Origin of the sequence: Citrobacter sp. wls619, assembly GCF_005281345.1 — a bacterium.
Lineage (GTDB): Bacteria > Pseudomonadota > Gammaproteobacteria > Enterobacterales > Enterobacteriaceae > Citrobacter.
The window spans coordinates 403,095-460,765 of sequence record NZ_SZXJ01000095.1 but is presented as its reverse complement, the minus strand read 5'-3'; the positions used below and the strand labels follow the sequence as shown (position 1 = coordinate 460,765).

53 protein-coding genes and 2 pseudogenes (1 of these 55 only partly in view) are annotated in these 57,671 nt (G+C 50.2%); 33 read left to right on the top strand and 22 right to left on the bottom strand.

All coding sequences use genetic code 11. The features are described 5' to 3' along the window. A protein-coding gene (locus FDX19_RS19500) for an isovaleryl-CoA dehydrogenase (protein WP_137383998.1) crosses the window boundary here: on the top strand, positions 1–1,132 show its 3' portion. 491 nt of this gene lie to the left of the window's left edge; only the last 1,132 of its 1,623 coding nucleotides appear in the window; the start codon falls outside the window, past its left edge; the stop codon is at positions 1,130–1,132. Positions 1,133–1,217: 85 nt separating this feature from the next. On the opposite strand, the gene yjfN is transcribed toward FDX19_RS19500, so the two are convergent. Both yjfN and bsmA read right to left on the bottom strand, forming a co-directional pair. Next, positions 1,218–1,493, bottom strand: coding sequence for a DUF1471 family protease activator YjfN (yjfN, locus tag FDX19_RS19495; RefSeq protein WP_005134428.1), 276 nt, complete (start codon positions 1,491–1,493; stop codon positions 1,218–1,220). 147 nt (positions 1,494–1,640) lie between these two features. Next, positions 1,641–1,970, bottom strand: a complete 330-nt coding sequence (gene bsmA, locus FDX19_RS19490) for a biofilm peroxide resistance protein BsmA (RefSeq protein WP_040232967.1) — start codon at positions 1,968–1,970, stop codon at positions 1,641–1,643. A gap of 181 nt (positions 1,971–2,151) precedes the next feature. Here bsmA and yjfP point away from each other — a divergent pair, with 181 nt between their 5' ends. Beyond that, positions 2,152–2,901: an esterase gene (yjfP, locus tag FDX19_RS19485; RefSeq protein WP_137383997.1), complete on the top strand. Its 750-nt coding sequence runs from the start codon at positions 2,152–2,154 to the stop codon at positions 2,899–2,901. Here the strand turns inward: yjfP and ulaR are convergent. From ulaR to ulaG, 3 genes are all read right to left on the bottom strand, one after another. Further along, complete coding sequence (gene ulaR / locus FDX19_RS19480; RefSeq protein WP_137383996.1) at positions 2,898–3,653, bottom strand: HTH-type transcriptional regulator UlaR; 756 nt, start codon at positions 3,651–3,653, stop codon at positions 2,898–2,900. The genes yjfP and ulaR overlap by 4 nt on opposite strands. A gap of 293 nt (positions 3,654–3,946) precedes the next feature. Then, a complete protein-coding gene (locus FDX19_RS19475; RefSeq protein ID WP_137383995.1) occupies positions 3,947–4,912 on the bottom strand; it encodes a hypothetical protein in 966 nt (321 codons plus the stop codon). A gap of 198 nt (positions 4,913–5,110) precedes the next feature. Beyond that, positions 5,111–6,175, bottom strand: a complete 1,065-nt coding sequence (gene ulaG, locus FDX19_RS19470) for an L-ascorbate 6-phosphate lactonase (protein ID WP_137383994.1) — start codon at positions 6,173–6,175, stop codon at positions 5,111–5,113. A 367-nt stretch (positions 6,176–6,542) separates the two neighbouring features. Between ulaG and ulaA the strand changes: the two genes are divergently transcribed. Genes ulaA through FDX19_RS19435 form a run of 6 tightly spaced genes read left to right on the top strand, consistent with a single transcriptional unit; the run spans position 6,543 to position 10,953 of the window. Further along, a complete protein-coding gene (gene ulaA, locus FDX19_RS19460) occupies positions 6,543–7,940 on the top strand; it encodes a PTS ascorbate transporter subunit IIC (protein WP_137384034.1) in 1,398 nt (465 codons plus the stop codon). Positions 7,941–7,955: 15 nt separating this feature from the next. After that, the gene (gene ulaB, locus FDX19_RS19455) at positions 7,956–8,261 is read left to right on the top strand and encodes a PTS ascorbate transporter subunit IIB (RefSeq protein WP_003025655.1); all 306 of its coding nucleotides are present in this window, start codon (positions 7,956–7,958) and stop codon (positions 8,259–8,261) included. Positions 8,262–8,272: 11 nt separating this feature from the next. Further along, complete coding sequence (ulaC, locus tag FDX19_RS19450) at positions 8,273–8,740, top strand: PTS ascorbate transporter subunit IIA (protein WP_137383993.1); 468 nt, start codon at positions 8,273–8,275, stop codon at positions 8,738–8,740. Positions 8,741–8,752: 12 nt separating this feature from the next. After that, the gene (ulaD, locus tag FDX19_RS19445) at positions 8,753–9,403 is read left to right on the top strand and encodes a 3-keto-L-gulonate-6-phosphate decarboxylase UlaD (protein ID WP_137383992.1); all 651 of its coding nucleotides are present in this window, start codon (positions 8,753–8,755) and stop codon (positions 9,401–9,403) included. Positions 9,404–9,412: 9 nt separating this feature from the next. Beyond that, entirely contained in the window at positions 9,413–10,267 is an 855-nt protein-coding gene (locus tag FDX19_RS19440; RefSeq protein WP_137383991.1) for an L-ribulose-5-phosphate 3-epimerase, read from the top strand. Next, positions 10,267–10,953 carry an L-ribulose-5-phosphate 4-epimerase gene (locus FDX19_RS19435; protein WP_137383990.1) on the top strand — a complete coding sequence of 229 codons (687 nt, stop codon included), beginning with the start codon at positions 10,267–10,269 and terminating at the stop codon, positions 10,951–10,953. Before FDX19_RS19440 ends, FDX19_RS19435 begins: the two co-directional genes overlap by 1 nt. A gap of 131 nt (positions 10,954–11,084) precedes the next feature. On the opposite strand, the gene yjfY is transcribed toward FDX19_RS19435, so the two are convergent. Continuing rightward, positions 11,085–11,360 carry a DUF1471 family protein YjfY gene (gene yjfY, locus FDX19_RS19430; RefSeq protein ID WP_003025668.1) on the bottom strand — a complete coding sequence of 92 codons (276 nt, stop codon included), beginning with the start codon at positions 11,358–11,360 and terminating at the stop codon, positions 11,085–11,087. A gap of 299 nt (positions 11,361–11,659) precedes the next feature. On the opposite strand from yjfY, the gene FDX19_RS19425 reads away from it, so the two are divergent. The 7 genes and pseudogenes from FDX19_RS19425 (at position 11,660) to FDX19_RS19400 (ending at position 15,088) form a co-directional block, all read left to right on the top strand. Then, positions 11,660–12,424, top strand: coding sequence for a TSUP family transporter (locus tag FDX19_RS19425; protein ID WP_137383989.1), 765 nt, complete (start codon positions 11,660–11,662; stop codon positions 12,422–12,424). Between the two features lie 10 nt (positions 12,425–12,434). Then, positions 12,435–12,512 (top strand): annotated as a pseudogene (locus FDX19_RS25525) (hypothetical protein); the annotation flags it as partial. A gap of 70 nt (positions 12,513–12,582) precedes the next feature. Next, positions 12,583–12,978, top strand: a complete 396-nt coding sequence (gene rpsF, locus FDX19_RS19420) for a 30S ribosomal protein S6 (RefSeq protein ID WP_003025672.1) — start codon at positions 12,583–12,585, stop codon at positions 12,976–12,978. 6 nt (positions 12,979–12,984) lie between these two features. Next, the gene (priB, locus tag FDX19_RS19415; protein ID WP_003025674.1) at positions 12,985–13,299 is read left to right on the top strand and encodes a primosomal replication protein N; all 315 of its coding nucleotides are present in this window, start codon (positions 12,985–12,987) and stop codon (positions 13,297–13,299) included. Positions 13,300–13,303: 4 nt separating this feature from the next. Then, positions 13,304–13,531, top strand: a complete 228-nt coding sequence (gene rpsR, locus FDX19_RS19410; RefSeq protein WP_000135199.1) for a 30S ribosomal protein S18 — start codon at positions 13,304–13,306, stop codon at positions 13,529–13,531. Positions 13,532–13,572: 41 nt separating this feature from the next. After that, the gene (gene rplI / locus FDX19_RS19405; RefSeq protein ID WP_137383988.1) at positions 13,573–14,022 is read left to right on the top strand and encodes a 50S ribosomal protein L9; all 450 of its coding nucleotides are present in this window, start codon (positions 13,573–13,575) and stop codon (positions 14,020–14,022) included. A 142-nt stretch (positions 14,023–14,164) separates the two neighbouring features. Then, a complete protein-coding gene (locus FDX19_RS19400; protein WP_137383987.1) occupies positions 14,165–15,088 on the top strand; it encodes a DMT family transporter in 924 nt (307 codons plus the stop codon). A gap of 88 nt (positions 15,089–15,176) precedes the next feature. Here FDX19_RS19400 and FDX19_RS19395 read toward each other — a convergent pair whose 3' ends face one another. Then, a complete protein-coding gene (locus FDX19_RS19395; RefSeq protein WP_137383986.1) occupies positions 15,177–15,827 on the bottom strand; it encodes an OapA family protein in 651 nt (216 codons plus the stop codon). Positions 15,828–16,045: 218 nt separating this feature from the next. Here FDX19_RS19395 and fklB point away from each other — a divergent pair, with 218 nt between their 5' ends. After that, positions 16,046–16,666 (top strand): FKBP-type peptidyl-prolyl cis-trans isomerase, encoded by a 621-nt coding sequence (gene fklB / locus FDX19_RS19390; RefSeq protein ID WP_170974407.1) that lies wholly within the window; start codon positions 16,046–16,048, stop codon positions 16,664–16,666. 308 nt (positions 16,667–16,974) lie between these two features. After that, entirely contained in the window at positions 16,975–18,384 is a 1,410-nt protein-coding gene (gene cycA / locus FDX19_RS19385) for a D-serine/D-alanine/glycine transporter (RefSeq protein WP_137383985.1), read from the top strand. Between the two features lie 148 nt (positions 18,385–18,532). Here the strand turns inward: cycA and ytfE are convergent, their stop codons facing one another. Beyond that, positions 18,533–19,195 (bottom strand): iron-sulfur cluster repair protein YtfE, encoded by a 663-nt coding sequence (gene ytfE / locus FDX19_RS19380; RefSeq protein WP_137383984.1) that lies wholly within the window; start codon positions 19,193–19,195, stop codon positions 18,533–18,535. A gap of 245 nt (positions 19,196–19,440) precedes the next feature. Between ytfE and FDX19_RS19375 the strand changes: the two genes are divergently transcribed. After that, positions 19,441–21,012 carry a methyl-accepting chemotaxis protein gene (locus FDX19_RS19375; RefSeq protein ID WP_137383983.1) on the top strand — a complete coding sequence of 524 codons (1,572 nt, stop codon included), beginning with the start codon at positions 19,441–19,443 and terminating at the stop codon, positions 21,010–21,012. A 41-nt stretch (positions 21,013–21,053) separates the two neighbouring features. Here the strand turns inward: FDX19_RS19375 and FDX19_RS19370 are convergent, their stop codons facing one another. The 3 genes from FDX19_RS19370 to FDX19_RS19360 all read right to left on the bottom strand — a co-directional run bounded on the left by FDX19_RS19370 (position 21,054) and on the right by FDX19_RS19360 (position 23,850). Next, positions 21,054–22,019, bottom strand: a complete 966-nt coding sequence (locus FDX19_RS19370) for a DMT family transporter (protein ID WP_137384032.1) — start codon at positions 22,017–22,019, stop codon at positions 21,054–21,056. A gap of 76 nt (positions 22,020–22,095) precedes the next feature. Continuing rightward, positions 22,096–22,920 carry an AraC family transcriptional regulator gene (locus FDX19_RS19365; RefSeq protein ID WP_137383982.1) on the bottom strand — a complete coding sequence of 275 codons (825 nt, stop codon included), beginning with the start codon at positions 22,918–22,920 and terminating at the stop codon, positions 22,096–22,098. Positions 22,921–23,001: 81 nt separating this feature from the next. Next, positions 23,002–23,850, bottom strand: coding sequence for an SDR family oxidoreductase (locus FDX19_RS19360; RefSeq protein ID WP_137383981.1), 849 nt, complete (start codon positions 23,848–23,850; stop codon positions 23,002–23,004). Positions 23,851–23,939: 89 nt separating this feature from the next. Between FDX19_RS19360 and FDX19_RS19355 the strand changes: the two genes are divergently transcribed. Then, the gene (locus tag FDX19_RS19355; RefSeq protein ID WP_137383980.1) at positions 23,940–24,320 is read left to right on the top strand and encodes a helix-turn-helix domain-containing protein; all 381 of its coding nucleotides are present in this window, start codon (positions 23,940–23,942) and stop codon (positions 24,318–24,320) included. Positions 24,321–24,367: 47 nt separating this feature from the next. Here FDX19_RS19355 and FDX19_RS19350 read toward each other — a convergent pair whose 3' ends face one another. Next, on the bottom strand, positions 24,368–26,311 hold the full coding sequence (locus FDX19_RS19350) for a bifunctional 2',3'-cyclic-nucleotide 2'-phosphodiesterase/3'-nucleotidase (protein ID WP_137383979.1): 1,944 nt from the start codon (positions 26,309–26,311) through the stop codon (positions 24,368–24,370). Positions 26,312–26,499: 188 nt separating this feature from the next. Between FDX19_RS19350 and cysQ the strand changes: the two genes are divergently transcribed. Then, positions 26,500–27,240 carry a 3'(2'),5'-bisphosphate nucleotidase CysQ gene (gene cysQ, locus FDX19_RS19345; protein WP_137383978.1) on the top strand — a complete coding sequence of 247 codons (741 nt, stop codon included), beginning with the start codon at positions 26,500–26,502 and terminating at the stop codon, positions 27,238–27,240. Here cysQ and FDX19_RS19340 read toward each other — a convergent pair. Beyond that, positions 27,230–27,787: a YtfJ family protein gene (locus FDX19_RS19340; protein ID WP_137383977.1), complete on the bottom strand. Its 558-nt coding sequence runs from the start codon at positions 27,785–27,787 to the stop codon at positions 27,230–27,232. The genes cysQ and FDX19_RS19340 overlap by 11 nt on opposite strands. Before the next feature lie 326 nt (positions 27,788–28,113). Between FDX19_RS19340 and FDX19_RS19335 the strand changes: the two genes are divergently transcribed. Then, positions 28,114–28,320 (top strand): DUF1107 domain-containing protein, encoded by a 207-nt coding sequence (locus FDX19_RS19335; RefSeq protein ID WP_003025710.1) that lies wholly within the window; start codon positions 28,114–28,116, stop codon positions 28,318–28,320. A gap of 65 nt (positions 28,321–28,385) precedes the next feature. Here FDX19_RS19335 and FDX19_RS19330 read toward each other — a convergent pair whose 3' ends face one another. Both FDX19_RS19330 and msrA read right to left on the bottom strand, forming a co-directional pair. After that, positions 28,386–29,723: a hemolysin family protein gene (locus FDX19_RS19330; protein WP_137383976.1), complete on the bottom strand. Its 1,338-nt coding sequence runs from the start codon at positions 29,721–29,723 to the stop codon at positions 28,386–28,388. A gap of 298 nt (positions 29,724–30,021) precedes the next feature. Continuing rightward, positions 30,022–30,660 (bottom strand): peptide-methionine (S)-S-oxide reductase MsrA, encoded by a 639-nt coding sequence (msrA, locus tag FDX19_RS19325; RefSeq protein ID WP_137383975.1) that lies wholly within the window; start codon positions 30,658–30,660, stop codon positions 30,022–30,024. Between the two features lie 212 nt (positions 30,661–30,872). Between msrA and tamA the strand changes: the two genes are divergently transcribed. The 5 genes from tamA (at position 30,873) to FDX19_RS19295 (ending at position 39,089) form a co-directional block, all read left to right on the top strand. Further along, positions 30,873–32,606, top strand: coding sequence for an autotransporter assembly complex protein TamA (gene tamA / locus FDX19_RS19320; RefSeq protein ID WP_137383974.1), 1,734 nt, complete (start codon positions 30,873–30,875; stop codon positions 32,604–32,606). Further along, positions 32,603–36,379 carry an autotransporter assembly complex protein TamB gene (gene tamB, locus FDX19_RS19315; protein ID WP_137383973.1) on the top strand — a complete coding sequence of 1,259 codons (3,777 nt, stop codon included), beginning with the start codon at positions 32,603–32,605 and terminating at the stop codon, positions 36,377–36,379. The genes tamA and tamB overlap by 4 nt, the downstream gene beginning before the upstream one ends. A gap of 2 nt (positions 36,380–36,381) precedes the next feature. After that, positions 36,382–36,726 carry a gamma-glutamylcyclotransferase gene (locus tag FDX19_RS19310; protein WP_048212859.1) on the top strand — a complete coding sequence of 115 codons (345 nt, stop codon included), beginning with the start codon at positions 36,382–36,384 and terminating at the stop codon, positions 36,724–36,726. Between the two features lie 622 nt (positions 36,727–37,348). After that, positions 37,349–38,296, top strand: coding sequence for a methyl-accepting chemotaxis protein (locus tag FDX19_RS19300; RefSeq protein ID WP_137383972.1), 948 nt, complete (start codon positions 37,349–37,351; stop codon positions 38,294–38,296). Positions 38,297–38,786: 490 nt separating this feature from the next. Beyond that, the gene (locus FDX19_RS19295) at positions 38,787–39,089 is read left to right on the top strand and encodes a hypothetical protein (RefSeq protein WP_137383971.1); all 303 of its coding nucleotides are present in this window, start codon (positions 38,787–38,789) and stop codon (positions 39,087–39,089) included. A gap of 66 nt (positions 39,090–39,155) precedes the next feature. On the opposite strand, the pseudogene FDX19_RS19290 reads toward FDX19_RS19295, so the two are convergent. Further along, positions 39,156–39,546: pseudogene (locus FDX19_RS19290) on the bottom strand (integrase core domain-containing protein); the annotation flags it as partial. A gap of 291 nt (positions 39,547–39,837) precedes the next feature. Next, on the bottom strand, positions 39,838–41,382 hold the full coding sequence (locus tag FDX19_RS19280) for a methyl-accepting chemotaxis protein (protein WP_137383969.1): 1,545 nt from the start codon (positions 41,380–41,382) through the stop codon (positions 39,838–39,840). 983 nt (positions 41,383–42,365) lie between these two features. On the opposite strand from FDX19_RS19280, the gene FDX19_RS19275 reads away from it, so the two are divergent. Then, a complete protein-coding gene (locus FDX19_RS19275; protein ID WP_137383968.1) occupies positions 42,366–43,982 on the top strand; it encodes a methyl-accepting chemotaxis protein in 1,617 nt (538 codons plus the stop codon). A gap of 137 nt (positions 43,983–44,119) precedes the next feature. Here FDX19_RS19275 and FDX19_RS19270 read toward each other — a convergent pair whose 3' ends face one another. The 3 genes from FDX19_RS19270 to ppa all read right to left on the bottom strand — a co-directional run bounded on the left by FDX19_RS19270 (position 44,120) and on the right by ppa (position 48,023). Next, entirely contained in the window at positions 44,120–46,129 is a 2,010-nt protein-coding gene (locus FDX19_RS19270; RefSeq protein WP_137383967.1) for a TonB-dependent receptor, read from the bottom strand. An 86-nt stretch (positions 46,130–46,215) separates the two neighbouring features. Beyond that, positions 46,216–47,286: a YncE family protein gene (locus FDX19_RS19265; RefSeq protein ID WP_137383966.1), complete on the bottom strand. Its 1,071-nt coding sequence runs from the start codon at positions 47,284–47,286 to the stop codon at positions 46,216–46,218. Between the two features lie 209 nt (positions 47,287–47,495). Beyond that, a complete protein-coding gene (gene ppa / locus FDX19_RS19260) occupies positions 47,496–48,023 on the bottom strand; it encodes an inorganic diphosphatase (RefSeq protein WP_005134479.1) in 528 nt (175 codons plus the stop codon). Between the two features lie 309 nt (positions 48,024–48,332). On the opposite strand from ppa, the gene ytfQ reads away from it, so the two are divergent. The 5 genes from ytfQ to FDX19_RS19235 all read left to right on the top strand — a co-directional run bounded on the left by ytfQ (position 48,333) and on the right by FDX19_RS19235 (position 54,135). Next, positions 48,333–49,289: a galactofuranose ABC transporter substrate-binding protein YtfQ gene (gene ytfQ / locus FDX19_RS19255; protein WP_048212856.1), complete on the top strand. Its 957-nt coding sequence runs from the start codon at positions 48,333–48,335 to the stop codon at positions 49,287–49,289. A gap of 103 nt (positions 49,290–49,392) precedes the next feature. Next, positions 49,393–50,895, top strand: coding sequence for a galactofuranose ABC transporter, ATP-binding protein YtfR (ytfR, locus tag FDX19_RS19250; RefSeq protein ID WP_137383965.1), 1,503 nt, complete (start codon positions 49,393–49,395; stop codon positions 50,893–50,895). A 13-nt stretch (positions 50,896–50,908) separates the two neighbouring features. Continuing rightward, a complete protein-coding gene (ytfT, locus tag FDX19_RS19245) occupies positions 50,909–51,931 on the top strand; it encodes a galactofuranose ABC transporter, ATP-binding protein YtfT (protein ID WP_137383964.1) in 1,023 nt (340 codons plus the stop codon). Further along, a complete protein-coding gene (yjfF, locus tag FDX19_RS19240) occupies positions 51,918–52,919 on the top strand; it encodes a galactofuranose ABC transporter, permease protein YjfF (protein ID WP_137383963.1) in 1,002 nt (333 codons plus the stop codon). The genes ytfT and yjfF overlap by 14 nt, the downstream gene beginning before the upstream one ends. A 103-nt stretch (positions 52,920–53,022) precedes the next feature. Continuing rightward, positions 53,023–54,135: a methyl-accepting chemotaxis protein gene (locus tag FDX19_RS19235; protein WP_137383962.1), complete on the top strand. Its 1,113-nt coding sequence runs from the start codon at positions 53,023–53,025 to the stop codon at positions 54,133–54,135. A gap of 76 nt (positions 54,136–54,211) precedes the next feature. Here FDX19_RS19235 and fbp read toward each other — a convergent pair whose 3' ends face one another. After that, positions 54,212–55,210, bottom strand: coding sequence for a class 1 fructose-bisphosphatase (gene fbp / locus FDX19_RS19230; protein ID WP_137383961.1), 999 nt, complete (start codon positions 55,208–55,210; stop codon positions 54,212–54,214). A 175-nt stretch (positions 55,211–55,385) separates the two neighbouring features. Here fbp and mpl point away from each other — a divergent pair, with 175 nt between their 5' ends. Further along, positions 55,386–56,756: a UDP-N-acetylmuramate:L-alanyl-gamma-D-glutamyl-meso-diaminopimelate ligase gene (mpl, locus tag FDX19_RS19225; RefSeq protein WP_137383960.1), complete on the top strand. Its 1,371-nt coding sequence runs from the start codon at positions 55,386–55,388 to the stop codon at positions 56,754–56,756. A gap of 404 nt (positions 56,757–57,160) precedes the next feature. Here mpl and FDX19_RS25185 read toward each other — a convergent pair. Next, on the bottom strand, positions 57,161–57,671 hold a 511-nt coding region (locus tag FDX19_RS25185; RefSeq protein ID WP_170974404.1), incomplete at its 5' end, for a YadA C-terminal domain-containing protein.

Sequence of the window (57,671 nt, the reverse complement as noted above, 5' to 3'; positions counted from 1 at the left end):
CTATGACTCACATTTGCTGCCCGGTGGACAAAAGCGTGGGGTGCTGATTGGTATGGGAATGACGGAGAAGCAAGGGGGTTCAGATGTGCTGAGCAATACCACTCAGGCTGAGCGTCTTGCAGATGGCTCATATCGCCTGGTGGGACATAAATGGTTTTTCTCTGTGCCGCAAAGCGATGCCCATTTGGTGCTGGCGCAGACAAAGGGGGGATTATCCTGCTTTTTTGTACCGCGATTCTTACCTGATGGTCGGCGCAACGCCATCCGCCTTGAACGCCTGAAAGATAAGCTCGGTAACCGTTCTAATGCCAGCTGTGAGGTTGAGTTTCAGGATGCCATCGGCTGGTTGCTGGGCGAGGAAGGGGAAGGTATTCGCCACATCCTGAAAATGGGCGGTATGACGCGTTTCGACTGCGCGCTGGGTAGTCACAGCATGATGCGACGCGCTTTTTCCGTGGCGATTTATCATGCACATCAGCGGCAGGTATTTGGTAAACCTTTGATCGAACAACCGATGATGCGTCAGGTACTAAGCCGAATGGCGTTGCAGTTGGAAGGGCAGACCGCGTTACTGTTTCGGCTGGCGCGAGCCTGGGATCGCCGCACCGATACGAAAGAAGCCCTGTGGGCCAGATTATTCACACCCGCAGCGAAATTTGCCATCTGCAAAAATGGCATGCCGTTTGTTGCCGAGGCGATGGAAGTGCTGGGCGGGATTGGCTATTGCGAGGAGAGTGAGCTGCCGCGCCTGTATCGTGAGATGCCGGTAAACAGCATCTGGGAAGGCTCCGGCAACATTATGTGTCTTGATGTATTGCGGGTGCTGACGAAACAACCCGGCATGTACGATATGCTCAGTGAGGCTTTTGCTGAAGTAAAAGGGCAGGATCGTCATTACGATCGGATGGTGCGTCAGTTACAGCAACACCTGCGTAAGCCCAGTGAGGCGTTGGCGAGGGAGATTACGCAGCAGCTTTTTCTACTCGGGTGTGGCGCGCAGATATTGCGTTATGCCTCTCCGCCAGTGGCGCAGGCCTGGTGTCAGATGATGCTGGATACGCGTGGTGTAAAACAGTTGTCTGCACAGGTGCAGAGTGATTTGCTACTGCGGGCGACGGGAGGAATACGGTAATACTGTGCCAGATGGCGATGCTGTCGCGTCGTATCCTGCCCACGTTCAATACCGGCAGGATACGTTTACGCCATCCGGCAATCTGTTATGCATAAAGTATGGCCTGTACGCGCCAGTTATCTGGCTGCTGTTCTTCATACATCTGAATAATCCGGTACCATGAGGCACCTTGTTCATCCGCTTTTAACGCCACAACGCGTTCTACGTCCTGCGGGTTTCCTGCAATGTTACTGACCGATATCAGGCCAATTTCGTTCAGGCCTGTTACGCAGTCAGCACTGGCGAACTCGGCAGACTGCGCCGTTGTACCTACCAGTCCGGCAGAAAGCAGCAGTGAGGATAAGGCAAGTGATTGTTTCATCGTCAGCTCCATTATTCGTACCCCTACACATGGCAGGGCATTCCATCGCGATAATAAACCTCAAGCTCCCTGCTGTTGGTTTATTGTGCACAGGTAAACGCATAGGGGCGCAAAGCAATGTAAAGCTGACTAAATTTCAACCCAATGTTATTTACGATACAAAATAGCTTGTGAATACCATTGGCCTGTCACTATGGTCTCATCAACTAATAAGACCACGTAATAATCAGCTTTAGCCGCGACGGCTTTGGCACGGATCTCTGCCAGCGCATCATCTGGAGAGCCTCTTACCAGCGCATTGACTGTCCCTATTCGCTGCAACCCGTTGCTCTGGTCGCGGCGGATCTCTTGCGGGTGGTCGGCTACGGGCGGTGCAGGTTGTGGTGTACCCTGTAGCACACTACAGGCGCTTAAAAACGTCACCAGCAACAAAGAGGCAAACCGACGCATAACTCTATCTCGTTTCCTGATAGCCATAGTGTAGTGCCTTATTAAATTCCCTTTAGGGGAATGTTCCCGAATTGTTATCTCTCACGCGATTTTCGAATGAAAATGTTGCGAAAGCGTAACCCAGTTCTCAACATTATGAATCATTGCTGAACACATTCGCTTGCGTTAAGTATTTCTCCATGGCATACCAGAAAAAAAGAGGCGACAAATGATCGAAATTGAAACACGCCAGCTGGCTGGTATCCCTGTCTTGCACGCCGTTCCTGCGGGTAAACGCGAATGTTCACTCCCTTGTATTATCTTCTATCACGGGTTTACCTCTTCAAACCTGGTCTACAGCTATTTTGCCGTTGCTCTGGCACAGGCCGAATTCCGGGTCGTGATGCCTGATGCGCCCGATCATGGTGCCCGCTTCACGAGTGACGCCCAGGGGAGAATGTATCGCTTCTGGCAGATTTTGCAGCAAAATATGCAGGAGTTTACGACGTTACGTGCGGCGCTGGTGGCAGAAAATTGGCTATCAGATGAACGTCTCGCCGTCGGTGGTGCCTCAATGGGGGCAATGACGACACTGGGCATTATGGCACGTCATCCTGACGTAAAATGTGCAGCGAGCCTGATGGGTTCGGGTTATTTTACCCGGCTTGCACAAACGCTTTTCCCCCCTGTAGCGGTTCAGACGCCAGAACAGCAGGCGGAATTTGATAAGATTATTGCCCCACTGGCCGAGTGGGATGTTACACATCAGTTGCAACGTCTGGCCGACAGACCATTGCTGTTGTGGCATGGTCAGGATGACGATGTGGTTCCGGCTGTGGAAACGTTCCGTTTGCAGCAGGCGTTAATTCAGGCAGGTCTGGATAACCATCTGACCTGCCTGTGGGAAGCGGGTGTCCGACACCGCATCACGCCAGAAGCGCTCGCTGCGACAGTATCGTTTTTCCGCCAGCACCTTTAAACGCGTATAATGTTCACGCCCTGAGCCTCAAGTTGTTGCAGGATCTCAGGGTTTGCATTTTTGCCGGTAATCAGCATATCGATTTGATCGGCGCGACTGAACAACATCCCCGCACGCTCACCAACTTTACTGCTATCGACCAGCACCACCAGTTTGCCGACCACGTTGAGCATCTTTTGCTCAGCCATTGCCGTCAGCATATCGGTTTTATACAGTCCATCTGCGGTCAGTCCTTTACCACTCGTAAACATCCAGTGTCCGGCGTACAGGCTATTTTCGCTGCCCTGCGGGCTAAGCGTGATGGATTGGCTCTTGTTGTATTGCCCTCCCATGATGATCACGCTTTCATGCTCCTGGTCGATCAGATAGTTTGCCAGCGGCAGATAATTGGTGATGATCTGCACCGGTTTGCCACACATTTCACGTCCGAGCAGGAAGGCGGTCGAGCCGCAGTTGATCACCACGCTTTCACCCGCGTTCACTAACTGGGAGGCCGCTTTGGCAATCCGCACTTTTTCGTCGTGGTTTTGCGCCTGATGCAGATTCATTGGGGTCCAGCGCGGGCGCTGCTGGGTAATGGCTTCTGCGCCATTACGGACTTTCTTGAGCTTGCCGCTTTCGTCGAGTTTATTGATGTCCCGGCGTGCTGTGGCAGGTGAAATGCCCAGGCGCTCAATCACGTTCTCAACGGTAACAAAGCCCAATTGCGCCAGCATATCCAGCAATATTTGATGTCTTTGTGCTTCAGTCATGAGCTATTCCGATACAAATTGATTTGAAAAGATGATATTTGAAATAGCCAGGAAATACTAAAGTAAATGTAGAAAAATGCTGCGTAAGCGGCCTTTAGTTTGTCACCCATAGTGGTTACCAAAGCGAGCGAAATCAACCGGACACATTACTCTTTCGGTTTTGCTTACAAACTGGATGGATGTTGGAGCGACAACGCCAGCTTTGCTGGGAGGTGGGGATGTGTGAGCAGTGTTGGTAAAGCCGCCACGAGTAACGTCAATGGCGGTTTTACCATCATTTATCGAAGAAAATATCATACAACATTAGTTGTTCGGGGGTCTTCTAATGTTTGCGCATAATCTATCAGTTTTTCACTCAGTGTGTTCATTATTGATGTTGGCGCATTAGGTATAGCTTGTTTTTGGATACACTCTCTTTCTGTTAAACTAAATTTTCTATTAATGCCCTGAACATGGTCGTAAACTTTAGTATCAATGGCGCTTTGTGTGAACAGTATTGACTTAATATCTTTGATGAAGAAATTACCATCTTTCGATAACGCTCCTAATTTATGGAAGATCACTTTTGCCAGCACGCGATCTTCTTCCGGTAGGTTATCCATCTTGCTATTCATATAGTTGTGGAACTCTTCACGATTCATATTAAAAGCACTGACATCTGTTATACGAGGTGAACGTTCTGAATGTAAGAAATTATTTATTAGTGTGCCTGCCGCCTGACTCTCGCTGCCGCTTTCGAAGGACTGATAACTTGAGCCTTTAACTTCAATACCACTAGAAAATTGATTTATATCACGGGATGCCGGCCTTTTAGCAGTCTTTCCACCGTCGATACTTCCATTTTTAGCCAGTGTTACTAGATCGGCAGTATGGAACCGGGGTGCATTACGCAGTGGAGTCTTGAGGATGGCATCATTTTCGATGACATATCCCGCCTTCATCTTATTAAAAAGATTATCGATGTTATCAGTGTTTATTAGTTTTGCAGACATCTCCCTCCTGTTTTTGGCCAATTCTACCGCTAAGCTAGGTTTTGTGCCTCCAGTATTTGGGGAAGGAAGTTTTTGTTTGCCTACGAATTCAGACAATTGCTGAATCGTCATTTTATCCAGTTTATCCAGTTTCATTTGTTGATGGCCATTGCGCACTGAACTTAACATTTTCCCAAAAGTTGTTTTATGTCTTGCTAAATCTCCAGTACCTTGTTTTTTTTGTATTTCATAATTATGCTTTATAGCAGAAAAAAATTTCACTCCCATTTTCATTCTCCTTAGTATTACATATTGATCGGGGGATACTCGACAAAGTACCTTTACGCCCTGAGTCTATGTGATTCAGGCAGAGCATACTTTCAAAAAGTGCTCCAGTTTTGATTGTGGGAGGATTTTATTGAGCGTACTTCAATAGAGGTTGCCGTATCGTTTGTGTGAGCAGTGATACGGCAGTTATGCAAAAGGTCACAGGAAGGATTTAAACGGTAAGTCCGGTTCAATCGTAAAGCAGTCTTCAAAGCCGCGCGGGTAGTGATACTCAAAATTATCTTTGTCCAGCGGCCAGGTGAACTTGCCGCCAACCTGCCAGATAAACGGTTTGAAGCCATACTTCAGCCGGTCTTTTTTCATCTCCCACAGCACGCGGATCTCCTGCGGATCGGCCTGGAAGTTTGACCAGATGTCATGATGGAAGGGGATGACTACTTTTGTATTCAACGCTTCCGCCATACGCAGCATGTCGGAGCTGGTCATTTTGTCGGTGATACCGCGCGGGTTCTCACCGTAGGAGCCCAGTGCGACGTCGATGTGATGCTCGTTGCCGTGCTTTGCATAATAGTTGGAGTAGTGCGAGTCACCGCTGTGATATAGCGTACCGCCCGGCGTTTTGAACAGGTAGTTAACCGCACGTGCATCCATGCCGTCAGGCAGGACGCCTGCCGCTTTTTGATCCGCAGGTAAGGTGATCAATGCCGTACGATCAAACGCGTCGAGCGCATGAATTTCAATATCTTTTACTTTAACGACGTCGCCTGGCTTCACCACGATGCAGCGTTCTTTTGGCACGCCCCAACCCACCCACAGATCCACACAGGTTTGTGGTCCGATAAACGGCACATCGTCGGCACAGTTCTGCATGACGGCGGCAGCAACGTTCACGTCGATATGATCGTTATGATCGTGTGTGGCTAGAACGGCATCGATCTGACGAATGGCGAAAGGATCGAGTACAAACGGCGTGGTGCGCAGGTTTGGCTGGAGTTTCTTCACGCCTGCCATACGCTGCATCTGATGGCCCGTTTTCATCAGTAGATTACCGTGGCTCTGCTTGCCTGTTCCGCACCAAAAATCAACGCAGACGTTAGTCCCGCCTTCCGATTTCAGCCAAATTCCGGTGCAGCCCAGCCACCACATCGCAAAGGTGCCAGGTGCAACCTGTTCCTGTTCGATCTCTTCGTTTAGCCAGCTACCCCACTCCGGGAATGTGCTCAGGATCCATGATTCACGCGTGATGCTTTTTACTTTACTCATCGCATTTACCCTCATGTTTGTTCATATCGAATCATAATGTGATTTAATTTGATTGATAATGACATCGTTTTATCAAGAAGGCAATGCAATGATTTTTGGCTTTGAATAGCAAAATGTGAACAAATTACAGCGTGACAAGAGGGTTTATATGAAATGTATTTTCTTATTTGATTGTTTTAAAAGAATTTATTTTAAGCTTGAAGAATTCGAAGTAAATCCACTCGGCAAGTAAGAGAATTATTTGCGTACTGCATCACATTTAATCAAATTCAATCTTGTTGTGATTATTTTTGAAAACTAGAGTGAGAGCACAACATCCTGGGCATCTGTAATGAATGTTCAGCAACTTCGTCTACTGGAGATCGTTATGGAGATCCTCTACAACATCTTTACCGTCTTTTTTAATCAGGTTATGACCAATGCACCGTTGCTTTTGGGTATTGTGACCTGTCTCGGCTACATCTTGCTGCGTAAAAGTGTCAGCGTCATTATCAAAGGCACGATCAAAACGATCATCGGCTTTATGTTGCTGCAGGCAGGGTCCGGCATCCTGACCAGTACGTTTAAACCGGTGGTGGCGAAGATGTCCGAGGTTTACGGTATCAATGGCGCGATCTCTGATACCTATGCCTCCATGATGGCAACCATCGAACGCATGGGTGATGCCTACAGTTGGGTAGGGTACGCCGTACTGTTGGCGCTGGCGCTGAACATTTGTTATGTACTGCTACGGCGTATTACTGGCATTCGCACCATCATGCTGACCGGACACATCATGTTCCAGCAGGCGGGCCTGATCGCCGTCTCTTTCTACATCTTTGGCTATTCCATGTGGACTACCATCATCTGCACTGCAGTGCTGGTGTCGCTCTATTGGGGTATTACCTCCAATATGATGTACAAGCCGACACAGGAAGTGACTGACGGTTGCGGTTTTTCCATCGGTCACCAGCAGCAGTTCGCCTCCTGGATTGCTTACAAAGTCGCGCCGTATCTGGGTAAGAAAGAGGAGAGCGTGGAAGATCTCAAGCTGCCTGGCTGGCTGAATATCTTCCATGACAACATCGTTTCAACCGCGATCGTGATGACCCTCTTCTTCGGCGCGATCCTGCTCTCTTTCGGCATTGATGTGGTTCAGACGATGGCGGGTAAAACCCACTGGACGGTGTATATCCTGCAAACCGGTTTCTCCTTCGCCGTTGCCATTTTCATCATCACCCAGGGTGTACGTATGTTCGTTGCTGAACTTTCAGAAGCGTTCAACGGCATCTCTCAACGTCTGATTCCTGGGGCGGTACTGGCGATTGACTGCGCGGCGATTTATAGCTTTGCTCCCAATGCGGTGGTCTGGGGCTTTATGTGGGGCACCATCGGCCAACTGATTGCGGTGGGCATTCTGGTGGGCTGCGGCTCTTCCATCCTGATTATCCCGGGCTTTATTCCGATGTTCTTCTCGAACGCCACTATCGGCGTGTTTGCCAACCACTTTGGCGGCTGGCGTGCGGCGATCAAGATTTGTCTGGTGATGGGGATGATTGAAATCTTTGGCTGCGTCTGGGCGGTAAAGCTCACCGGTATGAGCGCCTGGATGGGGATGGCGGACTGGTCAATTCTGGCGCCGCCGATGATGCAGGGCTTTGCCTCCATCGGGCTGATTTTTATGGCCGTCATTATTCTGATTGCACTGGCTTATATGTTTTTCGCAGGACGCACCTTGCGCGCTGAGGAAGACGCAGAAAAACAACTGGCAGAACAGTCTGCTTAATAAGGAGTTCCGATTATGACCGTACGTATTCTGGCTGTATGTGGCAACGGACAGGGCAGTTCCATGATCATGAAAATGAAAGTGGATCAGTTTTTGACCCAGTCAAATATTGACCATACGGTGAACAGCTGCGCAGTGGGTGAGTACAAAAGTGAACTGAGCGGCGCGGATATCATCATCGCCTCTACCCATATCGCCGGTGAGATTACGGTATCTGGCAATAAATATGTTGTAGGGGTACGCAACATGCTGTCTCCCGCTGATTTTGGTCCAAAACTGCTGGAAGTGATCAAAGCGCATTTTCCACAGGACGTGAAGTAAGGAGGCGGTACATGAAATTACGTGATTCGCTGGCAGACAATAACTCCATCCTTTTGCAAGCCGAGGCCAGTAGCTGGCAGGAAGCGGTAAAGCTGGGCGTGGATCTGCTGGTTAAGGCTGATGTGGTTGAACCTCGCTACTACCAGGCCATCCTCGATGGCGTCGAACAGTTCGGCCCGTACTTTGTCATTGCGCCCGGCCTGGCAATGCCCCACGGCCGTCCGGAGGAAGGGGTTAAGAAAACCGGTTTTGCGCTGGTGACGCTGAAAACACCGCTGGTGTTTAACCATGAAGATAACGACCCGGTCGACATCCTGATAACAATGGCGGCAGTAGACGCCAACACGCATCAGGAAGTCGGCATCATGCAGATCGTTAACCTGTTTGATGATGAAGCCAATTTTGACCGTTTACGTGCCTGCCGCACCGCGCAGGAAGTGCTGGATTTAATTGATAACGCCACTGCGGCGGCCGTTTAAAGGAACAATAAAATGTCATTACCTATGTTGCAGGTTGCGCTGGATAACCAATCAATGTCTTCCGCATATGAAACAACGCGTCTGATTGCCGAAGAGGTCGATATTATTGAGGTGGGCACTATTCTTTGCGTGGCAGAGGGCGTGCGCGCCGTACGCGATCTGAAGGCGCTTTACCCGCATAAAATTGTGCTGGCGGATGCGAAAATTGCCGATGCGGGAAAAATCCTCTCCCGCATGTGTTTCGAAGCCAACGCTGACTGGGTCACCGTCATCTGCTGTGCGGATATCAACACCACCAAGGGGGCGCTGGAAGTGGCGAAAGAATTTAACGGTGATGTACAGATTGAACTGACGGGTTACTGGACCTGGGAGCAGGCGCAAGAGTGGCGTGACGCGGGCATTGGGCAAGTTGTGTATCACCGCAGCCGTGATGCGCAGGCGGCGGGTGTGGCGTGGGGAGAGGCGGATATCAGTGCGATCAAACGCCTGTCCGAGATGGGCTTTAAAGTCACCGTAACCGGCGGTCTGGCGCTGGAAGATCTGCCGCTGTTCCGGGGAATTCCGATTCACGTCTTTATTGCCGGTCGCAGCATTCGCGATGCCGCCTCTCCGGTGGAAGCGGCCCGTCAGTTCAAACGTTCTATCGCCCAGCTGTGGGGATAAGGAGCGACTATGTTGTCGAAACAGGTCCCGCTCGGTATTTATGAAAAAGCACTCCCCGGCGGGGAGTGCTGGCTGGAACGCTTGCAGCTGGCGAAGGAACTGGGCTTTGACTTTGTCGAAATGTCGGTTGATGAAACCGACGATCGCCTGGCGCGTCTTGACTGGAGCTGCGAGCAGCGACTGGCGCTGGTGGCCGCTATCGCCGAGACAGGGATACGGGTACCGTCCATGTGCCTGAGCGCTCATCGTCGTTTCCCGCTGGGTAGTGAAGATGATGCGGTACGCGACCAAGGGCTGGAGATCATGCGTAAAGCGATTCAGTTTGCGCAGGATATCGGTATTCGCGTTATTCAACTGGCCGGTTACGACGTCTATTACCAGCAGGCCAATAACGAAACGCGTCGTCGGTTTCGCGATGGGCTGAAAGAAAGCGTAGAGATGGCGAGCCGTGCACAGGTGACGCTGGCGATGGAAATCATGGATTATCCACTGATGAATTCGATCAGTAAGGCGCTGGGTTATGCCCACTATCTCAACAATCCGTGGTTCCAGCTGTATCCCGATATTGGCAATTTGTCGGCGTGGGATAACGACGTGCAGATGGAATTGCAGGCGGGAATGGGCCATATCGTTGCCGTACACGTGAAAGATACCAAACCCGGCGTATTCAAAAATGTGCCGTTTGGTGAAGGGATTGTCGATTTCGAACGCTGCTTCCAGACGCTCAAGCAGAGTGGGTATTGCGGACCCTATCTGATTGAAATGTGGAGTGAAACGTCGGGCGACCCGGCACGTGAAGTGGCGAAGGCGCGCGACTGGGTGAAAGCGCGGATGGCCAGTGCCGGTTTGGTGGAGGTGGGGTAATGCAAAAACGTAAACAGCAGGTTTTTGCGGCCAATATGGATCTGCCGCGCTACGGGCTGGTGACCTTTACCTGGGGTAACGTCAGCGCCATCGACCGCGAACGTGGGCTGGTGGTGATTAAGCCCAGCGGCGTCGACTACCAAACGATGAAAGTGGACGACATGGTGGTGGTAGATCTGCACGGCAACGTGGTGGAGGGACGCTATCGTCCTTCTTCCGATACCGCCACCCATCTGGCGCTGTATCGCCGTTATCCGTCGCTCGGCGGCGTGGTGCACACCCACTCAACTCATGCCACAGCGTGGGCACAGGCGGGTCTGGCAATACCCGCGCTTGGCACGACGCATGCGGATTACTTCTTTGGCGATATCCCCTGCACCCGGGCTTTAACTGAAGCTGAAGTTCAGGATGAGTATGAGCTGAATACCGGCAAGGTGATTGTTGAAACGCTGGGGGAGGTGGAACCTTTACATACGCCAGGCGTCGTCGTGTACCAGCATGGTCCGTTTGCCTGGGGCAAAGACGCTCACGACGCGGTACATAACGCGGTGGTGATGGAAGAGGTGGCAAAAATGGCATGGATTGCGCGTGGCATTAATCCGTCGCTCAATCCCATCGACAGTTATCTGATGAATAAGCACTTCATGCGTAAGCACGGCCCAAATGCCTATTACGGGCAGAAGTAAGATAAAACGTTCCGGAGCCAACTCTTCATGGGGATGAGATCGGTCTGGCTTCGGGATTGTTTTGCAAAAAAAGCCCCCAGTGAAGGGGGCAAGTCAAACTGTGGCAATGTTCTCGTTGGTTATTTCTGGTGTTAACGATAAATATCTGCACTGGCGTGCATATTCCCGTTACTACCGGGTTCCCTGGTGAGGATCACGTGGTAGTAGGTTGCGCCTTGCGCATCGGTCTCTTCATTCAGGGCCTGAGTGGCTTCACTTTCAGTGGCGAAGTTATGATTTATGTAAATGACGCCTAAGCTCTGCACATCATCCATGTTCCTGGCCTGATGGTTATCAATTTTGATGGCTGCCGTTGCATTTGCACTGAGCAAAAGCACAGCCAGAAGGGTCAAAACACGGGCTCGCATATGTGCCTCCTCGACTGCGGTCGCTGGTTGCTTCTCTCCTGTGAGTGATTAGCTTCTGATGTAATTTTAACCGCTGTCGGCGCAGTCGATAGCGACCATTTCTGATGCAGTTGTTCAAAAAATTACCGCATAGCCATCTTTTCTTTAATTAACAGTCTGCTGGTGTATACCGCTGCGGTGAAAAAATACCTGCCTTTCGCGCATAAGCTCTTACCAAATAGTCAATTTAATCGGGGGAGTACGCCGTTTATAGTGAGCCGGATAATTAATATAACTTTATGATAATAAGGCAAAAACTTATGGATACTTCATTCATGGATTTCAGCTACTTTGTGATTATGTTCATGGTCGCACTGGTGGCTGGCTTTATTAACGTGGTGTCGGGCGGCGGTGGTTTTCTCTCTATTGGCGCACTCTTAATTTCCGGTTTACCCCCGGCTAATGCGCTGGCAACCAATAAAATCCAGGCGCTGGGTAGCTCGCTGACCTCCGGAATTTACTTTTTACGCCGGGGGCATATCAACGTTCAGGAGCACAAGTATGTGTTTTTATCTGCCTTTATTGGTTCTGCGATGGGAACGACGCTTATCCAGTTCATTGAACCGGAACTGCTGAAAAAACTGCTGCCGGTACTGATTATTGCCGTCGCTATCTACTTTATTTTTGCGCCTAATCTCAGCGAACCGAAGAGAAAGCAAAAAGTCTCCCTGTTTCTCTTTTCGTTGATCGGCGGGGGATGCATTGGTTTTTATGATGGCTTTCTCGGTGCCGGGGCCGGTTCCTTTTATACGCTCAGCTATATCCTGCTGTGGGGATATAGTATCGATAAAGCGCAAATCCACTCGAATTTTATTAACCTGGCGTCGAACATCGCCTCGATTTTGTTCTTCATTTTCGGCGGTAAAATGATCTGGTCGCTGGGGCTGGTGATGTTTGCCGGGCAATCCCTCGGCGCACGTCTGGGTGCGACAGTCGTACTGACGCGCGGCAAGAAAGTCATCCGACCCATGATTGTCATCGTCTCTATTTGTATCAGCATCAAAATGCTGCTGGATATGTATTAATGGCGACATGATAAATAATCGTACAAGCACCTTGAGTTTACCTGCTGACCCCAGTATTATGACGCGTCATTTTTCAGCCGACCTTTAACACGTTCCTTGCCTCCATGGGCCTCGGCTGACCCAGACAGGAGGCTGAATAATCCGTAAGGAGCAATTCGATGCGTCATTACGAAATCGTTTTTATGGTCCATCCTGACCAGAGCGAACAGGTTCCGGGTATGATCGAACGCTACACTGCTGCCATCACTGGTGCAGAAGGCACGATCCACCGTCTGGAAGACTGGGGTCGCCGTCAGCTGGCTTACCCGATCAACAAACTGCACAAAGCTCACTACGTTCTGATGAACGTTGAAGCGCCGCAGGAAGTGATCGATGAGCTGGAAACTACCTTCCGCTTCAACGATGCCGTTATCCGCAGCATGGTTATGCGTACTAAACACGCTGTTACCGAAGCATCTCCGATGGTTAAAGCGAAAGACGAGCGTCGTGAACGTCGCGATGATTTCGCTAACGAAACCGCAGATGATGCTGAAGCTGGGGATTCTGAAGAGTAATTTCTGATGACCAACCGTCTGGCGCTGTCCGGCACCGTGTGCAGGGCTCCCCTTCGAAAGGTCAGTCCATCAGGAATTCCTCATTGCCAGTTCGTGCTTGAGCATCGTTCTGTGCAGGAGGAAGCCGGGTTTCACCGGCAGGCGTGGTGCCAAATGCCCGTTATTATTAGCGGACACGAAAACCAGGCCATTACTCACAGTATAACGGTCGGTAGCGCAGTGACCGTTCAGGGGTTCATCTCTTGCCACAAGGCAAAGAACGGCCTGAGCAAAATGGTTCTGCATGCCGAGCAGATTGAATTGATAGATTCTGGAGACTAGCCATATGGCACGTTATTTCCGTCGTCGCAAGTTCTGCCGTTTCACCGCGGAAGGCGTTCAAGAGATCGACTATAAAGATATCGCTACGCTGAAAAACTACATCACCGAAAGCGGTAAGATTGTCCCAAGCCGTATCACCGGTACCCGTGCAAAATACCAGCGTCAGCTGGCTCGCGCTATCAAACGCGCTCGCTACCTGTCCCTGCTGCCGTACACTGATCGTCATCAGTAATCGGTCACGGTCCATTAATACGACTTTGAGAGGATAAGGTAATGCAAGTTATTCTGCTTGATAAAGTAGCAAACCTGGGTAGCCTGGGTGATCAGGTTAACGTTAAAGCGGGCTATGCTCGTAACTTCCTGGTACCACAGGGTAAAGCTGTTCCTGCTACCAAGAAAAACGTTGAATTTTTCGAAGCGCGTCGCGCTGAACTGGAAGCCAAACTGGCTGACGTTCTGGCCGCTGCTGAAGCTCGTGCTGAGAAAATCAACGCACTGGAAACCGTAACCATCGCGTCTAAAGCTGGCGACGAAGGTAAACTGTTCGGTTCCATCGGTACTCGCGACATCGCTGACGCTGTAACTGCAGCTGGCGTTGACGTTGCTAAGAGCGAAGTTCGTCTGCCGAACGGCGTTCTGCGTACCACTGGTGAGCACGAAGTGAGCTTCCAGGTTCACAGCGAAGTGTTTGCTAAGCTGACTGTAAACGTAGTTGCAGAATAAGTTTTTATTCTGATGACCGCGTAAAAGCGCCGGCCTTGTGCCGGCGTTTTGCTTTTCTACCCTCCTGTTTTTCGCTCTGGCTATTCTTTGTCCTTTTCGGGATAATCATAAAAATAAAACATTATTTCAAAGTGGTGATGGAATGGAACCAACGCACCAACCTCTGTTCGCGCGTAAAAATGTAGTCTACCTGGGCGCAGCCTTCTGTTGTCTGTTGTGGGGGAGCGCTTATCCAGCGATAAAAAGCGGATACGAGATCTTCCAGATTGCCACGGATGACATTCCGTCAAAAATTGTCTTTGCCGGATATCGTTTCCTGTTCGCGGGATTATTGCTGTTGCTGCTGGCGATGGTGCAGCGTAAACCGATTGGCAGGTTAAGCCCGCGCCAGTTTGGCCAGCTTACGCTGCTTGGGCTGACGCAAACCTCGCTACAATACATTTTCTTTTATATCGGTCTGGCATTCACGACGGGTGTAAAGGGGTCAATCATGAACGCTACCGGTACATTCTTTAGCGTGCTGTTGGCACATTTTATCTATCAAAACGACAAACTAAGCTACAACAAAGCACTGGGTTGTATTCTGGGTTTTACCGGCGTGATGGTGGTGAACTTTAACAGCGGAATGGATTTTAGTTTCAGCCTGTTAGGAGATGGTTCAGTGGTGATGGCGGCCTTTATTCTCTCTGCGGCCACGCTATACGGTAAACGCATTTCTCAGACGGTAGACCCAACGGTCATGACAGGTTACCAACTGGGGATGGGCGGTCTGGCGTTGGTTATCGGCGGTTATGCTTTTGGCGGGACGCTGACCGTACACGGCTCTGCTTCAGTGGCTATTCTGAGTTACCTGACGTTGCTTTCATCGGTGGCCTTCGCGTTGTGGAGCATTTTGCTCAAGTACAACCGCGTGGGAATGATCGCGCCGTTTAATTTCCTGATCCCGGTTTCAGGGGCGGTGTTGTCGTCAATTTTCCTCGGTGAGAACATTCTCGAATGGAAATATGCGGTGGCGCTGGTGCTGGTCTGTTCGGGGATTTGGTGGGTGAATAAGGTGAAGCGGTAACGTCTGATGGCGCTACCGCTTGTCAGGCCTACAATCGCGGGGGCCGTAGGCCGGGTAAGGCGAAGCCACTACCCGGCAATCAGTTCAGTTAGCGTGCGCGAATAAAGCTGCCGTTGGGCTGGCGGGTAAACAATACCTGCTGACCATTTCCGCTATCAATGGTTAACCCGGTCACCACCCCATTAGCATTCTGCCTGATTTGGATCATCTGGCCGTCTTTCAAATTGCTCAGCGGCTTCCCGGCGCCTTCCACTTGCGCCATTGCGTACACATCAGTTGGCGGAAGGTTATGGTCCCGGAAGACCTGCGCCAGCGTTTTCCCTGAGTCTACGCGGTAGGTACGCCACTGCTGCTCAATACCACTATTCTGCTGAAAGGGCTGCGTCTGAGGCTGTGATTGCTGACTCTGTGGCTGTGAATCGGGATCGCCTTCCTGGATGGGTTCCGGCGCAACGGGAGCCACCTGGCCGGGATCATTTTGTGGTGCGACCAACTGTGCCTGAAGCTGCGCTTCAGTTGGCGGCTGGGACTGCGACTGCAAATCCAGCTGTGCATTACGCGTGACCACCGGGGTATCGTTGGTGTCATTGGAAGGGAGCAGGAAACCTATCACTAGCACGATGGCAGCAGCAATAATGCCACGGCGATGCATAGGCGGTAGCGGGTCCATAATGCGAAAATTGTCCGGTGCATGCCAGATTTTCGCCAGGGTTGGTTTTAATTCAAAGCGCCCGGGCATGGCTTTCCTCCTGCTCCGCGTCTCGTTCCTCTGTCATAGAGTATAGATCGCTAACTCTATGATACTTGTTCAGGTACCCGCTTTCGTGACATTGATACGGGCAATAGCATTGTTTCTTTTTCCTCGCGATTTGTCATCTGTTCCCGAGACAAAGTTTTACCGGATGCGGCATGGCTGATATGCTGCCCGCTACTTTACATCCGATGAAAGGAAATATGATGGCTACCCCGACTTTTGACACTATCGAAGCGCAAGCAAGCTACGGTATTGGTTTGCAGGTAGGACAGCAGCTGAGCGAATCCGGTCTGGAAGGGCTGTTGCCTGAAGCGCTGGTAGCGGGTATCGCTGATGCGCTGGAAGGTAAACACCCGGCAGTGCCTGTTGATGTTGTGCACCGTGCGCTGCGTGAAATTCACGAACGTGCTGATGCAGTACGTCGCGAGCGTTTCCAGGCTATGGCGGCTGATGGCGTCAAATATCTGGAAGAAAACCGTGAGAAAGAAGGTGTGAATAGCACTGAATCCGGTCTGCAGTTCCGTGTGTTGACTCAGGGTGAAGGTTCTATCCCGGCACGTACCGACCACGTACGCGTGCATTACACTGGTAAACTGATCGACGGTACCGTGTTTGACAGCTCTGTTGCGCGTGGCGAACCGGCTGAATTCCCGGTTAACGGCGTGATCCCTGGCTGGATTGAAGCACTGACCCTGATGCCGGTAGGTTCCAAATGGGAACTGACTATTCCTCAGGAACTGGCTTACGGTGAGCGTGGCGCTGGCGCGTCCATTCCTCCGTTCAGCACGCTGGTATTTGAAGTTGAGCTGCTTGAAATCCTGTAAGCAGTAATTTCTGTTCCCCCCGACGCAGGGGGGAGCAACAAAATAGCGTGAAAAGCTATTGTTATGCCGATGTCGATACTTTATCTTGCAAATGATGTTATTGCGTGTATTTTTGTGAACTGATTCTCGCTATCAGAGTGATATGACACTCACTTTAAACATAAAATTAACATTATATCTAAATCTTAGTATTCATCCCGCCGATTCTTACCTAATATCGATGAGTCCTGCCAACAGGATCGTCGTATCATAGACACACTAAAGGCCGTAGAGCCTGAACAACACAGACAGGTACAGGAAGAAAAAACATGGTAGATCAGGTAAAAGTCGACGCCGTTGAAGAGGCTTCGTCTGAACAGTCGCTACGGCGCAATCTTACAAACCGTCATATTCAACTTATTGCCATTGGTGGCGCTATTGGTACCGGCCTGTTTATGGGCTCTGGGAAAACCATCAGCCTCGCCGGGCCGTCGATCATTTTTGTCTATATGATCATCGGTTTTATGCTGTTTTTCGTGATGCGGGCAATGGGAGAATTGCTGCTCTCGAATCTCGAATACAAATCCTTTAGTGATTTCGCCTCCGACCTGCTCGGGCCCTGGGCCGGGTATTTTACCGGCTGGACCTACTGGTTCTGCTGGGTGGTTACCGGGATGGCAGACGTCGTTGCGATTACGGCGTATGCGCAATTCTGGTTCCCCGGGCTGTCAGACTGGGTGGCATCGCTGGCGGTGATCATTCTGTTGCTGGCTCTTAACCTCGCCACGGTCAAAATGTTTGGTGAGATGGAGTTCTGGTTTGCGATGATCAAAATCGTCGCCATTGTCGGCCTGATTGTCGTCGGTCTGGTGATGGTACTGACGCACTTCCAGTCGCCAACCGGCGTTCAGGCCTCGTTCACGCATCTGTGGAATGACGGTGGCTGGTTCCCGAAAGGTCTGAGTGGCTTCTTTGCGGGCTTCCAGATAGCGGTCTTCGCGTTTGTCGGTATTGAACTGGTGGGTACGACGGCTGCAGAAACTAAAGATCCGGAAAAGTCTCTGCCGCGTGCGATTAACTCGATTCCAATCCGTATCATCATGTTCTACGTGTTCGCGCTGATCGTGATTATGTCCGTGACGCCGTGGAGCTCGGTGGTTCCCACTAAGAGCCCATTCGTTGAACTGTTTGTGCTGGTAGGTCTGCCAGCGGCGGCGAGCCTGATTAACTTTGTGGTGCTGACATCAGCGGCCTCTTCCGCAAACAGTGGCGTGTTCTCTACCAGCCGTATGCTGTTTGGTCTGGCTCAGGAAGGTGTTGCGCCAAAAGCGTTTGCTAAGCTGTCTAAACGTGCGGTGCCGGCGAAAGGCTTGACCTTCTCCTGTATCTGCCTGTTGGGCGGCGTGGTAATGCTGTACGTGAATCCGAGCGTAATCGGTGCGTTCACCATGATCACCACCGTGTCGGCAATCCTGTTTATGTTTGTCTGGACCATCATTCTTTGCTCTTATCTGGTGTATCGCAAACAGCGTCCACACCTGCATGAGAAATCGATCTACAAGATGCCGTTAGGCAAGCTGATGTGCTGGGTATGTATGGCGTTCTTCGTCTTCGTACTGGTGCTGCTGACGCTGGAAGAGGATACCCGTCAGGCGCTGATCGTTACGCCGCTGTGGTTTATCGCTCTGGGTCTGGGTTGGTTGTTTATCGGTAAGAAACGTATGGCAGGTACGCGATAATCGCTAAGCAGTGAGATGTAGGCCGGATAAGGCGTTTACGCCGCATCCGGCAATGTACCGACGGGATTGCCTGATGCGCTGCGCTTATCAGGCCTACGTTCGAGGTCGTTGTAGGCCCGGTAAGGCGAAGCCGCCACCGGGCAAAAGGTTACTCCCCGGCTAACGCACGCGGGAACAACACGTTATTTTCCAGACTGATGTGTTCCATCAGATCGTCGATCATCTCGTTAATGCCGTTATACATTGCTTTCCAGGTGGTGCAGGCTTCTGGCGGCGGCGTTACGTTGTTGGTGATGTGCTTGATCACTTCTACCAGTTCACCGGCCTCGTCGTGTTCGCTTTCCATCACGCTGATTGGCCCCATCGCCTGACTCCCCATTCCCTGTTTGATCATTGGGAACAGGATTTGCTCTTCTTTCATCATGTGGCTGGACAGCTCTTCATGCAGCATCGTCAGGTTCTTCGCCAGACCACGCGGTACGCTCGGCTTGTCGGCATGAACACGTTCAACTTTAGTGGCTTGCAGGATCAGCTCCGGCAGCTGTTCGCGGTGGCGGTCATGATAACGAATGACGATATGGTCGATGATTTCTGCCAGTGCCACGGTGCGCCAGTCTTTTTCCAGCGGCTGCTCAGCCAACTGAGCGAGCTGCGCTTCGATAGCTTCCACATCCAGCTCTTTACGTGCGGCAGCGCGTGCCAGCGTTTGCTTACCGCCGCAGCAGTAATCCATATCGTATTTACGAAACAGTGCCGACGCGCGAGGAATAGAGAGCGCCAGTTCACCTAAAGGTTGATCGCGATAAGACATAGCCGTTACCTCATTCTCAATAATATAAGATGTATTTTAAATGCAACTTATGAGGAAGGATATAACCCTTTCGGGGCAGAGGATTTTGTGATGATTGTCACGAAAATTTCTTATCTCGTTAACATGCTGAATCTTATTGAAAAGGGACAACGCGGTGAAAAAAGCTACGCCGCAAGATTAAATAAGCCGACGCTGCTGCCGATAGTTAGACCTCAGACAATACCTGCATAACTAAAAGGCAACAGATGTTCAAACGAATCAAAGTGATAACCTTACTTATCACCGTGTTACTCGCCCTGGGCGCGATGCAGCTCATTTCCGCAGGCGTTTTTATTGGCGCACTTAAAAACGACAAGGATAACTTTAACGTTTCTCAACTTTCCAGCCAGAACGTGGCCGAGTTTACCGATGCGTGGATTAGCCTGAACCAGGCTCGTGTCACGCTCAACCGGGGCATGCTGCGTCTGCAAGGGACGATGGCGAGCGAAATTAATGGCGGACAGTTGACGGAGTTAGTGAACACGGCGAATCGCCTGCTGGCAGACGCAAAAGAGCATTACGATAAATACTACGCGCTGCCGGAAACGCCGGGTCTGGATGAAAGTCTGGCAGATCGACTGGAAGAACAGTACGGTATCTATTCTACTGCGCTGGCAAAAATGAACGCGCTGCTGGCTGAAGGCAAACTGGAAGAGATGTTCAAACAGAATGCCGAGCAAAAGCAGACGGCCATGCAAGAGGTTTATCAGGAATGGCGTGCTGCGCAAACCGCGCTGGCGAATGAGGGCGTTCGGGATAACGAAAATGACTACCAGAAAATTATCTGGTTGTTATCCGCCATATTGTTGATTGTGTTAACCGTCATTATTGTCAGTTGGATTGCCATGCAGCGTGTCCTGCTGAAACCACTCCACGAGGTGATGGGGCATATTCGCCATATCGCTTCAGGCGATCTGACCCACACGATTACCGCCGATGGACGTAACGAAATGGCGCTATTGGCCCAGAACGTCCGTGATATGCAGCAGGCGCTGGCGAACACAGTTAGCGTGGTACGTGACGGTGCGGATACTATCTATACTGGTGCGGGTGAAATTGCCGCAGGCAGTAACGATCTCTCTTCGCGCACTGAACAGCAGGCTGCCTCTCTGGAAGAAACTGCTGCCAGTATGGAACAGCTCACGGCCACCGTAAAACAGAATGCGGACAATGCGCGACAGGCGACTAGCCTTGCAAAAAATGCCTCGCAGACGGCGCAGAAAGGCGGAGCCGTGGTCGATGGTGTGGTGCGTACGATGGATGAAATCGCCACCAGTTCCAGCAAAATTGCGCAAATTACCACTGTTATCGACGGTATTGCTTTCCAGACGAATATTCTGGCATTGAATGCGGCGGTAGAAGCGGCGCGTGCCGGTGAACAGGGACGCGGTTTTGCCGTGGTGGCCGGTGAAGTACGCACACTGGCGCAGCGTAGCGCTCAGGCGGCGAAAGAGATTAAGGCGCTGATTGATGACTCAGGGAATCGGGTCAATGCCGGTACGGCACTGGTGCATGAAGCGGGTGAGACGATGGCGGAAATTGTCAGCGCCGTCACTCAGGTTACCGATATTATGAGCGAAATTGCGTCGGCGTCCGATGAGCAGAGTCGGGGTATCGATCAGGTCGGGCAGGCCGTTGCCGAAATGGATCGTGTGACACAGCAAAACGCCTCGCTGGTGGAAGAGTCTGCCTCTGCAGCTGCCGCGCTCGAAGAGCAGGCGGCCAGACTGAATCAGACGGTGGCGGTGTTTAAAGTGTCGCGCCGGATGGCGGCGTAAACGCCTTATCCGGCCTACAAGGTAGGCCGGGTCCGGCAACATCATGATTGTGAAACCACGACGACGCTCGGTTTTTCCGGTTTGGCTCTGACCGCGACCACCACACCGACAACCAACAGTGCGATGCCGCTCAGAGTCAGCAATGGCGGCATCTCCTGGCGCAGCATAAAGGTGTATAACAGGCCCGCCAGTGTTTCAAAGACAATCAGCGGTCCGAGGATCACCGTCGGCAACTTCTGACTGGCGACGTTCCAGCACAGCGCGCCAACCCACGAGCACAATACGGCAATGGCGATCATCAGGCCGATAAACACGTCCGGTCGCGGGCCAAAGGGCAGCGAGAATTCCGGTGTTTGTCCACGCAGCCACAGGCAGGCTGCGATGTACCCCAGCAGCGAAACCGGAAGCGTCACCAGCGCCTGAGCCGTTGCCCACATCATTGGATGCTTATCCGGGTTTTCCCGCAGCCAGCGGGCATTACGCAGCGCATACCACGCCCAGCACACCACGGAAATCAGCGCCAGCGCGATGCCTGAACCATATCGCCAGCCGCTAAAATCAGGCAACCCCTGACTCAGCTCAGAGATATTCACACACAGCAGGCCCATGCCGATCAGTACCAGCGCAGGGGCCAGGCGCCACCACGATAATTTGCCGTCACGTTGGCTATAAAGCAGGTTAGCGAAGACCGGGATCACCACCGGTAATGTACCGATAATCATTGTTGAAACGGGTGCGCCGGTGCGCTGAATGGCGCTGGCCAGACAAACGTAATAAATCAGGTTGCCCATCAGGGTTAACGCCAGCGCCGTTATCCAGTCTTTACGCGTCAACTGACGCAGACGCCCGCGGCCCAGCCAGGCCAACGGGAGTGCGATCAGCCCCAATGCCAGATAACGCCCCATCGACTGTAATACCGCCGGGTATTCCGGCACGATCAAGGGGCCGACAAAAATTAATCCCCACATCAGCCCGGCCAGCAGGGCATACAACACACCGCTAATCATTTTTGACATCCACATCATTAAACATAGCGCTGAGTGTAGGCAGGGAAAACATCACTGTATTGTATGAGATTGCGCATTAGCGCGAATAAACCTGCTTCTGATAGCGTACCGGCGTAATGCCATAGCGATGGGTAAAGGCGCGGGTGAGGTGCGATTGGTCGGTCAGTCCGGTGGCGGCGGCTACATCTGCGGCAGGCATACCGTAAGTGAGAAAACCTTTGGCTCGCCACAGGCGGATCGCCATCAGCATCTGATGCGGTGTGACGTGAAAATGAGACTTGAACTGGCGCTGAAAATGCCAGGGACTGAGTGACGCCACGCGAGCCAGTTCATCGAGTGTCACAGGGTGCATGTAGTTATCGTGCAGGTATTCACGCACGCGTTCGAAGCGATGTGACCCCTCCGGTAATACCGGTGCATGGCGAGCCAGCGGCTGGAATGTATCGATCAGATCGAGCAGCAATCCTTTTTGCGCCAGCGGATCTTCGGTGTTCCACAGACCGTGGATCAATGAACAGATCTGACGCGAACGCAGCGGATCGTGACGGGTAACGTCATGGAACCACCAGTGACGAACGCCGGTGACCTCTTCCAGAAGAGAGGGCTCAAGGTAGATCATCCGGTAGCGCCAGCCGTCGGCGGTTTCGGCTTCACCGGTGTGCAGCTCATCGGGGTTCATGGTGACAACGGAGTGGGCAGGCGCTACGTATTGCGTGCCACGATAGCGAAAACGCTCGGCACCAGCTTCAATCGCGCCAATGCCGAAAGCTTCATGGGTGTGCGGCTCAAACGCATAACGAGAGATGTGCGCATGATACAGCTCAACGCCTGGTACCTGCGCCAGATGGCGAAAGCGGGCGCTGTCTTTCTCATCAATAAACTGCTCAGGTACACCTTGCACGTTATCTCTCCCCACGCATCATCCTGTCATTATCAGAGAGGATGCGTGAGGATGCCACCACAATTAACCGATTTTTAACACTTACACGATACCTTTGACGCTGTCCGCCAACGAGGTGGTTGGGCGGCCAATCAGTTTGCTCAGCGTATGGCTGTCGTCGAACAGTCCGCCTTTGGCGGCGCCGACGTCAGAGTCGGCCAGCATGTCCGCCAGTCCGGCAGGCAGACCCACACCTTTTAGCGCGGCGGCAAAATCGGCTTCACTCAGGTTCTGATACACCACCTTTTTAGCACTCTGTTTGGCCAGCTCAGCGGCCAGTTGGCTCAGCGTCCAGCCCTCATCGCCTGCCAGCTCGTAGATTTTACCAGCGTGACCGTCTTCACTGATAACGCGCGCGGCGGCTGCGGCATAGTCGGTGCGGGTCGCTGAGGCGATTTTTCCTTCTCCTGCAGCCCCAATAAACACGCCGTGCTCCAGTGCGGCTGGCGCACTCGCCAGATAGTTTTCGGTGTACCAGCCGTTACGTAACAACGCATAGGCAATGCCGGAGTCTGCCAGCATCTTCTCGGTTGCCACATGCTCATCAGCCAGCCCCAGCGGGGAGGTGTTAGCGTGAAGCAGGCTGGTATAGGCGATGAATTTCACATGGGCAGCTTTCGCCGCGTTAATCACGTTGCGATGCTGCGGAGTACGTTGTCCGACTTCGCTCGACGAAATCAGCAGCAGCTTGTCGATACCCTGCAAAGCCGTCGTCAAGGCGGCTTCGTCGGTGTAATCCGCCTGGCGAACGATGATGCCCTGCTGGCTCAGCGCCGTCGCTTTAGCGGGGTTGCGTACAATCGCCACAATCTGGCTGGCAGGTACGGTTTTCAACAGGCTTTCAATAACGTGTTGGCCCAGTTGGCCAGTGGCGCCAGTAATCGCAATCATGGGGAACTCCTTGGTATTGGTCTTGTGTTTAAACACGCTAACACCTAAACTTACTTTTAGTAAGTACGTACAAAAAGGTAAGTATAGAGATGACAGCGTCAACGCTTTCTCAGCAATTGCGCGACGGCAATTTGTTTGCCGAGCAGTGTCCCTCTCGCGAGGTGTTAAAACACGTCACCAGTCTCTGGGGCGTATTGATTCTGGTGGCACTGCGTGACGGTACGCACCGGTTCAGCGATTTACGTCGCAAAATGGGCGGTGTCAGCGAAAAGATGCTGGCGCAATCGCTGCAGGCGCTGGAGCAGGATGGGTTTATTAACCGGGTGTCGTATCCGGTCGTCCCGCCGCATGTAGAGTATAGCCTGACCCCGCTGGGTGAGCAGGTGAGCGATAAAGTTGCGGCACTGGCCGACTGGATTGAAATGAATTTGCCGCAGGTTTTGGCGCTGCGGGACGAACGGGTTGCGTAGTTTTGTAGGCCGGATAAGACGCTATTGCGTCGCATCCGGCACGAAAATTACTTACTCAAATCCAACTGATAAATCGCAAAGCCGATATCGTCGGTGGCGACTTTCTTCAGCGGATACTGCCCTTTGTCTTTGATAAACGCTGCGGCTTTATCGGACGGTGACGTTTCAAACCGAATATCCAGTTTCTTATCGCTGTGAATCGGTGCCAGACGCCAGTTGTTATCTGCCGCCGGGTGGATTTCACCGGCGCTCTTCGTTTGAGCGCTTATCCATGCCGCCAGCACCGCGCGGTTTTCATCCGGTGACGCAAAGGCGATGTGGCTGTCGCCGGTTCCGGCGAACTTACCACCATAGGCACGATAGTTGTTGGTTGCGACCAGGAAGGTGGCATCAGGATCGATAGGTTTGCCGTTAAAGGTCAGGTTTTTAATTCGTTCCGCTTGCGGGTTGATGGTCTGGCACTCGCCGTCGTAACGGGCCGGCTGTGAAACATCAATCTGATAATTCACGCCGTCAATGACGTCAAAGTTATAGGTACGGAACCCATCCCAGTTAATCAGCGACTGCGGCTTGCTGCTGTGAATATCTATCTGATTAAACTGGCCGGCGGAACATTCCAGCCACTCTTTCACCTCTTTACCGCTGGCTTTCACCACCACCAGGGTGTTGGGATAGAGATACAAATCAGCGGCATTACGGAAGGTTAGCTGACCTTTTTCGACTTCCACAAAGCTTGCCGGATCGTTCTTACGTCCTCCGACCTTAAATGGCGCGGCGGCGGAGAGCACCGGCAGTTTTGCCAGATCCGGGTCACCCTGAATAAAGTGTTCCACATAGGCTTTCTGCGCGTTATTCACCACCTGCACGGTCGGGTCATCCTGTACCAGTGCCAGATAGCTGTACATGTTGTCGGCGGATTTACCGATCGGTTTGCTGACGAACTCGCGGGTGGCGTCGTGATCGGCTTTCAGGATCTTAACGATTTTCTGGTCCTCGCCCGCCAGAGATTTTTTCGCTGCGGCGTCGTAAATCGGGCGCGCCTCGGCTTTCGCCTGGGTGACCTGCCATTTACCGCTATCGTTACTCAGCACCAAATCGACCACGCCCAGATGATCGCCCCACATACCCGGCATGACTGCAGGTACGCCATTGAGCGTGCCTTTCGCGATATCAGCCCCTTTGATGTTGGCAAAATCTTTCCCTGGGAAGACGGCATGAGCATGGCCAAACATAATGGCGTCCACGCCCGGGACTTCGCTGAGGTAATAAACGGAGTTTTCCGCCATGGTCTGATACGGGTCGGCAGAAAGACCGGAGTGAGCAATCACGACTACTACATCCGCGCCTTTTTCCCGCATTTCCGGAACGTATTTGCGTGCAGTTTCCGTAATGTCGTTCACCGTTACTTTACCGCTGAGGTTGGCTTTATCCCAGGTCATGATCTGTGGGGGCACAAAGCCGATGTAACCTATCTTCAGCGTCTGCTTATTCCCCTCTTTGTCGACGACGTCAGTGTCTTTAATCAGATAAGGGGTGAACAGCGGTTTTTGGGTTTTAACATCGATAATATTGGCGTTAACGTAGGGGAATTTCGCGCCAGCGAGGGCATTGTGCAGATAGTCGAGGCCGTAGTTGAATTCATGATTACCAAGGTTGCCGACCGCGTAGTCCAGCGTGTTGAGCGCCTTATATACCGGATGTGTTTCACCCGCTTTCAGCCCTTTGGCCGCCATGTAATCCCCGAGCGGGCTGCCCTGAATCAAATCGCCGTTATCAACCAGCACGCTGTTTTTGACTTCGCTGCGTGCCGCATTAATCAGACTCGCCGTCCTCACCAGGCCGAATTTTTCAGTCGCCGTATCTTTGTAATAATCGAAATCCATCATATTGCTATGTAAATCAGTGGTTTCCATTATGCGCAGATCGACGGTCGAGGCATTCACGCTGGCTGCAATCAGCGTGGCGAGAAGCGTTGCACTAAACTTAATCATCAGGGGCATCCTTTTAAGATCTAAGCCACAAAAGAAAATGTATATAAATCTTCTTGCTTACAGAACTGTGAATCATGACATGAATATAGCGTTTAAAACCGCAGACGCTATCACAGTTGGCGGATCCCTTGACGATCGGGTATAAGTAAAACAACGAGTTAACACCACTGACAGAAACGAGGTGGAGAATGCTAGAACATGTATGCCAGCTTGCACGGAACGCGGGCGATGCCATTATGCAGGTCTACGATGGACTCAAACCGATGGAGATTACCAGCAAGCAGGATGATTCTCCGGTCACGGCGGCGGATATTGCCGCGCACACGGTGATCCTCGAAGGATTACTGGCGCTGACGCCGGATATTCCGATTCTGTCTGAAGAAGCGCCTCCTGGCTGGGATGTTCGTCAACACTGGCAGCGCTACTGGTTAGTCGATCCGCTGGATGGGACCAAAGAGTTCATTAAACGTAACGGTGAATTTACCGTTAACATTGCGCTTATCGAGAAGGGAAAGCCGGTGCTGGGCGTGGTGTATGCCCCCGTGATGAAAGTGATGTACAGCGCGGAACAGGGCAAAGCGTGGAAAGAAGAGTGCGGTGTACGCAAACAAATCCAGGTTCGTGATGCCCGTCCACCGCTGGTGGTGATTAGCCGTTCGCACGCGGACAATGAGCTAAAAGAGTATCTGCAACAGTTAGGCGAACATCAGACCACGTCGATTGGCTCGTCGCTGAAGTTTTGTCTGGTTGCCGAAGGGCAGGCGCAACTGTATCCGCGTTTTGGACCCACAAACGTGTGGGACACCGCAGCAGGCCACGCGGTTGCAGCCGCTGCCGGGGCTCACGTTCACGACTGGCAGGGAAAACCTCTGGATTACACCCCGCGTGAATCGTTCCTTAACCCCGGCTTCCGCGTCTCTATTTACTGAGCAATTTGTGCAGCAGGGCGATAACCTGCTGCACCTCATCCTGCGTTAGCGCACCATCTTTTGCCCACTGTACGCGTCCGTCCTTGTCGAGTACGGCAATAGCGGAGCTCTCTTCATCCAGTTGCCAGGCTTTACGCGCAATACCCTCGCTGTCGACAATAAATTGTGACCACGGGTAGAGCTTCTTATTACTCTCCAGGCTACTGCGCACGAACATGCCCGAACCCGGAATGGCGTCATCCGTGTTGACGATGGTGGTGGTCTGGTATTTATCATGCGGCAGATTTGCCGCTTTGATGGCTTCAATCAGTGTCGCATTTTTCTCTTTGGCGGAGGTACGTCCGGCGATGTGTTGCACAATGCGGACTTTCCCTGGCAGTTGCGCGCTATTCCAGCTTTTGTAGCTAAACTTATCATTATCGAGAATCAGTTCGCCGCGATCGGCAATGCCCACCGGCGGTACGCGCTGGTTGGTTTCAAACTTATGCGCGGAGGCAATCATCGGCAGCAGCAGGCACGACAGGGCCAGCAGTTTTTGTAAGGTCATGGGTTTTCCTTCTTTCTTTATTTTGCAGGTGATCCGACCACTTGGGCCTGGAATTTAATCATATGTGCGAATGATGCTTTTTCCCGCAAGCGCGATGCCAGTTTGCGGACGGGCGCACAAATCCTGCGAAAAATGAAGGCTTATACTGAAGACAGCGAAGCGTTGAAAAGATAATTCTGAATAATTGTAACCTGAAGGTAAATAAACTTATACACGCTGGAAACATGGTTCAGATAGTCTATAGTCATAAGGCATTAAAATTTGCGCCTGAGGATTGTCGGACCGATTGTGGTACCGCAAAGGCGTAACGCTCAGCAGGAGATACAATGAAAATTTTCCAACGATACAACCCGCTGCAGGTGGCGAAGTACGTGAAGATCCTGTTTCGTGGACGGTTATATATCAAGGATGTAGGCGCTTTTGAGTTTGATAAGGGTAAGATTCTTATCCCAAAAGTGAAGGACAAACTGCATTTTTCTGTTATGTCCGAAGTTAACCGTCAGGTTTTGCGTCTGCAGACAGAGATGGCTTAACCAAAGTGCTATGCAGTAGTTAAAAAAACGGCTCCTGATGGGAGCCGTTGATGTTTCTGGCGGGATTACGCCCTGGTCTCTTCTTTTGCATCCGGCAGTTTCGGTACCAGGACGCTCGGTTTACTGTCCAGACGTGTTACCAGCAGCTGATCGATCTTGTAGTTATCGATATCCACCACTTCAAATTTGTAGCCTGAGAACTTCACTGAATCGGTGCGTTTCGGGATTTTACGCAGCATGAACATCATGAAACCGCCGATGGTTTCATAGTTACCGGACTGCGGGAATTCGTCGATATCCAGCACACGCATCACGTCATCAATCGGCGTACCGCCGTCAACCAGCCATGAATTCTCATCACGCGCGACGATCTGTTCTTCCAGACCCTGGCCGACTAAGTCACCCATCAGTGTCGTCATTACGTCATTAAGCGTAATAATCCCCACCACCAGTGCATACTCGTTCATGATGACGGCAAAGTCTTCGCCTGCGGTTTTGAAGCTTTCCAGTGCTTCTGAGAGCGTCAGCGTATCCGGAACAATCAGCGTATTGCGGATCTGCACGCCGCTGTTCAGCGCCATGCTCTGGTTTGCCAGTACGCGATTAAGCAAGTCTTTGGAATCCACATAGCCAATGATGTGGTCGATATCTTCATTACAGACCAGAAACTTGGAATGCGGATGTTCCGCCACTTTGTTCTTCAGGCTCTGTTCATCTTCGTGCAGATCAAACCAGATAACGTTTTCGCGCGAGGTCATTGAAGACGGCACGGTACGGGATTCCAGTTCAAATACGTTTTCGATCAGCTCATGTTCCTGCTTGCGCAGAACCCCTGCCAATGCGCCGGCTTCTACTACGGCGTAAATATCGTCCGAAGTGATGTCATCTTTACGCACCATCGGGATCTTAAACAGACGGAAAATGTTATTCGCCAGACCATTAAAGAACCATACCAGCGGGCGGAACACGAGCAGACAGAAGCGCATCGGGTTGATGATACGCAAAGCCACAGCTTCTGGCGCAATCATACCGATGCGTTTCGGGGTTAAATCCGCGAACAGGATGAACAGGCCAGTCACCAGGGAGAACGACAGAATAAAGCTCAATTGTTCGGACAGCTCTGGGGCAAAGTATTTCGAGAACAGACCGTTAAATGCCGGTGAAAACGCTGCGTCACCGACGATACCGCCAAGAATCGCAACCGCATTAAGACCAATTTGCACAACGGTAAAGAACATGCCGGGGTTTTCCTGCATCTTCAAAACACGTTGTGCGTTTACGTTGCCTTCATCGGCAAGCAGTTTAAGTTTTATTTTGCGTGAGGCAGCAAGCGAGATCTCGGATATCGAGAAAAACGCACTCACGGCGATCAGGCAGAGAATGACTAAAATACTGTTTAACATATCTTATCCGACCGTTAGGGCCAGATCCTCGGAAGGGAGAAGTTGGTACTCGTCGTCTTTCAAGCTGCAGGTGCGTTAGAGCCAGCGCTAGCGCTGTTCAAAACACCTATGGCGTTTTGTCCTGCAACCCGAAATCCATAAAGTATAAATCCAATGGAAAATTCATTGAAAACCTGCTCGTGGCGTTGAGCCGGTAAATTCAGACGCTAGTATAGCGTAAGGTACTGTAAAGCCGCCAGAGGTCACGTGAAGAGCGTGGGGAGGCCCGATAAGCGCTGTGCTATCGGGCCGTTGCGGATTAACTCTGCGGTGGCAGACAAACGCCTATGCCACCAATGCCACAGTATCCATAAGGGTTTTTATGCAGATACTGCTGGTGATCGTCCTCGGCGTAGTAGAACGGGGTCGCCGTGCTGATTTCCGTCGTAATCTCGCGTTCGTCGCCCGCGGCGGTCATTGCCGCCTGAAAACGTTCAAGGCTGGCCTGCGCGGCTGCGCTTTGCTCCGGGGTTAATGGATAAATTGCGGAACGGTACTGAGTGCCCTGGTCGTTCCCCTGACGCATACCCTGCGCCGGGTCATGATTTTCCCAGAACACCTGCAGCAGTTGTTCGTAGCTGATAACATGCGGGTCATAGACGATGCGTACCGCTTCGGCATGGCCCGTGTCACCGGAACACACTTCCCGATAGGTTGGGTTAGGGGTGTATCCACCGGTGTATCCGGCTGCCGTGCTGTATACCCCGGGTAATGACCAGAATAAGCGCTCAACGCCCCAGAAGCATCCCATGGCGAAATACGCTATTTCCATACCGTCGGGCACGTTGGTCATCGAATGTTGGTTAACCGCATGCAGCGTTGCCACTGGCATCGGGGTGTTGCGTCCAGGTAGCGCATCTGCTTGAGTAACAAGATGCTTTCTATCAAATAAACTCATGGCCGTTCTCCCGAAATCAGTCATTTGGGTTAAGGTTGTAACGAGACGCGTCTTTGCCCACAATAAATAGCGTGAATGCGTCTAGAGTTAAACATAAGAAATATTTGGGTTGTCGTCTGTTTTTCAACTCTTACTGTTGATTTTTTGTTAAGCCGAGGAACGGCATAGTATTTTTTTCCAGGGGTGGGAAAAAAGGATATTCAGGAGAAAATGTGCCACATATCCGTCAGTTATGTTGGGTGGGATTACTGTGCTTAAGTGGCTCCGCCACTGCTGCGAATGTTCGCTTACAGGTCGAAGGATTATCTGGACCGCTGGAGAAAAATGTCCGTGCGCAACTGTCCACGATCCAGAGTGACGAAGTCACACCAGACCGGCGTTTTCGTGCGCGCGTTGATGATGCTATCCGCGAAGGGCTAAAAGCGCTGGGCTACTTTGAGCCGACCATTGATTTTGAGCTACGTCCACCACCGGCAAAAGGACGTCAGGTGCTGATTGCCAAAGTGACGCCTGGCGAACCGGTGTTGATTGGCGGCACCGAGGTGATTCTGCGCGGTGGCGCACGTACGGACCGGGATTATCTGGACCTGCTGAAGACGCGTCCGGCAATTGGCACCGTGCTGAATCAAGGCGATTATGACAGCTTCAAAAAGTCGCTCACCAGCGTGGCGTTGCGTAAAGGCTATTTCGACAGCGAATTTAATAAAAGTCAGCTCGGGATAGCGCTCGATCGCCGCCAGGCATTCTGGGATATTGATTACAACAGCGGCGAACGCTACCGCTTTGGCCATGTCACTTTTGAAGGTTCGCAAATTCGCGATGAGTATCTGCAAAATCTGGTGCCCTTTAAAGAAGGTGAAGAGTACGAGTCGAAAGATCTGGGTGAACTGAACCGTCGTCTGTCGGCGACCGGATGGTTTAATTCCGTGGTGGTGGCGCCTGAATTTGATAAAGCCCGTGAAACCAAAGTACTGCCGCTAAAAGGCGTGGTCTCGCCGCGCACTGAAAATACCATCGAAACCGGGGCCGGCTACTCGACTGACGTCGGACCGCGGTTGAAAACCTCGTGGAAAAAGCCGTGGATGAACTCCTACGGCCATAGCCTGACCACCAGTGCCAGTATTTCTGCGCCAGAGCAGGTCCTTGATTTCAGCTATAAAATGCCGCTGTTAAAGAACCCGCTGGAGCAGTATTACCTGGTGCAGGGGGGTTTTAAGCGTACCGATTTAAACGACACCGAGCAGGACTCCACCACGCTCGCGGTCTCCCGCTACTGGGATCTGTCGAGTGGCTGGCAGCGTGCAATCAACCTGCGCTGGAGCCTCGACCACTTTACCCAGGGTGACGTCACCAACACGACGATGCTGCTCTATCCGGGTGTGATGATTAGCCGGACGCGCTCGCGCGGCGGGCTGATGCCTGTCTGGGGTGATTCCCAGCGCTATTCCATTGACTATTCGAATACGGCCTGGGGTTCAGACGTTGATTTCTCCGTCTTCCAGGCGCAGAACGTCTGGATCCGTACACTGTACGACAAGCACCGTTTTGTGATGCGCGGTAACCTCGGCTGGATCGAAACCGGTGACTTCGACAAAGTCCCGCCGGATCTGCGTTTCTTCGCCGGGGGCGACCGCAGTATTCGTGGCTACAAATACAAATCTATTTCGCCGGAAGGCAGCGACGGCAAGCTGAAAGGGGCCTCGAAGCTGGCGACGGGCTCGCTGGAATACCAGTACAACGTGACCGGGAAATGGTGGGGCGCGATGTTTGTCGATAGCGGTGAAGCGGTCAGCGATATCCGCAGAAGCGATTTCAAAACCGGTGCCGGGGTTGGTGTACGCTGGCAGTCGCCGGTAGGGCCTATCAAGCTCGATTTTGCCGTCCCTGTCGGCGACAAAGATGAACATGGTTTACAGTTTTACATCGGTCTGGGGCCTGAATTATGAGTTTATGGAAGAAGATAAGCCTCGGGGTACTGGTTTTTATCCTGCTGTTGTTAGGTACCGTCGCGTTCCTGGTGGGGACAACCTCCGGTCTACATCTGGTCTTCAAGGCAGCTAATCGCTGGGTGCCTGGGCTGGAGATTGGTCAGGTTACCGGCGGCTGGCGGGATCTGTCGCTGAAGAATATCCGCTACGACCAGCCCGGTGTGGCGGTAAATGCCGGTGAAGTGCATCTGGCGGTGGGACTCAACTGTCTGTGGAACAGTAGCCTGTGCGTCAACGATCTGTCGCTGAAAAACATCAACGTGGCGATCGACAGTAAAAAGATGCCGCCTTCCGCACCGGTTGCAGAAGAAGACAGCGGGCCGCTCAACCTTTCCACGCCTTATCCCATCACGCTTTCACACGTGGCGCTTAACAACATCAATATCAAAATTGATGACACCACGGTTTCCGTCCTGGATTTCACGTCCGGCCTCAACTGGCAGGAAAAAACGCTGACGCTGAAGCCAACGTCATTACAGGGGCTGCTGATTGCCCTGCCTAAAGTGGCGGACGTGGCGCAGGAAGAGGTCGTCGAACCGAAGATTCAACACCCGCAGCCGGATGAAAAGCCGCTGGGTGAAACGCTAAAAGATCTGTTCTCAAAGCCGGTGCTACCGGAGATGACCGATGTCCATCTGCCGCTGAACCTCAACATTGAAGAGTTTCGTGGCGAGCAGCTGCGTGTGACCGGGGATACAGATTTAACGGTACATAACATGCTGCTGAAAGTAAGCAGCATTGACGGCAACATGAAGCTTGATGTGCTGGATATCGACTCGAATCAGGGAACAGTAAAGGCCAGCGGCACGGCGCAACTCACCGACACATGGCCGGTTGATATTACGTTAAACAGCACACTCAATATCGACCCGTTAAAAGGCGAAAAGGTGAAGCTGAAGGTCGGCGGCGCGCTGCGTGAACAGCTGGAGGTCGGCGTCAATCTTTCCGGTCCGGTCGATCTGGATCTGCGTGCGCAGACGCGCCTGGCGGAAGCGGGGTTACCGCTCAATCTGGAGGTGAACAGTAAACAGGTTTACTGGCCGTTCACTGGCGACAAGCAGTTCCAGGCTGATGATATCAAGCTCAAGCTGACCGGAAAAATGACCGACTACACGTTATCGATGCGCACCGCGGTGAAAGGGCAGGATATCCCTCCGGCCACCATTACGCTGGATGCCAAAGGTAACGAACAACAGATCAATCTCGACAAACTCAGCATTGCGGCGCTGGAAGGAAAAACCGAGCTGAAGGCGCTGGTGGACTGGCAGCAGGCCATTAGCTGGCGCGGAGAGTTGACGCTGGATGGCATCAATACGGCAAAAGAGATCCCTGACTGGCCGTCAAAACTGAATGGTCTGGTGAAAACCCGCGGCAGTCTGTATGGCGGAAGCTGGCAGATGGAGGTTCCGGAACTGAAGCTGACCGGGAATGTGAAACAGAATAAGGTCAATGTGAACGGTTCACTGAAGGGGAATAGCTACCTGCAGTGGACCATTCCGGGTCTGCACCTGGAACTGGGGCGCAACAGCGCTGAGGTAAAAGGGGAACTGGGGGTTAAAGATCTCAATCTGGATGCGACGATTGATGCCCCGAATCTGGATAACGCACTGCCGGGGTTAGGCGGAACGGCGAAAGGGCTGGTAAAAGTTCGCGGTACGGTCGAGGCACCGCAACTGCTGGCGGATATCACCGCCCGTGGTCTGCGCTGGCAGGAACTTTCCGTGGCTCAGGTGCGCGTTGAGGGCGACGTGAAATCAGCTGAGCAAATCGCCGGTAGCCTCAACGTGCGCGTAGAGCGAATTGTACAACCTGACGTCAATATCGGGCTGGTCACTCTGAACGCCAAAGGCAGTGAAAAGCAGCATGAATTACAGCTACGCATTCAGGGGGAGCCGGTTTCCGGGCAACTGGATCTGGCCGGCAGCTTCGATCGCAAAGAACAGCGTTGGAAAGGGGCGTTGAGCAATACCCGCTTCCAGACGCCGGTCGGTCCGTGGTCGCTTAACCGTGCGATTGCGCTGGATTACCGTAACCAGGAGCAGAAAATCAGCATTGGGCCACACTGCTGGAATAACCCGAATGCGGAACTGTGCGTGCCACAGACGATTGATGCGGGCGCGGAAGGTCGCGCGGTGGTGAATCTTAACCGTTTCGATCTGGCGATGCTGAAACCGTTTATGCCGGATACAACCCAGGCCAGCGGCGTGTTCACCGGTAAAGCCGATGTGAGCTGGGACACCACCAAAGAGGGGCTGCCGCAGGGACAGGTCACGCTAAGTGGGCGTAATGTGAAGGTCACCCAGAGCGTAAACGATGCCGCGTTACCGGTCGCGTTTGAGACGCTGAACCTGACCGCTGACCTGCACAACAACCGTGCTGAACTGGGATGGCTGATTCGCCTGACCAATAACGGGCAGTTCGACGGACAGGTGCAGGTAACCGATCCGCAGGGACGACGTAATCTTGGCGGCAATGTGAATATCCGCAACTTCAATCTGGCGATGGTGAATCCCATCTTCTCCAGAGGTGAAAAAGCCGCGGGAATGATCAACGCCAATCTGCGTCTGGGTGGCGATGTGCAAAGTCCGCAGTTGCTTGGACAACTGCAACTGAGCGGTTTGGATATCGACGGTAACTTTATGCCGTTTGACATGCAGCCCAGCCAGTTAGCCGTTAACTTCACCGGAACGCGTTCGACGTTGGCGGGCGTGGTGCGTACGCAGCAGGGGCAGATTAACCTCAGCGGCGATGCCGACTGGAGCCAGATAGATAACTGGCGGGCGCGTGTTGCAGCCAAAGGCAGTCGCGTGCGTATTACCGTACCGCCGATGGTGCGTCTGGACGTCTCGCCGGATGTGGTCTTCGAAGCCACGCCGAGCCTGTTTACCCTTGATGGCAACGTGGATGTGCCGTGGGCGCGTATTGTGGTGCATGACCTGCCGGAGAGCGCGGTCGGGGTTTCCAGCGATATGGTCATGCTTAACAACAATCTGCAGCCAGAGAAGCCGCAAAGCGCCGGTATTCCGATCAACAGCAACCTGAACATTCATGTAGGCAACAACGTACGTATCGATGCCTTTGGTCTGAAAGCGCGTCTGACGGGCGATCTGAAAGTGGCACAGGATAAGCAGGGCCTTGGGTTGAACGGACAGATCAATATCCCGAGCGGGCGTTTCCATGCCTATGGTCAGGATTTGATTGTGCGTAAGGGCGAGCTGTTATTCTCCGGTCCGCCGGATCAGCCGTTACTCAACATAGAAGCAATTCGTAACCCGGATGCCACCGAAGACGACGTGATCGCCGGTGTTCGCGTCACCGGCACTGCCGATGAACCGAAAGCGGAGATCTTCTCCGACCCGGCGATGTCGCAGCAAATGGCGCTTTCCTATCTGCTACGTGGACAAGGACTGGACAGCGAGCAGAGCGACAGCGCGGCGATGACCTCAATGCTTATTGGCCTGGGGGTTGCACAAAGTGGTCAGGTTGTGGGTAAAATCGGGGAGACATTTGGCGTAAGCAATCTGGCACTGGACACGCAAGGGGTGGGTGACTCCTCTCAGGTGGTTGTCAGCGGATACGTACTGCCAGGTCTGCAGGTGAAATATGGTGTGGGTATATTTGACTCTTTAGCGACACTCACGCTACGTTATCGTCTGATGCCTAAGCTATATCTGGAAGCCGTGTCTGGCGTAGATCAGGCACTTGATTTGCTCTATCAGTTTGAGTTTTAGCAATGCGAATATTTGTCTACGGCAGTTTACGAACCAAACAAGGCAACAGCCACTGGATGACCAATGCCCTGTTGCTGGGAAATTTCAGTATCGACAACTACCAGTTGTACAGCCTGGGCCACTATCCAGGCGCAGTTCCGGGGAACGGAACGGTACACGGGGAAGTTTATCGTATTGACAACGCCACGCTGGCAGAGCTTGACGCTCTGCGTACGCGAGGTGGCGAATATGCACGCCAGTTAATTCAGACGCCGTACGGAAGTGCATGGATGTACGTGTACCAACGTTCTGTCGAGGGATTAACACTGATTGAAAGCGGTAACTGGTTAGACCGAGACCAGTACTGATATATCGCCTACGAGAATAAACAACGCCGCCTTCGGGTGGCGTTGTTTTTTGTATTAAGCCGTTGTAGGACGGATAAATAATCTGTACACACTCTGTGTAAACACCTTGTTCAGAAATGTCCCTCAGATGTTTTTATATTTTCACCAGTTCGTTAGCCAGTATCTGTAACTGTTTTTCGTCAATAAATTAACTTCCATTATATGCTGAATTGAATATATCAAAATCAGGCAATGCTAGAAATATATCTACAGTCTCCATCAGCGGCCTTTTTTACTCTCCTCCTATGCCAAAATTATAGGGCAGGATCGTCTACCGGGTGGGGCAGTCCAACAATGCTTCAAAAGTGTCAGAGTTATCCGTGGTGATGCACAGCGATCTAACTTAACATTTGACACATTAAATTTACATGCTTCGTCATATTACATCAAAAATATCATCTTTGACTCTTTTTTTCCAAATTGAAAAATAGATAGTTGATATATGCTAGAAAAGCAGTTTTTTAGCTATCACATTCAATTTAACTAACCTTTGTAGGCATTTTTATGTTTCATTTTTTCAAAAAAAAACACAATTTCATATGAAAGTAATCAGTATGATTCTGACTATGTAGTCAATGAAGTAGTGCTAGATCCTTCACTAGAAGAGATTTTATGCCATAAAGTATTATTAGGGATTTCATCAATCAATTTAGTACGAGACTCCATTCTGGAGTCCAGTGCAGAATTTGAGAAGCAGATAAAGCAAATTGATCAAGTAACACATCAAAACAATGAGGCAAGGGAATCTTTAAAAGCATTAACATCAATCATTAACAATATTAGTGTTCACTCTGAAGATACTGAACATAGCATAAATACTTTAAATCTATCGCTTTCAAAAATCACGGAGTGCATTAAAAGTATTCAAAAAATCGCTCAACAAACTAATCTTATCGCTATAAACTCATCTATAGAGGCAGCAAAGGTCGGAGATTCAGGAAGGGGTTTTAGTGTAATAGCAACTGAAGTTAAAAGGCTGGCTGAAGACGTCACAAATAGTGCTATAACAGTGAATGCTCGAACCGAAATGATACTAGAAGATTCAAAAGAAATAAATATTGCGAATGCCGAACAAAAGAAATTAGTCAATAACACCATGATTAACATAAGTGAAATCGTAAATTTGATAAACAACATTATAATAAAATCAGAAGAAATGAAAAAAATACTAGAACAAATGTTGATAATTCAGTTTCTAAATGTCGTGAATATAGACCATGTTTTATGGAAGTTAAATATTTATCAAACCTTACTAAACAAGGAAAAAGATAAACAATCTACATCTCATAACCAATGTAGATTTGGAAAATGGTTTTATGGCCCATCAAGCAAAGCATATGCACACTTAAAAACATTTTCTCTCTTAGAAGAACCTCATAAAAAAGTACATGCTTATGGGAATTCTGCATTAAATGAATTCACTATCGGAAATTTAAAGAAAATGTCTCAAGATCTAGATTGTATGGAGAAAAGCAGTACTGAAGTAATGCTCCAAATATCTAAACTCATGCATGAATTAAGTCTAAGATGAAGAAAATTTAATTGTAAAAGCCACTCGTCGTCACGGCATACCATTAATATTCATTTAGCACAAGTCCTTTCTATACAAAAAACAAAAGTGAGCGCTTATTGTTTTATTGATTTTAGTATCTGGTAGGTCTGTAAATTTTCGTGTAAAAAATAGTGACTTTCTGAATTCTATATAGATAATGAACTTACCCCATGTAAGTTGTATGGGGTAATATCAACATTGTACTCATAGTATTTTATGGGTGTAATTGAAAAATTATTATTAGAGGGATTGTTATGAAAAAGATGTTACTAGTCTTAGCCCTTGTAGCTTCTTTCGGAAGCTTTTCTACTTCTGTTTATGCTAAATGGGTTTGTTTCACGGACGGAACCTGCATTGATATAGGTGATATTGGCGTTCATCCGTAATGTACTGTCGACCCTTGGTTTGAAGGGGTCGACTTTCTATTAACTGTTACAGTACCGGGTTCAAAATAAATAGCGGGTTATTGATGAGAAAATTCATATTCCTTACTTTAATTATTAGCCTTTCTGGATGTGTTAAGTATCAGTGGATTAAACCAGGTGCAGATAAACATCAGGAAAATATTGATGAGACAAAATGTACAGCACAAGCTTTAAGAGATTTACCACCTGATAATATTATTACTGGCAAGTACACATTGATGAATAAAAAGAATAATGGCACAGATACTCGCTATTCTACAAATGATGCTAACGAGTCAAAGAGATATATATTGGTGAATGACTGTATGCACCAGAAAGGTTGGCGAAGGGTAGAGTCTAAATATTAATAGACATCGTTATACTTCACCTTTGCAGATATTATTAGAATTTATGTAAACAGACCCTTTTTAGTTTCACGTACGCTTTGAGATCCCGACCAGATGATACTTCTGTCGGTATTCCTCTGGTGTCATATTGTTTAGTGCTTTATGAGGATATTCACAGTTATATTCTGAAAACCCTCTCTTCGTGATTTTTAGAAATTCATTCAATGTTCTGAATAGATAGAAATCGATTACTTTTGTGCGATATGTCCGGTTAAAGCATTCAATGAATGCGTTCTGAGTTGGTTTGCATGATTTGATAAATTCCAGCTTTACTGCATGCATTTCTGCCCACTCAGCCAGAATCAGTGAAATAAATTTTGGACTGTTATCCATGCTAAGCATCACAGGATATCCCCGGTTTGCTGCGATCCTGTTGAGTACACGAACGTGGCAAATTCAGTTCTATTTCGATTGCCAGCTCCGTGGCAGACATCTGTGACGGTTCGTCCGGCTTCAACTCATTTACTCACCGTAATGATCTGATGCTCAGTAAAACGGGCTTTATGCATAGCGATCTCCGTCGTTGGCAGGTTGAGTATGCCGAAAGATCTCTAAATGTGAATGGCGCAATTATGCGGGATGCTTACAAGTTACCCGGTATAGTGGAGGTGCACTGTACCGGGGTAGCTAACCAGGTTGTAGACTTTTTCCCGAGGAAGCATAGATTCTAATAATACTTTAATTTAATATAGCTAAAGTATTTAGTTATTTATTGGGGGTGACCAGACACTTCAATATGGAATTTGCTAACAAGAAGATTTAACCCCTCTATTTGTTGGCTAAGAGTATGTGTATTACTAGAGAATTCCTCAACCATTGAAGCATTTCCTAGAGTTACGGAATCCAGTTGATTTATTGCGACCGCTACTTGGTTAATACAAGTACTTTGCTCATCTGATGCAATCGATATATCACTCATAATGTCTTTAACTTGTCTGACAGATATTGCGATGCTAGCCATCATTGCTTCAGTTCCTGAAACCAGTTTAGCACCGTGAGTGATATTGGTTACGGAACCATTTATTAGGTTTTGTATCTCTTTTGCTGCTTCACGACTGTGGGACGCTAAATTTCTGACTTCCATCGCAACAACAGCAAATCCTTTACCTTGTTCTCCTGCACGAGCTGCTTCAACGGCAGCATTCAGCGCAAGAATGTTAGTCTGGTTAGAAATACCTTGAATTAATTTGGTTATATCTTCCATCTTTCTCGCATTTTCTGTAACCAGAACCATGTTGGATGAAACTTCAGACATGGCTTTTGAACCTTTATTTACGAGAGTATCAGCCTGTTGTACAAGGTCAGCGGCATTGTGTGCATTCTCAGAATTATGTCCAACCGTATCTTTTATCTGGGCCATCATGACAGCAGTTTCCTGCAAGGCACTGGTCTGTTCTTCAGTTCTGGATGATAATTCTATGTTTTTTTGTGAAATATTTGACGCATTATTATCTATCTCAAAAGAACTATGTTTAATTGAACATACTATTGCTTGTAAAGACTCTTGCATTACCTTTACTTTTTCACCCAGTAATTCAACTTCTTTGCACCCGTATACCTCTATTTTTTGGTTTATTTCCCCATTTGCTATGTTTGTTAAATAAGTGATTATTTTTTTTATTGGAATATTTAACACTTTGTTTAATGTGACAAATAAGAAGATAGTCACAAACAAAGTAATCACAACCATAAAGAAAGATGTTTTATTTTGACTGTTTTTTCGGGATGAGTTTTCATCATGTAAATTAATAAGATATGCCTTATCAAAATCACTGGTTGATTTCACGTTTCGTTCAAATCTTTCCAATACGCTACTAACTGATATTTTATTGGCGGCATCAATGTTGTTATTAGAAAGAATCTCAATGTATTCATTGAGGATATTGAAGCTGTCATCGTGCGATTTTATTAGATCACCGCCCAAGTCAAATTTGTTTTTTAGAGCAACCCAGCTTTTTTGGCCAGATGTTAATATCTGTTTTGACAGAGCTAACCGTTCACTCGCTCTTTTTTTATTATCAACATTTATATAGCTAAACGCGGCCTCGCTATATGCTCTTGATTTGTATAGTGAAATTGTGACTTCGTCAATAAGATTACTTTTCTCGTATAGCTCGCTGGCTTTTATTGAGGCATGATATGCTGCATTATTTGATGTAACATTTAAAACTACCTGAACTATCGTTATGCAAATAAAAACTGCTAAGCTAATCATAGAAATGGAAGATGATGTGAATCTTCTTAAAAAAAACATAAATGACCTGTTAGTAAAATTATTTGTTACTTATACCTTCGGTGGAAGTGAGAAGAGAATTAATAGGATTTGCCTATTAATTATCAAGATGAAGGAGAGGTGATAGATGAATACCTCTGGAGAGTGTTGACTCAGGTCAGAACATAACTATGGCGCCGTAATGTTGTGCTTAACTTGATAAATACTGGAAATCACCATTGTACAAAAATTAAGAAAAGCACAAGTATAAAATATCAGATCCGCTCCCTTCGTTTCTCAACTAATGAGAATTATTCAGGAAGTCTGGCATATTTATTCTGGTGATTTCATTAAATAAATCTCTTCTATTTCAATGTGTTGTGTATTAATCTTCAGTTCGCGAATTTCAGTCAGCTCGTGCGTCATCGTTGGCGCTACAGGGGGGCCTGTTCACTCTATCGACCCCACTTATCCATTGCGGATTTACCGATATTCATTGCCGTGTCTGCATCGGCCGCAGTGTAATGTTGATCGAGTACAAGCGGAGTGGCTTCGAGGCGAAACGCTGGGTCAAAATTTCGTCAGCTATACCTGGTCAAAATACCACCTGCTTTTGCCTATGAATCGATGATATCACTTCTATTCAAGTAGAAAAATGCACTATTCCACTGCAAAAATATCTTATGAAAAAAAATTGAATGCCGATAGTTAATTATATACACGAAAAAATGTAGATATATATTTTTTATACTGTAGTCATATTTATATATTGTAGTGATATCGATTTTTTATAAGAACCAAGAAGGTTTAAGTATGAAATATAAAAACACTGCTAGCATTTTTATTTTATAAGGCAGTGTTAAGGTCTTAGATAATGATATAAAACGGATGTAAGTCATGGATATTCAATTATCAATGGCAATTGACGTTATTATCGAATGGAAAACTGAAGTGATATTCACATTTGCCATTAATAACAATGACAAATAGGTGCTAATTGAATGGAAATATATAGAAGGTGTTCTATGTTTAACCATATTCGTGTCGTTACAATGCTTATGCTGGTATTGGCCATTTTCGCTTTTCTGCAGGTTACTTCTGGCGGACTATTTTTCTCATCGCTAAAAAAAAACCAGAGTATATTCAGCACTACACATGATATGCGTCTACAGCAAAGTGAACTCAATTCTACTTGGGAGCTAATGCTGCAAACACGCATAAATTTGAGCCGTTCGGCAGCTCGTATGTTGATGGATCCTAATAATCAGCAAAGCGCTGCAAAAAAGGATCTCCTTAACGATTCATATGCTACTTTAGCAATGGCAGCTAAACACTATTCGGCATTTAAGAGTATTACCCAACAACAAACGATGTATAATTTAAACCAGAATGTTGACGATAAATACAATGCTTACTTTACTGGTCTGACAGATTTACTCCAGTTCCTTGAAGTTGGTAACTTAGATGCCTATTTTGAACATCCTACGCAGGGGATGCAAAATGCCCTTGGTTCAGTGATCACAGAGTACGAAAAAACCAGTAGTAATTTATTCCAATCGGCATTTGCTGAGAGCCAGAATGACTTTGATTTCGCCAAGTGGCAAATGAGCGCTCTGATCTTGGTACTGATTATCGTTTTACTGACATTATGGTACTGTATTCGCCATGCCCTACTTAATCCACTCAACCGCATCATTGTCCATATCCACGATATCGCCAGTGGTGATCTGACTAAAACTCTAACCATTTCAGGGTGCAATGAGATTGCAGGCCTTGCTGGCAGCGTAGTTCATATGCAACACGCACTTATTGATACTGTTTCCAATGTACGTAACAGTTCTGATGCTGTTTATACAAGTACCAGTGAAATTGCCAGAGGAAATAAAGATCTGTCTTCCCGAACAGAACAGCAAGCTTCAGCATTAGATGAAACAGCCGCTACGATTGAAGAACTTAGCGCTACAGTAAAGCAGAATGCTGATAATGCCCGCAAGGCGTCATTCCTGGCGGAGAGTGCTTCCGAAATCGCTCAGCGTGGTGGACTTGCTGTGGATAGAGTAGTGAAAACTATGAACGATATAACTGAAAGTTCGAATAAAATAGCTGATATTATTAGTGTGATCGATAGTATAGCGTTTCAGACTAACATCCTTGCGCTGAATGCTGCCGTTGAGGCCGCTCGTGCTGGAGAGCAGGGGCGCGGTTTTGCGGTGGTTGCTGGCGAAGTACGTACTCTTGCCAGTCGTAGTTCTAACGCAGCGAGAGAGATTAAATCCCTAATTGAAGATTCAGTCTCCCGTATAGACAATGGCGCCGTGTTAGTGGTCAATGCAGGACAGACTATGACTGATATTGTGATGTCCGTTACGAAAGTAACAGACATCATAGGTGAAATCGCTTATGCGTCTGATGAACAAAGCCGCGGTATAGAACAGGTGGCATTGGCTGTATCGGAAATGGATGTCGTTACACACCAGAATGCTACACTAGTGCAGGACTCTGCAGCATCAGCCTCGGCACTCGAAGAACAAGCAAGCAGTCTGAAGATTACCGTATCGACTTTTCTTCTATCTCCCCAGTCAGAATTGCAATTGAGTCATAGAAAACCAGATAGCCTTAACTTTAATGAAAACTGGAGCTGATAATAGTATTTATCAGTATCCCGCATAATTGTAAGGGCACCCTGAATAGGGCCATCTGCTCAGATGGCCCTATGAAAAGAAGGCATTTCAGCGCGGAGTTCACATGCGAATCCGCCATCCAGTTTTACCTTCAAGATTTAAAACTCTACGCGCGCGCCGAGGTTATAGCGACGGCCTTCCACCTGAGCAGATTCATTCCACGCGGTAGTCAGCTTCGGATCTTCATCCAACACGTTGTAGATACCTGCCATCAACTGCGTGTGCTTATTGAGCTGATAACGTACGCCCACATCAACCATTGTGTAGTCATCGTATTTGTAATTATTGCCGCTGTTGCGGTTACTGCTGCGATAGTTCACTGTACTCCACACGTCGAGACTCTGTGTCGCTGCCCAGGTCAGCGACAGATTCGCCATATGACGCGGGTAGTCGTTCAGCGCGTAGCCTTTGTTGACGCCGCTTTTCTGCTCGCTGTGGTTCCAGGTGTAGTTAGCGTTGGCTTTGAGGTCGGCGCTAATTTGCCAGTCGGCATTCAGCTCAATGCCGTATACGTCTGCCTCACTGACGTTAAAGTATTTACTGACGGAATCTGCTTTGTAGCCATTCACCGAGCACTGGTTTGTCGCCGTGGTTTCACAAATGGTTTGTTCAGCGATTTTGTCTTTGAACTGGGTATAGAAGACCGTGCTATCCAGAGCCAGCGCATCGCCCGTCCAGTAGAGACCCAGCTCAGAGTTAACGCTTTTCTCTGGTTTCAGGTCGTCATTACCTACCGTCAGGAATGGATAAGGCACGGTTGAGCCGTAAGGGGTGACGAAGTTGCTGGAGGTCGCGCGTAGCTCCGGCTTTTTATATCCTGCCGAAATACCACCCTTTAGCGCCCAGGCATCGCTGAAGGCCCAGTTGCCGTACATTTTTGGCGTAATATGCGTACCAAAGTTATCGTCCTGATCCATACGCGCCGAGGTGGTCAGGATGAAATCGTCAATACTCCAGCCATCTTCAGCAAACAGCGCCCAGCCGTTGCGGCTGATTTTGGTTACCGGCTCTGAGCCGGGCAGCGTTTTGTTAGCCACATCAAAGCGGTCATTTAACTCTTCGCGGGTAAAATTCGCCCCGATGGTCAGTTTATGGTTGTCGAGTGTAAACGTGGTTTGCGAATTAGCGACATAGTTTTCCATCTGTACATACTGCGGAGCCTGCCCGTTATAGACGTACTTCGAACGGCCTTTCTCGTAATTAATGTAGTTGGTTGTCGCGATGGTATCGTCTGCGTACCAGCCGGTATGCGTCAGGGTGGCGGCATTACGATCGAACAGCCATGACCACGGGGCACCGCGTTTCTGAGTCCGGTTTTTCTCCTGTTCACCGGTGACCACGTTGAGGTCGAACAGGTTATTTTCGCTGGCGGCCAGGCCCAGCGTCATATCAACGGATTTACGGTTGTGTTTGCCGAAATAGTTATTGCGATCGTCATCGCGGCGGTCGAGCCAGTCGGCCGCCACGCTAAGGCCCAGCACATCGGGCACAATCGGCCCCATGGTAAACAGGTTCATCTGGCTGGTATTACCCAAATACTGGTGTTCCTGAAGCCAGGTATTCGCCGCAATCGCCGTCGTCCAGTCTTTCGCGCCGTACGGTTTTTTGGTGATGACGTTGACGACGCCACCGATAGCGTCTGAACCGTACAGCGAGGACATTGGCCCGCGAATAACCTCGATACGCTCAATGGCCTCCATAGGCGGTAAGAAGTTGGCTTCGGTACCAATATCATGGCCGTAGGGGCGCGACTCACCGGTATTCTGTTTGACGCTGTTAACCATAAAAGCGGTATAGGACGGGTCCATACCGCGGATCATAATGCTGCCCGCGTTCATGCCGCTGCTGTTGGTGACCGAGACACCGGGAAGGTTTTTAATCGCTTCGCCAATGCTACGGTCCGGCTGAATATCCAGCGTTTTACGATCGATAACTGAAATGGTGGCCGGCGCTTCGCGCTTTTGCTGCGAGAACCCGGATGCGGTGACCACCATTTCATCTTCACTATTGCGTGAGGTTTCCGTTAATTCTTCGGCCTGCGCGGGAAAAATAACACCGCCTGAGAATGCAACGATCCCTGTCAGCGTAATAAGTTGACGCGTTTTCATAATATAAGACACCTGAAAAGTAAAAAAATAAAAGCATCACCTTGCAACCCGGAAAAGCTGCAAGGTGTAAGAAGCATTTTTAATTATTAATATTTAGACAGATCGACTTTCAGCACGTAGTCGGGTTTTATGCCAATCATCTTTTCCGACTGCTTTACACTGACGAACAGAGTGCTAGCATCTGCCGAAAGCGCCAGGCTGTTAGGTAACGCATTGGTTTCAATGCTTTGTTTTACCTGATAAGTCTTGCTGTCCACAATGCTGATGCGCTTTGCATTACGGTGGGTGATATAAACTTCCTGGCGTTTTTCGTTATATAGCACAGCTAAAGAATTAATGACTTTAATTGGTGCGATAACTTTTCCATTATTAATGTCGACAACCAGAACATCAGCCAGATCAGGATCGGTCAGAAACGCACGATTATTTTTTGCATCAAGCGCAATGTTCAGGAAGAAATGTTTTTTGTCAGATTCAATGGTAAAACGGTTAATAATTTTTTGGCTGGTGGTATCCAGCGTAATCAGTTCATTTCGGCCATTCACGACATACAAGCGATCTTTATCAGCATCGACGGCCATACCGGTTGGGTACTGACCCATGTTTTCAAGGGTGGCAATTTTTTCACGTTTTTGCGTATCCACGACCCAGACAATGCCTTTTTCAGCCACGCCGGAGACATACAGGCGGTGATGCTGTTTATCGAGCACCATTTCACGGGTATGGACAATGTCTTTCGGGTTGCTGGCTTCGCTCAGTTGCAGTATCGCCAACTCTTTACCGCTGCGGGTATCGATTAAGGTGACTGAACCTTCCAGTGTATTACCGACATACAGTACCTGGTTCTCTTCATCCAGCGCGGTGGCGAAGGCACGGCGGCTGGTCTTGATGACTTCGGTGGTTGTGAGTTTTTCCAGATCGAGTTTGTAGATAAGCCCGCTGGTTTTGTCTTTATCAAATGACGGAGACGAGGCGGCAAAGAGCGCGTTCTGCTGACTGTCAACCGCCAGTTCATACACGCCGTTACCGACATCGTGGGTCAGAAAATCTTTTTCAGGCAGCGTCTCTGCCGTGCTGGGCAGGCTGGTAAATAACAGCGCCGTGACGAGTGCTACGCCGGAATAGTGTTTCAGGGACTTCACAGTGTGGAGGTTCATTGACTTTTATTCACATTTATTTACGTGTTGCGAATGATAATGAGATCTAATCTCATTCGCAAATAAGATGAATGAAATGTGACTACCCAATCTGGTAGGTCAAAAAGAAACCAGCGGGCTACCGGGAGAATAAAGGGAGGGAAAGTACAGGCATAAAAAAACCCTTACTAACCAGAGGCTGGTGTTCAGGGTTTTCAGCGCAGGCGAAATTATTTCTTCGCGCGCTCGAAGGAAGCAACGATTTCAGCTTTAGCCGCTTCAGCGTTGTCCCAACCGTCAACTTTCACCCATTTGCCCGCTTCGAGGTCTTTATAGTGCTCGAAGAAGTGAGTGATCTGCGCTTTCAGCAGGTCCGGCAGGTCGTTCACATCTTTGATGTGATCGTATTCTTTGCTCAGTTTGGTGTGCGGTACGGCAACCAGTTTCGCATCTTCACCGGATTCGTCGGTCATTTTCAGTACGCCAACCGGACGGCAGCGGATAACTGAACCTGGCTCCAGCGGGTACGGAGTCGGGACCAGAACGTCTACCGGATCACCATCCAGAGACAGGGTGTGGTTGATGTAACCGTAGTTGCACGGATAGAACATCGCGGTGGACATGAAGCGGTCAACGAACAGGGCGCCGCTCTCTTTGTCAACTTCGTATTTGATCGGATCTGCGTTTGCAGGGATCTCGATAACAACGTAGATATCTTCCGGCAGATCTTTACCGGCAGGGACGTTGAGTAAGCTCATGTCTGTTTCCTTTAAATAAGCTATGGCAAACAAGTGGCGGGTATTATAGCCAACTCGCGCCGAATGTCTCCGCTTGTTTTCGCTTTCGCGGCGCACATTTTCTTCTTTTTTCTTCTCTTTAGTGACAGAAAAATCCATATCTTCAGCCGCATTTTTCATAGTGATATGAAAGCGATTACAAAGTTGTGATTAACGTTTTATTTACTTTTTTGAAGTGTGATGTAACGCAATTCGTTACATGCTCAATTGTCTATAGTTTTTTCGCGACTGTTTATTAACCAACAATAATCCCCCTACGAGGACGCACTTATGTGGAAGCGCTTACTTTTAGTCACAGCAGTTTCGACAGCCATGTCGTCTATGGCATTGGCAGCCCCTTTAACCGTAGGATTTTCGCAGGTTGGCTCTGAATCCGGCTGGCGCGCGGCGGAAACCAATGTGGCGAAAAGCGAGGCCGAAAAGCGTGGTATTACGCTGAAAATCGCTGACGGCCAGCAAAAACAGGAAAACCAGATTAAAGCCGTACGCTCATTTGTCGCGCAGGGCGTGGATGCCATCTTCATTGCGCCGGTCGTGGCAACGGGTTGGGAGCCGGTGTTAAAAGAAGCAAAAGATGCCAACATTCCGGTCTTTTTGCTCGATCGTTCCATCGATGTAAAAGACAAATCTCTCTATATGACCACCGTTACCGCCAATAACGTGCTGGAAGGTAAATTAATCGGCGACTGGCTGATTAAAGAGGTGAACGGCAAACCGTGTAACGTGGTTGAGCTGCAAGGGACCGTCGGTGCCAGCGTGGCGATTGACCGTAAAAAAGGTTTTGCCGAAGCCATCGCCAGCGCGCCAAACATCAAAATTATTCGCTCTCAATCCGGGGACTTCACCCGTAGTAAAGGCAAAGAAGTCATGGAGAGCTTTATCAAAGCTGAAAATAACGGCAAGAACATCTGCATGGTTTACGCTCACAACGATGACATGGTGATCGGGGCTATCCAGGCGATTAAAGAAGCGGGTCTGAAGCCGGGCAAAGATATTCTGACCGGTTCAATCGATGGCGTACCGGATATCTATAAAGCGATGATTGATGGCGAAGCCAATGCCAGCGTCGAGCTGACGCCAAATATGGCCGGGCCGGCATTCGACGCGCTGGAGAAATTCAAAAAAGACGGCACGATGCCTGAGAAGCTGACCATTACCAAGTCGATCCTCTATCTGCCGGATACGGCGAAAGAAGAGTTAGAGAAGAAGAAAAACATGGGCTACTAGGCCTTCATGAAAATGCCGGGGGCGCCGCGCTTGCCCGGCCTACATTACGCTCTTTTGTAGGCCGGATAAGCGTAGCGCCATCCGGCGTGAGGCAGGGGGAACCATGACCACCGAACAACATCAGGAAATCCTCCGCACCGAAGGATTAAGCAAATTCTTTCCCGGCGTTAAGGCGCTGGATAATGTGGATTTCAGCTTGCGTCGTGGCGAGATTATGGCGCTGCTGGGAGAAAACGGAGCCGGCAAATCGACGCTCATCAAAGCGCTGACCGGCGTTTACCATGCCGATCGCGGCACTATCTGGCTCGAAGGCCAACCGATCACCCCCAAAAACACCGCCCATGCCCAACAACTGGGGATTGGCACCGTGTACCAGGAAGTGAACCTGCTGCCCAATATGTCGGTTGCCGATAATTTATTTATTGGTCGTGAACCGCGGCGCTTTGGCCTGCTTCAGCGCAAGCAAATGGAAAAACGCGCGACGGAGCTGATGGCGTCATACGGTTTTTCGCTCGACGTGCGCGAGCCGCTGAACCGCTTTTCGGTGGCGATGCAGCAGATAGTTGCCATCTGTCGGGCGATCGATCTCTCCGCGAAGGTGCTGATCCTTGATGAGCCCACCGCCAGCCTCGACACCCAGGAAGTTGAAATGCTGTTCGGTCTGATGCGACATCTGCGCGATCGCGGCGTCAGTCTGATCTTCGTCACCCACTTCCTCGATCAGGTTTATCAGGTCAGCGATCGCATTACCGTCCTGCGGAACGGCGGCTTCGTTGGCTGCCGTGAAACCCGGGAATTACCGCAAATCGAACTGGTCAAAATGATGCTGGGCCGCGAACTGGATACCCATGCGCTACAGCGTGCAGGCCGCACGTTGCTGAGCGATAAGCCAGTGGCGGCGTTCAGGGATTTTGGCAAAAAAGGTACCATCGCGCCGTTCGATCTACAGGTGCGTCCCGGCGAGATCGTTGGGCTGGCGGGGCTGCTGGGATCGGGACGAACAGAAACGGCGGAAGTGATCTTCGGTATTAAACCTGCGGACAGCGGCAGTGCGCTGATCAAAGGTAAATCGCAGACCTTGCGATCGCCGCATCAAGCTTCGTGTCTGGGGATCGGCTTCTGCCCGGAGGATCGCAAAACGGATGGCATCATCGCCGCGGCTTCGGTACGGGAAAATATCATTCTGGCCCTGCAGGCGCAGCGCGGCTGGCTGCGGCCCATCCCGCGGAAAGAACAAAACGAGATCGCCGAGCGTTTTATTCGTCAGCTCGGTATTCGCACCCCCAACGCTGAGCAGTCGATCGAATTTCTCTCCGGCGGCAATCAGCAAAAAGTCTTGCTCTCGCGCTGGTTGCTGACCAAACCGCAGTTCCTGATCCTCGATGAACCCACGCGTGGGATCGACGTTGGTGCGCATGCCGAGATTATCCGCCTGATCGAAACGCTGTGCGCGGATGGTCTGGCGCTGCTGGTGATTTCATCCGAACTGGAAGAGTTAGTGGGCTATGCCGATCGGGTCATTATTATGCGCGATCGCAAACAGGTGGCCGAGATCCCACTGGCTGAATTGTCCGTACCGGCGATCATGAACGCTATTGCGGCCTAAGGAGACTATGGTGATGCCTCAATCTCTCCCTCAATCCAATCCGCCTGAGCGGCGGTTTCGCTGGCCAAAGGGAATGCCGCAACTGGTGGCGCTGCTGTTGGTGCTGCTGGTGGATAGCCTGGTCGCGCCGCACTTTTATCAGGTCATTTTGCAAGATGGTCGGCTGTTCGGCAGCCCGATTGATATTCTCAACCGCGCCGCGCCCGTGGCGCTGCTGGCGATTGGTATGACGCTGGTGATTGCCACTGGCGGCATCGATCTTTCCGTTGGGGCGGTGATGGCCATTGCCGGGGCGACAACCGCTGCGATGACGGTTGCCGGGTACAGCTTACCCGTGGTGCTGCTTGCTGCCTTAGGCTCCGGCCTTCTGGCGGGATTGTGGAACGGGATTCTGGTGGCGATCCTCAAGATCCAACCGTTTGTCGCGACGCTGATCCTGATGGTGGCCGGGCGCGGCGTTGCGCAGTTGATCACCTCCGGGCAGATCGTCACCTTCAACTCACCTGATCTGTCGTGGTTTGGCAGCGGCTCGCTGTTACTGTTCCCCACGCCGGTAATTATTGCACTGCTCACGCTGGTGGTGTTCTGGTTGCTGACCCGAAAAACGGCGCTGGGCATGTTTATTGAAGCGGTAGGTATCAACATTCGTGCGGCGAAAAATGCCGGGGTCAACACCCGCATCATTGTGATGCTTACCTATGTGCTGAGCGGCCTGTGCGCGGCTATCGCTGGCATTATCGTCACGGCGGATATCCGCGGGGCAGACGCCAATAACGCCGGATTGTGGCTGGAGCTGGATGCCATCCTGGCGGTAGTTATTGGCGGTGGCTCGCTGATGGGCGGGCGCTTTAACCTGCTGCTATCGGTAATTGGCGCGTTGATCATTCAGGGGATGAACACCGGGATTTTACTGTCGGGCTTCCAGCCGGAACTGAATCAGGTGGTCAAAGCCATCGTGGTGTTGTGCGTGCTGGTCGTGCAGTCACAACGCTTTATCAGCCTGATAAAAGGAGTGCGCGGTCGTGATAAAACGTAATTTACCGCTGATGATCACCCTCGGGGTCTTTATTTTGGGCTACCTCTACTGCCTGACGCAATTTCCCGCTTTTGCTTCCACCCGGGTGATTTGCAATATCCTGACCGATAACGCTTTTTTAGGGATTATCGCCGTCGGCATGACTTTCGTCATTCTCTCTGGCGGGATCGACCTTTCCGTTGGTTCGGTGATCGCGTTTACCGGCGTATTTCTGGCGAAAGCCATCGGCTACTGGGGCATTTCCCCGCTGCTGGCGTTCCCTTTGGTTTTGCTGATGGGCTGCGCGTTTGGCGCGTTTATGGGGTTACTGATTGATGCGCTGAAGATCCCGGCATTTATCATTACCCTGGCGGGAATGTTCTTCCTGCGCGGTGTTAGCTATCTGGTTTCCGAAGAATCCATTCCGATCAACCATCCTGTGTATGATGCTCTTTCCAGTCTGGCATGGAAGATACCCGGCGGCGGTCGCCTGAGCGCGATGGGTTTGCTGATGCTGGCGGTCGTCATCATCGGTATATTCCTGGCGCACCGTACGCGCTTTGGTAATCAGGTTTACGCCATTGGCGGCAACGCCACTTCGGCTAACCTGATGGGCATCTCAACCCGCAGCACCACCATCCGTATCTATATGCTGTCCACCGGGCTTGCGACGCTTGCCGGCATTGTCTTTTCCATTTATACCCAGGCCGGTTATGCGCTGGCAGGTGTCGGGGTAGAACTGGATGCTATCGCCTCGGTGGTGATTGGCGGTACGTTGCTGAGCGGTGGGGTTGGTACGGTTTTAGGTACCTTATTTGGTGTTGCCATTCAGGGGCTGATTCAGACCTATATTAATTTTGATGGCACATTAAGTTCCTGGTGGACGAAGATCGCGATTGGCATTTTATTGTTTATTTTTATTGCCTTACAACGTGGTCTCACGGTGCTTTGGGAAAATCGTCAGAGCTCGCCGGTCACCCGCGTGAGCACGGCTGAAGTGCCAAAGTAACATCATGATTTTCCAGAAAACATTTAAATACCTAAACTTTTTCCGGTTGTAGTCGATAGGTTCTGTACAGGTCTGTTTTATCCCTACAACCGGAAATATAACGATGCCAAAATCCCTTTCAATTCGATCAAGTTTGTTGGTGTTATTGTCTCTGCTGACGTTTCTTCTGTTGCTGACCGGCGGCATGGGGCTTTATGCCGCCACTCGCGTTATTAACTCTTTGGTTTATCACGGTATTATGAGCGCTGCTATGTTGGCTGCCATTGCGTTGCTGGCGGTCATTTGGTTTATGCTGCGAAATAAGTTTCTTAAACCGCTGGATAACATTATTGAACAGCTGGAACGTCTGGCGACAGGCGATTTGTCGCCTGTTAGCGCGTTATCGGCCAGCGCTGAATTTAACCGCCTTAACGCGGCAATGGATGAAATGCGCCATGCGTTGGGTGATTCTGTGCAGCGTGTGCGTGAAGCCAGCTCGCAAATTGATGTTGGCAGCCGCGAATTGAGCGCAGGTAACCAACATCTGGCGCAACGTACAGAATCCACCGCCACGTCGCTGGAACAGACCGCTGCCAGTATGGAAGAACTCACCGCGACCGTGAAACAGAATGCGCAGAACGCAGAGCAGGCGCATCAGATGGCAAAATCGGTATCGGATACCGCCGACCGGGGCAGTGAGATGGTGTGCTATGTGATTGAAAAGATGCGCGATATTTCCGGCAGCTCTAGCCGAATTGCCGATATCCTCAGTGTGATCGACGGTATTGCTTTCCAGACCAATATCCTGGCACTCAATGCCTCCGTTGAAGCGGCGCGCGCGGGTGAGCAAGGTCGTGGTTTTGCGGTGGTAGCAGGGGAAGTACGCAATCTTGCCAGCCGTAGCGCCGAGGCGGCAAAAGAGATCCGTACATTGATCAGTGATTCCCATACGCATGTGGGTGAGGGAAGTGAATTGGCGCAACAGGCGGGTGAAACCATGGATGAAATCGCGACCGAGGTTATGCGTATGACCAAGCTGATGCGTGAAATTGCCAGCGCGTCTCAGGAGCAGAGCCGTGGGATTGAGCAGGTGAATATTGCGGTGAGTCAGATGGATGAAACGGCGCAGCAGAATGCGGCGTTGGTACAGCAGTCTTCGGCAGCTACCCGCTCGTTGGAAGAGCAGTCTTCAGCGCTAATCGAAGCCATGGCCGTATTTAAGCTACAGACAGCCTAACCGAACGATGGATTTTGTAGGCCGAATGGCGGCGTAAACGCCTTTATCCGGCCTACGTCCGTGCGATGAATGATACTTACGCGTCCGGGAACTCGCGGATAAAGCGTTCTACATCGTCGACCATATGGTCGTTACCGACGAAGAAGGAGCGGCGCTGGTGCAGGCTTTCCGGGATGATATCCAGAATACGATTTTTACCGTCGCTGGCTTTGCCGCCTGCTTGCTCGGCCAGCAGGGCCATTGGGTTGCATTCGTACAGCAGGCGCAGTTTCCCTTGCGGGTGGCTGGCGGTGCTTGGGTACAGGTAGATCCCGCCTTTCAGCAGATTGCGATGGAAGTCCGCAACCAGAGAGCCAATGTAGCGCGAGGTGTACGGGCGCTGGGTTGACTTATCTTCTTCCTGGCAGAATTTAATGTACTTCTTCACACCGTTCGGGAATTTAATGTAGTTGCCTTCGTTAATGGAGTACGTGCTGCCTTTCGTCGGGAAGCGCATACGTTCCTGGCTGAGGCAGAATACGCCCAGAGAAGGATCGTAGGTGAAGGCGTGCACGCCACAGCCGGTGGTGTACACCAGCATGGTGGAAGAACCATAAACAACGTAGCCCGCAGCAACCTGCTTGTTGCCCGGCTGCAGGAAATCCTCTTCCGTGACCGGTGTGCCGACTGGGGTTACGCGACGGTAAATAGAGAAAATCGTACCGACAGAGACGTTAACATCGATGTTGGATGAGCCATCCAGCGGATCCATTAGCACAACGTATTTAGCGTGTTCACAGCCTTCAAAGACGACGATTTCATCTTCTTCTTCTGAGGCAATGCCCGCCACAATGTCGCGCGCCTTCAGTGCTGCTTTCAGTTTTTCGTTCGCGAACAGATCGAGTTTTTGCTGAACCTCTCCCTGCACGTTCTCAGCACCGCTGGCACCCAGGATATCGACCAGACCGGCCTTGTTGATATCGCGGTGGATGATCTTGGCGCCCAGCTTTATTGCCGACAACAAAGCAGTGAGTTCACCGGTAGCATGAGAAAACTCGTGCTGCTTTTCGACAATAAATTCACCTAACGTTTTCATAACACTTTCCCTGCAATTTATGTGGAGTAAAGCGACCGCAACAATATTAACAAATATTTCAGCTATCGCGCTCAGGTGAATCGCGCCAGCAAACTACGGAATATCCTGAAATGCGTTTCTCAGTTGCCAGACATGTGCGTAAAATGGCCCCCAGATTAAAAAAGGATAGTGACGTATGCGCATTCATATTTTGGGAATTTGTGGCACTTTCATGGGCGGTCTGGCGATGCTGGCACGCTCGCTCGGTCATGAAGTAACGGGTTCGGACGCCAATGTGTATCCGCCGATGAGCACCTTACTTGAGAAGCAAGGCATTGAACTTATTCAGGGTTACGATGCCAGCCAGCTCGACCCACAGCCGGACCTGGTGATCATCGGTAATGCGATGACCCGTGGTAATCCCTGCGTGGAAGCGGTGCTGGAGAAGAACATTCCATACATGTCTGGCCCGCAATGGCTGCATGACTTTGTGTTGCGCGACCGCTGGGTACTGGCGGTGGCGGGGACGCACGGCAAAACGACTACGGCTGGAATGGCAACCTGGATCCTCGAAGTCTGCGGTTATAAACCGGGTTTCGTGATCGGCGGCGTGCCGGGTAACTTTGAGGTTTCCGCGCGTCTGGGTGAAAGCAACTTTTTCGTGATTGAAGCGGATGAGTACGACTGCGCCTTCTTCGATAAGCGTTCCAAATTTGTGCATTACTGCCCGCGTACCCTGATCCTCAACAACCTTGAGTTCGATCACGCGGACATCTTTGACGATCTGAAAGCGATTCAGAAGCAGTTCCATCACCTGGTGCGCATCGTGCCGGGTCAGGGACGCATCATCTACCCGGAAAACGACATCAATCTGAAACAGACGATGGCGATGGGCTGCTGGAGCGAACAGGAGCTGGTGGGCGAGCAGGGTCATTGGCAGGCGAAAAAGCTGACCACCGATGCTTCCGAGTGGGAAGTGTGGCTGGACGGTGAAAAAGTTGGCGAAGTGAAGTGGGGCCTGGTCGGCGAACACAACATGCACAACGGCCTGATGGCGATTGCAGCCGCGCGTCATGTTGGCGTTGTGCCTGCGGATGCGGCCAATGCATTGGGTTCGTTCATCAACGCCCGTCGTCGTCTTGAGCTGCGCGGCGAAGCCAATGGCGTGACGGTGTATGACGATTTCGCCCATCACCCGACGGCTATTCTGGCAACGCTTGCCGCACTGCGCGGTAAAGTAGGTGGCACGGCGCGCATCATCGCGGTGCTGGAACCTCGCTCTAACACCATGAAAATGGGCCTGTGCAAAGACGATCTCGCACCATCATTAGGCCGTGCAGACGAAGTGTTCCTGCTGCAACCCCCGCATATTCCGTGGCAGGTAGCGGAAGTCGCTGAAGCCTGCGTCCAGCCAGCTCACTGGAGTGGTGATGTGGATGCGCTGGCGGATATGGTAGTGAAAACCGCACAGCCCGGCGATCATATCCTGGTAATGAGCAACGGCGGGTTTGGCGGTATTCATCAAAAACTGCTGGATGGTCTGGCGAAGAAAGCTCAGCAGGAGTAATTCGCCTGGTTTTGCGCGGAGCGGGTTGCCCCCGGCCCTGTGGGGATAGGGGGGACTTGTTTGAAGTGGTCTACTTAATTTAGATACAGTCAGAGGTTTCTGTCTTTCCATCTCGGTGGCGTTAACCCACCGTTGTTTTGATGTGGCCTAAAACGGTTGTAATATCCGCTCAGATACTGCATCACATCTTTCTCTGCTCCACTTCTGTTTCAGTAGCTGTAGTGGTCGAGTAATATTGGCTACAGTTTTACAGGCAAAAAGGATGGTTAGAGACTTGGTGGCAAATCTACAACCCATAGCGATTTTTGAATGCAAAATGCCCGATGAGTTTCATCGGGCATTATCAGGCTGAAGAGTGTCAATTTCTACCAGGATTAGTAACCTAAATAGTTAAACACGATTGATTAGAAACCAAAACTCATACCAACCGCAACACCAGTATTGTGTTGGGTATCAAGAGAGGCCTTCGCAGAAAGAGTGGCATTCTTACCAACATTATAATATGCACCGGCAGCCATGGATTGTTCACCACCAAATGTGGCTGCACCCATACCGAAGTTGAAATCATAGCCAAATTTTTGTGGAATTGCAGTCATCGCCATTGCGCCAGCAATACCTGCTTTTGCTTGTTTATCGTTATCATCAATTTTGTTATCTAAGCTATTTACTCGGCCATCAAGTTGGGAGAACTTGTTATCGGTATAATTATTTGCTTGGGTGAGCGAATTATCGACATACGCTTTACCATCTGCGCGATTTTTGTCTGAAGTTGTGTTGGTGTAAGCATAAGAAGTGCTGATTGCATCTGCTTTTGCGACATCAGTATAACTATTTGCCGTCGCAATCGCTTCGTTTTTAGCCGTTGCGGTGGTGGTGTCAGTATAGCTGTTGGCGGTGTTGATAGCGTCCTGCTTA

Coding starts and splice junctions, on each gene's coding strand:
- mpl (WP_137383960.1), top strand. CDS start 55,386: ATGCGCATTCATATTTTGGGAATTTGTGGCACTTTCATGGGCGGTCTG.
- bsmA (WP_040232967.1), bottom strand. CDS start 1,970: ATGGCTATCAGGAAACGAGATAGAGTTATGCGTCGGTTTGCCTCTTTG.
- FDX19_RS19400 (WP_137383987.1), top strand. CDS start 14,165: ATGGAACCAACGCACCAACCTCTGTTCGCGCGTAAAAATGTAGTCTAC.
- fklB (WP_170974407.1), top strand. CDS start 16,046: ATGGCTACCCCGACTTTTGACACTATCGAAGCGCAAGCAAGCTACGGT.
- ulaD (WP_137383992.1), top strand. CDS start 8,753: ATGTCATTACCTATGTTGCAGGTTGCGCTGGATAACCAATCAATGTCT.
- FDX19_RS19370 (WP_137384032.1), bottom strand. CDS start 22,019: ATGATTAGCGGTGTGTTGTATGCCCTGCTGGCCGGGCTGATGTGGGGA.
- priB (WP_003025674.1), top strand. CDS start 12,985: ATGACCAACCGTCTGGCGCTGTCCGGCACCGTGTGCAGGGCTCCCCTT.
- FDX19_RS19440 (WP_137383991.1), top strand. CDS start 9,413: ATGTTGTCGAAACAGGTCCCGCTCGGTATTTATGAAAAAGCACTCCCC.
- FDX19_RS19335 (WP_003025710.1), top strand. CDS start 28,114: ATGAAAATTTTCCAACGATACAACCCGCTGCAGGTGGCGAAGTACGTG.
- ulaB (WP_003025655.1), top strand. CDS start 7,956: ATGACCGTACGTATTCTGGCTGTATGTGGCAACGGACAGGGCAGTTCC.
- ulaA (WP_137384034.1), top strand. CDS start 6,543: ATGGAGATCCTCTACAACATCTTTACCGTCTTTTTTAATCAGGTTATG.
- yjfN (WP_005134428.1), bottom strand. CDS start 1,493: ATGAAACAATCACTTGCCTTATCCTCACTGCTGCTTTCTGCCGGACTG.
- FDX19_RS19395 (WP_137383986.1), bottom strand. CDS start 15,827: ATGCCCGGGCGCTTTGAATTAAAACCAACCCTGGCGAAAATCTGGCAT.
- ulaC (WP_137383993.1), top strand. CDS start 8,273: ATGAAATTACGTGATTCGCTGGCAGACAATAACTCCATCCTTTTGCAA.
- FDX19_RS19375 (WP_137383983.1), top strand. CDS start 19,441: ATGTTCAAACGAATCAAAGTGATAACCTTACTTATCACCGTGTTACTC.
- FDX19_RS19295 (WP_137383971.1), top strand. CDS start 38,787: ATGAGAAAATTCATATTCCTTACTTTAATTATTAGCCTTTCTGGATGT.
- FDX19_RS19265 (WP_137383966.1), bottom strand. CDS start 47,286: ATGAACCTCCACACTGTGAAGTCCCTGAAACACTATTCCGGCGTAGCA.
- ulaR (WP_137383996.1), bottom strand. CDS start 3,653: ATGACTGAAGCACAAAGACATCAAATATTGCTGGATATGCTGGCGCAA.
- ytfT (WP_137383964.1), top strand. CDS start 50,909: ATGCCTCAATCTCTCCCTCAATCCAATCCGCCTGAGCGGCGGTTTCGC.
- FDX19_RS19350 (WP_137383979.1), bottom strand. CDS start 26,311: ATGATTAAGTTTAGTGCAACGCTTCTCGCCACGCTGATTGCAGCCAGC.
- tamB (WP_137383973.1), top strand. CDS start 32,603: ATGAGTTTATGGAAGAAGATAAGCCTCGGGGTACTGGTTTTTATCCTG.
- FDX19_RS19340 (WP_137383977.1), bottom strand. CDS start 27,787: ATGACCTTACAAAAACTGCTGGCCCTGTCGTGCCTGCTGCTGCCGATG.
- ulaG (WP_137383994.1), bottom strand. CDS start 6,175: ATGAGTAAAGTAAAAAGCATCACGCGTGAATCATGGATCCTGAGCACA.
- rpsR (WP_000135199.1), top strand. CDS start 13,304: ATGGCACGTTATTTCCGTCGTCGCAAGTTCTGCCGTTTCACCGCGGAA.
- rpsF (WP_003025672.1), top strand. CDS start 12,583: ATGCGTCATTACGAAATCGTTTTTATGGTCCATCCTGACCAGAGCGAA.
- FDX19_RS19475 (WP_137383995.1), bottom strand. CDS start 4,912: ATGGGAGTGAAATTTTTTTCTGCTATAAAGCATAATTATGAAATACAA.
- FDX19_RS19275 (WP_137383968.1), top strand. CDS start 42,366: ATGTTTAACCATATTCGTGTCGTTACAATGCTTATGCTGGTATTGGCC.
- msrA (WP_137383975.1), bottom strand. CDS start 30,660: ATGAGTTTATTTGATAGAAAGCATCTTGTTACTCAAGCAGATGCGCTA.
- ppa (WP_005134479.1), bottom strand. CDS start 48,023: ATGAGCTTACTCAACGTCCCTGCCGGTAAAGATCTGCCGGAAGATATC.
- FDX19_RS19425 (WP_137383989.1), top strand. CDS start 11,660: ATGGATACTTCATTCATGGATTTCAGCTACTTTGTGATTATGTTCATG.
- ytfE (WP_137383984.1), bottom strand. CDS start 19,195: ATGTCTTATCGCGATCAACCTTTAGGTGAACTGGCGCTCTCTATTCCT.
- yjfP (WP_137383997.1), top strand. CDS start 2,152: ATGATCGAAATTGAAACACGCCAGCTGGCTGGTATCCCTGTCTTGCAC.
- FDX19_RS19435 (WP_137383990.1), top strand. CDS start 10,267: ATGCAAAAACGTAAACAGCAGGTTTTTGCGGCCAATATGGATCTGCCG.
- FDX19_RS19270 (WP_137383967.1), bottom strand. CDS start 46,129: ATGAAAACGCGTCAACTTATTACGCTGACAGGGATCGTTGCATTCTCA.
- rplI (WP_137383988.1), top strand. CDS start 13,573: ATGCAAGTTATTCTGCTTGATAAAGTAGCAAACCTGGGTAGCCTGGGT.
- cysQ (WP_137383978.1), top strand. CDS start 26,500: ATGCTAGAACATGTATGCCAGCTTGCACGGAACGCGGGCGATGCCATT.
- FDX19_RS19280 (WP_137383969.1), bottom strand. CDS start 41,382: ATGTTTTTTTTAAGAAGATTCACATCATCTTCCATTTCTATGATTAGC.
- FDX19_RS19330 (WP_137383976.1), bottom strand. CDS start 29,723: ATGTTAAACAGTATTTTAGTCATTCTCTGCCTGATCGCCGTGAGTGCG.
- fbp (WP_137383961.1), bottom strand. CDS start 55,210: ATGAAAACGTTAGGTGAATTTATTGTCGAAAAGCAGCACGAGTTTTCT.
- FDX19_RS19355 (WP_137383980.1), top strand. CDS start 23,940: ATGACAGCGTCAACGCTTTCTCAGCAATTGCGCGACGGCAATTTGTTT.
- FDX19_RS19360 (WP_137383981.1), bottom strand. CDS start 23,850: ATGATTGCGATTACTGGCGCCACTGGCCAACTGGGCCAACACGTTATT.
- ytfR (WP_137383965.1), top strand. CDS start 49,393: ATGACCACCGAACAACATCAGGAAATCCTCCGCACCGAAGGATTAAGC.
- FDX19_RS19235 (WP_137383962.1), top strand. CDS start 53,023: ATGCCAAAATCCCTTTCAATTCGATCAAGTTTGTTGGTGTTATTGTCT.
- cycA (WP_137383985.1), top strand. CDS start 16,975: ATGGTAGATCAGGTAAAAGTCGACGCCGTTGAAGAGGCTTCGTCTGAA.
- ytfQ (WP_048212856.1), top strand. CDS start 48,333: ATGTGGAAGCGCTTACTTTTAGTCACAGCAGTTTCGACAGCCATGTCG.
- FDX19_RS19310 (WP_048212859.1), top strand. CDS start 36,382: ATGCGAATATTTGTCTACGGCAGTTTACGAACCAAACAAGGCAACAGC.
- yjfY (WP_003025668.1), bottom strand. CDS start 11,360: ATGCGAGCCCGTGTTTTGACCCTTCTGGCTGTGCTTTTGCTCAGTGCA.